Genomic DNA, 54,503 nt, shown 5'->3' with positions numbered 1-54,503 from the left:
GCGGCACTGGCCGAGGGTCCGGTGCTGCTGGTGCTGCGCCATTCGCGGCTGATGCTGGGGCCGTTCCACTGGCCGCGCGAGGCCGGCGATCTCTCGACCCTGCACGACACCTCCCCGATCGCGCGAATCGCCGGTGACACGCATCGTAGGCGCGGGCTGACGCCGGTGGCGATGTCGCGACGGCTTTCGAATCTCGCGATGTCGCGCATGGTGATGGAGCGGCTGCGCGCCGGGGCCAGCATCGGCATCACCGCCGACGGCCCGCTGGGCCCCGCCGGCGAGATCAACGACCCGCCGCTCGACTGGGCCCGGATCACCGGGCGACCGGTGTTCTTCTACGCCTACTCCACCGAAAGGCAGAGCCGGGCGAACAGCTGGGACCGGCTGCTGCTGCCGCGCCCGGGTGGCCGCGGCGCGGTGGTGTTCCGGCCCTGGGACCGGCAGATGCCGCGCAAGGCGGATGAAGCGGCGCGCGAGGCGGCACGGGCCGCGATGAAGGCGGCGCTCGACGCGACCACGGCCGAGGCCGACGCGATGCTGGGCCTGCCCCCGGGCGACTGAGCCCCACCCCTCGAACGCGAAAAGGGCCGCCCCTCGGGGCGGCCCTCCGATCCTGGCGGGACCGGGCGGCGATACCGCCCGGAAACCGGGATCACTCGATGATTTTCGACACGACACCGGCGCCGACGGTGCGGCCGCCTTCGCGGATGGCGAAGCGCAGGCCGTCTTCCATGGCGATCGGCGCGATCAGCTCGACGTTGAACTTCAGGTTGTCGCCGGGCATCACCATCTCGGTGCCCTCGGGGAGGACGACGGTGCCGGTGACGTCGGTGGTCCGGAAGTAGAACTGCGGGCGGTAGTTCGCGAAGAACGGGGTGTGGCGGCCGCCCTCTTCCTTGGTGAGGATGTAGGCCTCGGCCTCGAACTTGGTGTGCGGCGCCACCGACTTGGGCTTGCACAGCACCTGGCCGCGCTCGACGCCGTCACGGTCGATGCCGCGCAGCAGCACGCCGACGTTGTCGCCCGCCTCGCCGCGGTCGAGCAGCTTGCGGAACATCTCGACGCCGGTGCAGGTCGACTTCTTGGTGTCGCGGATGCCGACGATCTCGATCTCGTCGCCGACATTGATCACGCCACGCTCGACGCGGCCGGTCACCACGGTGCCGCGGCCGGAGATCGAGAACACGTCCTCGATCGGCATCAGGAACGGCAGGTCGACGGCGCGCGCCGGGGTCGGGATGTACTCGTCGACCGCCTTCAGCAGCGCCTTGATCGAGTTCTCGCCGATCTCCTCGTCGCGGCCTTCCATGGCGGCGAGCGCCGAGCCCTTGATGATCGGGATGTCGTCGCCCGGGTAGTCGTAGGACGACAGCAGCTCGCGGATTTCCATCTCGACGAGCTCGAGCAGCTCCTCGTCATCCACCTGGTCGACCTTGTTCATGTAGACGACCATGTAGGGGATGCCCACCTGGCGACCGAGCAGGATGTGCTCGCGGGTCTGCGGCATCGGGCCGTCGGCGGCGTTCACCACCAGGATCGCGCCGTCCATCTGCGCCGCGCCGGTGATCATGTTCTTCACGTAGTCGGCGTGGCCGGGGCAGTCGACGTGGGCGTAGTGCCGCGTCTCGGTCTCGTACTCGACATGCGCGGTCGAGATGGTGATCCCGCGGGCCTTCTCCTCCGGCGCGCCGTCGATCTGGTCGTAGGCGCGGAAGTCACCGAAATACTTGGTGATCGCCGCCGTCAGCGTCGTCTTGCCGTGGTCCACGTGACCGATGGTCCCGATGTTCACGTGCGGTTTGGTGCGTTCGAATTTTGCCTTGGCCATCTGCGCTGGCGCCTCGCGTGTTCGGGGGCCTCCCTGGCCCGGTTCGACATCGCGGGCGATGTATTTGCATCGGAGAGGGAAATCAAGCGCCAAGAGGCGCGCGGCTTGCACCGCGCGCCTCTTCCCCCGACGAAACGGGATCAGTTGAAGCGGTTGTCGCGCGGGAAGCCGCGCGGCGCCATGCGCCCGGCGGTGGCGCGCTTGGCGGTCCAGTCGGCGAGGTCGCTCTCGGTCCGGGTTCGGCCCGCCGGATCCTTCCAGGACAGCCCCGCCTCCAGCACGAAGGTGGTGGCGTCCGAGAGGCCGCCATCCTTGTACTTCTGCAGCCGCACGCCCTTGCCCCGGGTCATCTCGGGCAGTTCGTCGAGCGGGAACACCAGCACCTTGCGGTTGTCGCCCACCACGGCGACGGCATCCCCGGTGACCGGCTTGCAGATCTTCGCCACCACCTCGTCCTTGACGTTCAGCACCTGCTTGCCGGCGCGGGTCTGCGCCAGCACCTCGTCCTCGTTGACGATGAAGCCGTCACCCGCCGAGGAGGCGACCAGAAGTCGCCGCTCCGGACGGTAGAGATGCAGCGCCACGATCTGCGCCTCGTTCGGCAGGTCGACCATCAGGCGCAGCGGCTCGCCCATGCCGCGCCCGCCGGGCAGGCTGCTGGCCGAGACGGTGTAGAAACGCCCGTTCGAGCCGAACACCAAGAGCCGGTCGGTGGTCTCGGCATGCAGCACGAAGCGGCCCTTGTCGCCATCCTTGAACTTCAGCTCGCTGTCGAGCGCGATATGGCCCTTCATCGCGCGGATCCAGCCCATCTCGGAGCAGACGATGGTGATCGGCTCGCGCTCGATCATCGCCTCGATCGGCACGTCGGGGATCTCGGTGCCCTCGGCGAAACCGGTGCGTCGCTGGCCGCCGGGCGAGGCATGGCCCATCAGCTTGCGGGTCTCGCGCAGCTGGTCGGCGATCGACTTCCACTGCTTGTCCTCGGAGGCGAGCAGGTCCTCGAGCCCGGCCCGCTCCTGCATCAGCGCGTCCTGCTCCTTGAGAAGCTCCAGCTCCTCCAGCCGGCGCAGGCTCCTGAGCCGCATGTTGAGAATCGCCTCGGCCTGCACCTCGGTGAGGCCACCGCCGCCAAGGCTCTCGGTCAGCGGCGAGCGGTAGTCGCGCTCGGAGACGGCGCGGACGTGGTCGCGGTCCCAGTCCTCGGCCATCAGCGCCTGTTTGGGCTGATCGTCGTAGCGGATGATGTCGATCACCCGGTCGAGGTTGAGGAAGGCGGTGATGAAGCCCTCGAGCACCTCGAGCCGGTGGTCGATCTTTTCCAACCGGTGCTGCGAGCGGCGCTGCAGCACCTCGCGCCGGTGATCGAGGAAGGCGCGCAACACCTCCTTCAGCGAGCAGACCTTGGGCGTCAGCCCGTCGATCAGCACGTTCATGTTGAGACCGAAGCGGATCTCGAGATCGCTGTTCTTGAACAGCATCCCCATCATCATCTCGGGCTCGACCGTCTTGGCGCGCGGCTCCAGCACGATGCGCACATCCTCGGCGCTCTCGTCGCGCACATCCGCCAGAAGCGGGATCTTGCGGGTCTGGATCAGCTCGGCAAGGCGCTCGATCAGCTTCGACTTCTGCACCTGGTAGGGGATCTCGGTGACCACCACCTGCCACTGGCCGCGGCCGAGCTCCTCGACCTCCCAGCGCGCGCGCAGCCGGAACGAGCCCCGCCCGGTGCGGTAGGCCGTGAGGATGTTCTCGCGCGGCTCGACCAGCACGCCGCCGGTCGGGAAGTCGGGGCCGGGCACGAGATCGACGAGCTTCTCGTCGGAGACGCCCGGCGTCTTGATCATGTAGAGGCAAGCCTCGATCAGCTCGTGCAGATTGTGCGGCGGGATGTTGGTCGCCATGCCGACCGCGATGCCGGACGAGCCGTTGGCGAGCAGGTTCGGGAAGGCCGCGGGCATCACGACGGGCTCTTCGAGCGTACCGTCGTAGTTCGGACGGAAATCGACCGCGTTCTCGGTCAGCCCTTCCATCAGCGCCTCGGCGGCCGCCGTGAGGCGGGCCTCGGTGTAGCGTGCGGCGGCCGGGTTGTCGCCGTCGATGTTGCCAAAGTTGCCCTGCCCGTCCACGAGCGGGTAGCGCACCGCGAAATCCTGCGCGAGGCGGGCCATCGCATCGTAGATCGCGGCGTCGCCATGCGGGTGATAGTTGCCCATCACGTCGCCAGAGATCTTCGCGGATTTGCGGAAGCCCCCGGTCGAGGAGAGCTTCAATTCGCGCATCGCATAGAGGATGCGGCGGTGCACGGGCTTCAGCCCGTCGCGCGCATCGGGCAGCGCCCGGTTCATGATCGTGGAGAGCGCATAGCTCAGATAACGCTCGCCTATGGCACGGCGCAGCGGCTCGGTCAGGTCCTGCTCCGGCAGGGCCGGGAGGGCGTCGTCAAGGGGGTCTGGCATGAAAAGCTTCCTATCGACGGGAACCATCGGCGTAAAGTCGCGGTTGGGCAGGCAACGGATCAGCGAGATCCTGCGCCGCGGAGAGCGTCACATGAGAGTGACCAAACCGGCGGGGTGTTGAGCAGAACAAGAGGTTGTCATGAAACATGTTTTCGGCATCGGTGCCACTTTTCTCCTGCTCGGCGTGGGCTATTACGAAATGTCCGGCGGCGCCGATTTCCGGCCGCAGACGATGATCGGCGCAGTGCAGGCCAGCACCCCGTCCCCCGAGATGATCGCCCGTCACGACGTCGAGAGTAGCGAGTCGGGCATTCCGGTCACCGCGATGCGCGAATTTCCCGAGAATGTCGAGTTGATCTCGGCCTCCTTCATGCCGAAGCCGGCCAAAGCCGAGCCGGTCGAGACCGTGGCCACTCCGGCCGTTGCCGAAACCATGTCGGATATAGAACTGCGCCAGATCAGCGGCGATTGGGTGAACATGCGCCAAGGCCCCGGCACCAGCCACGCCGTGCTCGACACCCTGCCCCGCGGCACCGAAGCCCGGCTGATCGAGAGCGCCGGTGGCTGGGCCAGAATCGAGATCACCTCGACCGGCGAGACCGGCTGGATGTCCGAGCGGCTGCTCGCCCCCGTCGAAGGCTGAGCCCGAAATCCATTTGCCGGAAGAGGCGCCCCCGAGGGGCGCCTTTTTCGTTGCACCCCGTCCCCTGCCCCGCCATGAGACCCGCATGGACACCCCCCGCACCCTCCTCGTCACCGGCTCCTCCTCCGGCATCGGTCTTGCCTGCGCGCGCCACATGCGCGACCGGGGCTGGCGCGTCTTCGCAAGCTGCCGGGCGGAAGCCGATTGCGCGCGGCTGCGGGCCGAGGGCTTCGAGGCGCCGCGGCTCGACTATGCCGATCCGGACAGCGTGGCGGAAGGGCTGGCCGCGGTGCTGGAAGCCACTGGCGGACGGCTCGACGCGCTTTACAACAACGGCGCCTTCGCCTGCCCCGGCGCAGTCGAGGACCTGCCGCGCGAGGCGCTGGCGGAAATCTTCGAGACCAACCTGTTCGGCTGGCACGACCTGACCCGGCGGGTCATCCCGGTGATGCGGGCCCAGAGCGCGGGCCGGATCGTCAACTGCTCCTCGGTGCTCGGCCTCGTGGGGGTGAAGTGGCGCGGTGCCTATGTCGCGACCAAGTTCGCGCTGGAGGGTCTGACCGACGTGCTGCGGCTCGAGATGGCCGGGACCGGTATCCACATCTCGCTGATCGAGCCGGGCCCTGTCACCTCGCGGATCCGTGCCAATTCGATTCCGCATTTCGAGCGCTGGATCGACTGGAAGGGTTCGGCCCGGCGCGCGGAATACGAAGGCCTGCTGCACCGGCTCTATGCCGAGCGTGGCCCCGACCGGTTCGAATTGCCGCCCGAAGCGGTGGCCGACAAGCTCGCCCATGCGCTCGAGGCGAAGCGGCCGCGACCGCGTTACTACGTCACCACGCCCACGCATGTTTCCGGCACGTTGCGGCGGCTGTTGCCGACGCGGGCGCTCGACTGGGTGGTGGCGCGGGGGTGAACCCGCGACACCGCGCCCCGCTTTGCCTCGAGCCGCCCGGCCGCTAGATGGTAGGGCAACCGCGAAAGGCGCCCCATGTTCGAAGATCCGCTATTCATTCTCGTCGTTCTCGCCGTCCTGATCGTCGCCGGCATCCTGATGTTCGGCGTCGGCACCTTCGGAAAAGGTGGCGATTTCAACCGCAAATACGCCAACAAGATCATGCGCTGGCGCATCGGCGCGCAATTCGTCGCGGTGCTGCTGATCCTGCTCTACGTGTTCCTGCGGGGGGTGAACTGATGGTCGTGCTGAACCGCATCTACACCCGCACCGGCGACAAGGGCGACACCGCGCTGGGCGATGGCAGCCGGGTGAACAAGGACGCGCTGCGGGTCGAGGCCTATGGCACGGTCGACGAGACCAATGCCACGATCGGGCTGGCACGCCTGCATGCCGAGGCCGAGATGGACGCCGCGCTGGGCCGTATCCAGAACGACCTGTTCGATCTGGGAGCCGATCTGTGCCGCCCTGACCCCGACCGGGATTCCGAGGCGAAATACCCGGTTCTGCGCATGACCGCCGGCCAGACCGAGCGGCTGGAGCGCGAGATCGACGCGATGAACGAGGCGCTGGAGCCGCTCCGCAGCTTCGTTCTGCCGGGCGGCTCGGCGCTGGCCGCGCATCTGCACCTGTGCCGAACCGTCTCTCGCCGGGCCGAGCGGCTGGCGGTGGCGCTGGGTCGCGCCGAGGCGGTGAACGAGCATGCGGCGCGCTATCTGAACCGGCTCTCGGACTGGTTCTTCGTCGCGGCGCGGATCGCCAATGATTCGGGCCGCGCCGACGTGCTGTGGCAGCCCGGCGCCAACCGCTGATCCCCCGCCCTTAACCCTGCCGGACGGTTCCGGGCCGTAAGTCCTTCGCCGCATGCTAGCCTGCGCTTCGCCCTCGTTGCGGAGATTGCCATGCTCGCCCTGCTCGGACTGCTCGGCCTTGCCCTTACCGGCGCGGCGTTGCTGCCGCCCATGATCACCGAGGGCGGCTCCGAATCCGACAGCGACGAGATCGACATCGACGGGCCCGACGCGCCGCCGAAGACCGTACCGCTCGACGCAGCCTTTGCGCTGGACGGCGATTCCGCCCTCGAAGCCGCGACACCCTTGCCGCAGCGCCTGTCTGACACGGGCAGCGAGGCCCCCGACGTGATCTTCGGCGACATCGTCGACGCGGGGATGGCCGACCATGTCGAGGCTGGCGCGGGACACGATCATATCGATCTGCGCGATGGCCCCGACCGGGCCGATGGCGGTGCCGGGGATGACGAGATCCATGGCGGGCGCGGCGAGGATACGCTTGCGGGCGGCACCGGCGATGACGCGCTGTGGGGACATGTCGGTGACGATCTGCTTCGCGGCGGTGCCGGAGACGACGCGATCCGCGCAGGCGCCGGGCATGACCGGCTGTTCGGAGGTACGGGTCACGACGCGCTGGGCGGCGACCTGGGCGATGACATGCTGAATGGCGGCGCAGGACGCGACGTACTGCATGGCGGCGCCGGCGACGACCGGCTCGACGGCACCGGCGACGGCTCGGGCGCCGGGGCGGGCGATTTCCTCAATGGTGGCGCGGGCGACGACGTCATCGCGGCAGGCGCTGACGATACGGCGCATGGCGGGGCCGGCGGTGACATCTTCGCGCTGCGCAGCGCCGAGGCGGGCGATCCGGCGGTGATCGCCGATTTCGATGCCGCCCAGGATCGGATCGTGGTGCTGCATCCCGAGGGCGCCGCGCCGGAACTAACGCTGGAGCCGCGGCCGGAAGGGTTGCTTCTGCGCGCCGACGGCGCGGCGCTGCTGCGGCTCGCCGGGATCGACGCGCTCGCGCCGGGCGCGGTGCTGCTGCTCACCGATCCCGTCGCCTGAGTCCCGCCGCGACCCCGCGCCACAGCAAACCACTTTCCTTTTCGGGCGATTTCTCCTATGGGCACCCATCCGTCTTCCTATATGGAGGCGGTACTCCATGGGCCCTGCTGGACGACATCCCGGCTTGCGCCATCACTCTCATCCCGAAAGGAGACCCCGATGTCGATCACCGTGGAAGACAAGGCCAAGGTCATCAGCGATTTCGCCACCAAGGACGGCGACACCGGTTCGCCCGAGGTGCAGGTCGCGATCCTGACTTCGCGCATCGCGACCCTGACCGAGCACTTCAAGACCCACAAGAAGGACAACCACGGTCGCCGTGGCCTTCTCAAGCTGGTCGCCCGCCGCCGCAAGCTTCTCGACTACGTGAAGGACAAGGACGTCGAGCGCTACCAGGCCCTGATCGGCCGCCTCGGCATCCGCCGCTAAGGTTTTCGGGGACCGCGCCACGGCGCGGTCCCTTTGCTATCCGGGATGGCGCGGACCGGGCTCGACCCGCGTCACGGAAACACGAGAGCCAGGGGCATCCGGCCCCTCCGCAACCCGCCCCCAGGGACTGTTCACGCATTAGGGGGGCACAAGGGCCCGAAGGTCGGGCCAGAATGGAAAAGACGATGTTTCACGACGTGAAAAAATCGATCCAGTGGGGCGAAGAGACGCTGACGCTGGAAACCGGCAAGGTCGCGCGCCAGGCCGACGGCTCGGTCATCGCGACGCTGGGCGAAACCAGCGTGATGGCCAACGTCACCTTCGCCAAGGCGCCGAAGCCGGGTCAGGACTTCTTTCCCCTGACCGTCCACTACCAGGAAAAATACTACGCCGCCGGCAAGATCCCGGGCGGCTTCTTCAAGCGCGAGGCGCGCCCGACCGAGAAGGAGACGCTGACCGCGCGCCTGATCGACCGGCCGATCCGCCCGCTCTTCGTGCCGGGCTTCAAGAACGAAGTGCTGGTGATGTGCACCGTGCTGAGCCACGACCTCGTCAACGATCCCGACGTCGTCGCGATGATCGCGGCCTCGGCCGCGCTGACGATCTCGGGCGCGCCCTTCATGGGTCCGATCGCCGGTGCCCGCGTCGGCTATGTCGATGGCGACTACGTGCTGAACCCGACCGTCGACGACATGCAGAACCTGCGCTCGAACCCCGAGCAGCGCCTCGACCTGGTGGTCGCGGGCACCAAGGACGCGGTCATGATGGTCGAGTCTGAGGCCTACGAGCTGACCGAGGACGAGATGCTCGGCGCCGTGACCTTCGCACATGAGCAGATTCAGCCGGTGATCGACCTGATCATCGATCTGGCCGAGGAATGCGCCAAGGAGCCCTTCGACTTCACCCCCCCGGACTACTCGGCGCTCTACGATGCCGTGAAGGCCGCCGGCGAAGAGAAGATGCGCGCCGCCTTCGCGATCACCGACAAGCAGGAGCGCACCGCCGCCGTCGCCCAGGCCCGCGAGGACATCAAGGCCCAGCTCACCGAGGAGCAGCTCGAGGACGCGAATCTCGGCTCGGCGCTGAAGAAGCTCGAATCGAGCGTGCTGCGCGGCGACGTGGTCAAGAAGGGCCAGCGCATTGACGGCCGCAACCTCGACACCGTCCGCGACATCGTCGCCGAGACCGGCCTGCTGCCGCGCACCCATGGCTCGGCGCTGTTCACCCGCGGCGAGACCCAGGCGCTGGTCGTGACCACGCTCGGCACCGGCGATGACGAGCAGTTCATCGACGCGCTGCACGGCAACTTCAAATCGAACTTCCTGCTGCACTACAACTTCCCCCCCTACTCAGTGGGCGAAGTGGGCCGCGTCGGCTCCCCCGGCCGTCGCGAGATCGGCCATGGCAAGCTCGCCTGGCGCGCGCTGCAGGCGGTGCTGCCGGCGCCGACCGACTTCCCCTACACGATCCGCCTCGTCTCGGAGATCACCGAATCGAACGGCTCGTCCTCGATGGCGTCGGTCTGCGGCGGCTCGCTGGCCATGATGGATGCGGGTGTGCCGCTGAAATCGGCGGTGGCCGGCGTGGCGATGGGCCTCGTGCTCGAAGAGGACGGCTCCTATGCGGTGCTGACCGACATCCTCGGCGACGAGGATCACCTCGGCGACATGGACTTCAAGGTCGCGGGCACCGAGACCGGCATCACCTCGCTGCAGATGGACATCAAGGTCGCGGGCATCACGCCCGAGATCATGAAGAAGGCGCTGGCGCAGGCCAAGGCCGGCCGCCTGCACATCCTGGGCGAGATGAACAAGGCGCTCTCCGGCGTCGGTGAGTTCTCGGTCCACGCGCCGCGCATCGAGACGATGCAGATCCCGACCGACAAGATCCGCGAAGTGATCGGCTCGGGCGGCAAGGTGATCCGCGAGATCGTCGAGGTCTCGGGCGCCAAGGTCGACATCAACGATGACGGCGTGATTAAGATCGCCTCGGCCAATGGCGAAGCGATCCAGAAGGCCTATGACATGATCTACTCGATCGTGGCCGAGCCCGAGGAAGGCAAGATCTACAAGGGCACGGTCGTGAAGCTCGTCGATTTCGGCGCCTTCGTGAACTTCTTCGGCAAGCGCGACGGCCTCGTGCATGTCAGCCAGATCGAGAACCGCCGTCTGAACCATCCCTCGGACGTTCTGAAGGAAGGCCAGGAGGTCTGGGTCAAGCTGCTGGGCTTCGACGATCGCGGCAAGGTGCGCCTGTCGATGAAGGTCGTGAACCAGGAGACCGGCGAGGAAGCCAAGGAAGATGCGCAGGCCGACTGATCCGGTTTGCATCGATACGGAAAAGGGGCCTTCGGGCCCCTTTTTTCATGCCCGATCCCTGCGCGTCGCCAGACCTGCGGCGCCGCGACCACATGCATTGGTGATCGATAGGGGCAGGCCGCCCTTGGGTTGTGGCCGCCCTGTTGTCCTCGGCAGATGCGCCTGCAAGACAACAAGGATCCCCCATGCGTCCCAGCCTCGCCCTCGCCGCCGTTTTCCTGTTCGTCGCCACGACGGTTCAGGCGCAACCACTCACCGACAGCGTCGGGGGTGCCTCCACCGGCTTCGGCGTCTCCAGCTTCGGCCTCTACGGCTCCGCCGCCTACGAGGTGATGCCCAGGCTGCGCCTGCGCGGCGTCCTCACCGGGATTCCGGATTTCGAGTTCGAGGGCGACGAGGATGATTTCGGCACGGAAATCACCGCCGATGGCAGCTTCGGCGGCATCGCCGCTCTGGCGGATTACCACCCCTATGGCGGTGGCTTCCGCATCTCGGGTGGCCTGTTCTTCTCCAGCAGCGATCTCGACGGCAGCGGCCGGGGCTTCGGGGCGGATGACGGCATGCGCTACGACGATGCGCGCGTCGATGCCTCGGTCCGCTTCGCGAACGAGGTCGCGCCGATGCTGGCGCTTGGCTACACGAGCGGCGGCGCGCATGGCTGGGGCTTCGAGAGCGAGATCGGCCTGATCGGCATCGGTGGCGTCGAGGTGGCGCTCGACGGCACCAGCGGCGATCCGAGCGTCGATGCGGAGTTCGAGGCCGACCTGCAGCAGATGGAAGACGACGCCAACGAGACCGGCAGCGACCTGGTCGTCTACCCCTGGCTCTCGCTCGGCGTCAGCTACCGCTTCTGATTCAACGCTTTATGCCCTCATGGCCGGCCCCTGTCGGGGCCGCCCATTTTTCTGCGACGAGGTTAACCACGGCGCGGCGATTCGGTGTTATGCTCCCCGGACAGAGGCGAAACGGGCCGCAGAGCCCGGACAGGAGCAGGCATGAAACTCTCGAGACGAGGCGTACTTGCGGCTGCCGCCGCGATCGTGGCCACCGGACCGGTTCTGGCCGCCCCCCCGCGCGTGGTGAAGATCCCGCGCGAGTGGCTGCCCACCGAGATCAGCGTCAACGAGGCGCTGGCCCCGGGGCAGGTCCACGTGCGGATCGCGCAGAACAGGCTCTACTGGACCTTGGGCAATGGCCGGGCGATCCGCTATGTCGTGGCGCTCGGCGCGGCGGGGCGCAACTTCACCGGCACCGCCCAGGTGGCGCGCAAGGCCGAATGGCCGGCCTGGACGCCCACCGCCAACATGATCCGGCAAGAACCGGCGGTCTATGGCCCCTATGCGGGCGGACTGCCCGGTGGCCATGCCCGCAACCCGCTCGGGTCGCGCGCGCTCTATCTCTACCAGAACGGGCGCGACACCTATTACCGCATCCACGGCACGCCGCAGCCTTGGACCATGGGACGCAAATTCTCGTCGGGCTGCGTGCGGCTGATCAACGAACATGTCGAGGATCTCTACGACCGCGTGCCGGTCGGCACGACGGTCGTCGTCATCTGAACCCGGCGCGCCCCTCTCGACGAGGCGCGCCGCTCGTTTCGCCTTACTGCGGCGATTTGGTCATCCGCAGATAGGGCAGCACGGTCTCGAACTCGCCGAACTTGGCCTTCGCGTCCTCGTCCGAGAGCGTGGCCGGGATCACCACGTCCTGACCGACCTGCCAGTCGGCCGGCGTCGCCACGCCCTTGCCGGTGGTGAGCTGCAGCGCGTCGAGCGCGCGCAGCACCTCCGAGAAGTTGCGTCCCACGGTCATCGGATAGGTCATCGACAGCTTCAGCTGCTTGTCGGGACCGATGACGAAGACGGCACGCACGGTGGCGCTGTCATTGGGGGTGCGACCGTCGGGCAGATAGGCGTCGGCGGGCAGCATGTCGAAGGCCTTGGAGATCTCCAGACCGTCATCGGCGACGATCGGGAACTCCGGCGCGACGCCGCCAGCCTTCTCGATGTCCTTCTTCCAGCGGACATGCTCGTCGACGCCGTCCACCGACACGCCGAGCACCTTGGTGCCGCGCTTCTTCCATTCGGCGTCGAGCCTTGCCACGGCACCGAACTCGGTGGTGCAGACGGGGGTGAAGTCCTTGGGATGGCTGAAGATGATCGCCCAGTTATCGCCGACCCAGTCATGCAGGGCGAACTCGCCCTGGTCGGTCTTGACGGTCAGATTCGGAATCTCGTCATTGATGCGCAGGGCCATGGTAACCTCCTGTAACACTGTTCCCGTGGCCAACATAGGAAGCCGCGGCACCGCCTGCCATAGCTTGCGGCCCCGATCCGCCGGTGACACTCTGCGCCGCGACACGGAGGAGATCCCCATGATCGAGAAACGCGACTTCTACATCGACGGCCGCTGGACCGCGCCCCTGGACGGGCGCGACTGCGAGGTGATCGACCCCTCGACCGAAGAGCCCTGCGCCGTCATCTCTCTCGGCGGTCAGGCCGACACCGATGCCGCCGTCGCCGCCGCCAAGCACGCGGGCCCCGGCTGGCGCGCCACCCCGCCCGCCGAGCGGCGCGCCGTGGTCGCGCGCATCCTCGAGCAATACGAGGCCCGCAAGGAGGATCTGGCGCAGGCGATGAGCCGCGAGATGGGCGCGCCGATCGATCTGGCGCGCAACAGCCAGGCCACCTCCCTGCCCTATCACCTCGAGAACTTCCTGACGGCCTTCGACCAGATCGAATGGCTGCGGCCCTTGGGCGATCATGCGCCCGACACGATGATCTCGCTCGAACCGATCGGCGTGGTCGGGCTGATCACGCCGTGGAACTGGCCGATGAACCAGGTGACGCTCAAGGTGATCCCGGCGCTGCTGGCGGGCTGCACCGTGGTGCTGAAGCCCTCCGAGGAGGCGCCGCTGTCCTCGATCGTCTTCGCCGAGATGCTCGACGCGGCCGGTGTGCCGCCGGGCGTGTTCAACCTCGTCAACGGCGACGGCGCCGGCGTCGGCACGCAGCTCTCGACCCACGAGGACGTGCAGATGATCTCCTTCACCGGCTCGACCCGGGCCGGCCGCGCCATCTCCAAGGCGGCGGCCGAGACGCTCAAGCGGGTGACGCTGGAGCTGGGCGGCAAGGGCGCCAACCTGATCTTCGCCGATGCCGGGGAAAAGGCGGTGGTACGCGGCGTGCGGCACTGCATGCAGAACACCGGCCAGTCCTGCAACGCGCCGACCCGGATGCTGGTCGAGCGCGGCTTCTACGACGAGGCGGTCGAGATTGCCGCCCGCACGGCGCAGGAAACCGGCGTCGGCCCGGCGAGCCAGGAGGGCCGCCATATCGGCCCGCTCGTCAACAAGGCGCAATGGAGCAAGGTGCAGGATCTGATCGAGACCGGCATCGAGGAGGGCGCGCGGCTCGTCGCGGGCGGCCCCGGCCTGCCCGAGGGGGTCAATCGCGGCTACTTCGTGCGGCCCACGGTCTTTGCCGACGTGACGCCCGACATGACCATCGCGCGCGAGGAGATCTTCGGCCCGGTACTCTCGATCATGCCGTTCGAGGATGAGGCGCAGGCGATCGAGATCGCCAACGACACGACCTATGGCCTGACCAACTACGTGCAGTCCGCCGACCCGGCGCGCCGCAACCGACTCGCCCTGGCGCTGCATGCGGGCATGATCGAGATGAACGGCCGGCCGCGCGGCGCGGGCGCGCCCTTCGGCGGCGTCGGCCAGTCGGGCCGGGCTCGTGAAGGCGGGGTCTGGGGCATCGAGGAGTTCCTGGAGGTCAAGGCGATCTCCGGCTGGGGCCTCGACGCTGCCGAGTAAGCATCGCAGCGCGTCCCTGTCGGGGCGCGCCCGTCTAGGCCGCGGTTCCGGCAAGGCCTCGGTTCCGGCTAAGCATGTGCGACCTGTGCGCCCATGCACCGATCCCGCGCCCGGACCGGGGATTTCGGCGCGACCGTGCTAGCTTATCTCTGAGCCGAGCACAGGGGAGCCAATGCCATGCTGGATCAGATCAGGGGCCTGCACCACGTCACCTCGATGGCGTCCGGGGCCCGGGCCAACAACGCCTTCTTCACCGACACGCTCGGCCTGCGCCGGGTGAAGAAGACGGTGAATTTCGACGCGCCCGACGTCTATCACCTCTATTATGCCGACGAGATCGGCACGCCGGGCACGGTGATGACCTATTTCCCCTTCCCTCAGGCTGCGCGCGGGCGCAGGGGCGCGGGCGAGGTGGCGCTGACCGGTTTCGCCATTCCGCAAGGCAGCGCCGAGGCGTGGGAGACTCGGCTGCGCGAGCGCCATGTCGAGAACATCCTTCGCGACAGCAGTTTCGGTGCCCCCCGCCTCCTGTTCGACGGCCCCGATGGCGAAAGGCTGGCGCTGGTCGAGGCACCGGCAGACGGGCGCGCCCCGTGGACCGGCGGGGGTGTGTCGGAAGGGATCCCGATCCGCGGCTTTCACTCGGTCGAAATGCTGCTGCGCGACAAGGCGGCGACGGTCGAGCTTCTGGAATTCATGGGATACCGCGAAGCGGCCAGCGACGGGGCGGTGACACGCTACGAGATCGCGGGTGGCAACCCGGCGAGCCGCATCGACATCCGGGTCGATCCGGCGGCGCCGCGCGCACGGGCCGGCGCGGGTTCGGTGCACCACATCGCCTTTGCCGTCGAAAACCGCGCCGCGCAGGCCGAGGTCGCCGAGAGGTTGGCCGAGGCCGGCTGGCCCACCACGCCGCAGATCGACCGCGACTACTTCTTCGCGATCTATTTCCGCAGCCCGGGCGGCGTGCTGTTCGAAGTGGCGACCAACGAGCCCGGCTTCGACCGCGACGAGGATCGCGCGCATCTGGGCGAGGCGCTGAAGCTGCCCAAGCAGCACGAGCATCTGCGCGCCGAACTCGAGCGCCGGCTCGAGCCGCTGGGAGATGGCGCGTGACGCTCCATGCCGCGCGCCATGAGGGGCGCCCTAGCGCGCCCCTTCTCCTGACCTTTCACGGCACGGGCGGCGACGAACAGCAGTTCCACAGCTTCGGCACCGAGCTGCTGCCCGGGGCGCATGTCGTCTCGCCGCGCGGCACGGTGAGCGAGGGCGGCGCGCTGCGCTATTTCCGGCGCCGTGCCGAGGGCGTCTACGACATGGAGGATCTGGCCATGCGCCGCGACGAGATGGCGGAATTCGTCGCGGCCGAGATCGCCCGGACCGGCGCCACGCGGGTTCTAGGCCTCGGCTATTCCAACGGCGCGAACATCCTTGCCGCCGTGACGCTGGAGCGGCCCGATCTCTTCACCGATCTGGCGCTGCTGCACCCGTTGATCCCGTGGAGCCCGGCGCCGCAGGCCGGGCTCTTCGGTCGCCGCGTATTCATTTCCGCCGGCGAACGTGATCCGATCTGCCCGGCGCCGATGACACGGACCCTCATCTCCTATCTGCAGGCGCAGGGGGCCGACATCACCCAAGTCTGGCATCCCGGCGGCCACGAGGTCCGGCCCGCCGAGATCGACGCCTTGAGGGATTTCCTCGGCTAGAACGGCGCCTTGGCGCTATAGCGAACGCCCTTGCCGCCATCGGGGTGACGGAACTGCAGCGTTTCGGAATGCAGCATCAGCCGCGGATGATCGCGCGCCTCGCCCTCGGCATAGAATGGGTCGCCGAGGATCGGGTGACCGAGCGCCTGCATGTGCACGCGCAGCTGGTGGCTGCGCCCGGTCTTCGGCATCAGCCGCACCCGGCTTTCGCCCGCATCGGCGCGCAGCACCCGCCAGTCGGTGACCGCCTGTCGCCCGTTCTCGTGATCGACCATCTGCCGTGGCCGATTCGGCCAGTCGACGATCAGCGGCAGGTCGACGGTGCCGGTCGCGGGCTCCAGCCGTCCCCGTACCCGCGCGACATAAGTCTTCTTCGCCTGCCGCTTTTCGAATTGCAGACCGAGATGGCGCTGGGCGTGCGGCGTCAGCGCGAAGACCATGACGCCCGAGGTGTCGCGGTCGAGCCGGTGCACCAGAAGCGCCATCGGGTAAGCTTCCTGCACCCGGGCCAGCAGGCAGTCGGCGAGGTGTTCGCCCTTGCCGGGGACCGAGAGCAGCCCGGCGGGCTTGTCGACGATCAGCACCTCGTGATCCTCGTGAATCACGACGAGCGGCTCCATCGGCGGATCGTAGGCGCTGCCGATATCAGGTTCGGGCGGGGTGTCAGGCGTCCGGGTCATCCCGCAGCGGTGCCAGCAGCCAGACCACCGTGCAAGGGGTGTCGTGGGGATTGAGCCAGGATATCTCCTCGCCCCGGGCCCAGAAGCTGTCGCCGGGGCCAAGCGCGTGATGCCGCCCGCCGATCCGGATCTCGAACCGGCCCTCTAGCACATAGCCCATCTCGACCCCGCCCCTTCGGCTCGGCTGATCCGAAGCGGAATGCGCCTCGAGCGTGCTGCGGTAGAACTGGATTCCATGGACGAGCGGGGCGAGCAGGTCATCGACCGCCCCGGTATTGTCGGCCGGCAGCGGGCGGCGTTGATCGGCGCGCAATACGTTGCCCGCTTCGGGGATCGGCTCCGCATCGCGGAGAAACAGCTGCGACAACGGCAGATCGAACGCCTGCGCGATGGCGACCAGATCCGCGTAACCGGGCTGGGAGCGATCCCGCTCCACCTGGCTGATCCAGCCGGTGGAGCGGTTGGTGAGAGCCGCGAGATCCGCGATCCTCAACCCGCGCGACTTTCGCAAGCGTCGCAGGTCTCGCCCCAAACTGCCGCGCTCTGGCGAAGCGTCACTCATCAACCACCTGGCCTTTAGTACAGGGCACGGCGCCTTCTCTACCAAGGCGAGGCACACCGCAACACGATTCAACCGCGCGCGGCGCGCTGATGTCCAAAGAACACGGTTTTCATGAGCGCTTCCAAGCGTTCGGCATCCTCTGCGTCGAAGGCATCCGGTTGGTCGCTGTCGATGTCGAGCACCGCAAAGACCTCGCCCTGCGAATCGCGCAGGGGAATCACCAGTTCCGAGCGGGTCGAGGCCGCGCAGGCGATATGGCCCGGGAACGCCTCGACATCCGGCACGAGCTGGGTCTTCCCGCTGCGCGCGGCGGCGCCGCAGACGCCGCGGTCGAAGGGAATGGTCAGGCAGCCATGGCCGCCTTGATAGGGCCCGATCTTGAGAAGGCCCGGCGCCGTCACCCGGTAGAAACCGGTCCAGTCGAAGCGGTCATCGGCATGGTGCAACTCGCAGGCGATGGTCGCCATCAGCGCGATCTCGTCGGTTTCCCCCTCGGTCAAGGCGAGGATACGCGCGCGCAACTCGTCGAAAGGCAATGTGGTCGTCGTCATGAGGGGCTCCCGCTGAGGCGATCCAACAGGTGTAACGAGCGGCGCGGCCCGCGCAACCCTTTGACGGCGCGCCCTAGTTGAGATCCACCTGCAGGGGATAATGCCCGTCCTCGAAGGGGCCGAAGAGATCGTCCAGATCGGGGTGATCGACCGGCTCGCCGGAATAGTCGGCGACGAGGTTCTGCTCGCTCACATAGGCCACGTAGTAGCTCTGCGCGTTCTCTGCGAGCAGGTGATAATAGGGCTGCTGCTTGGCCGGGCGGCTGTCCTCGGGGATCGACTGGTACCATTCCTCGGTGTTCGAGAAGATCGCGTCGACATCGAAGATCACGCCCCGGAACGGGTGCTTGCGATGGCGGACCACCTGACCCAGTGAATATTTCGCGCGCGACTTCAGCATGGCAGACCGTCCTTTCCACCAGTAATACCCGCAAAGCCCCTCACAGGTCCATGCGGGGCGGTCAAGTGGGGGAGAAACAGTCCGTGAACCTTGTTCTGACAGTGCTGGAGATCACCGCGCCGGTCTTCGCCCTCGCCACGATCGGCTTCGTCTGGGTGCGACTCGGCCTCGCCTATGACGTGCCCTTCGTCAGCCGCATGGCGATGACCATCTCAGTGCCCTGCCTGATCTTCGTGGCGCTGATGCAGACCGAGATCGACCCCTCGGCGCTGGCCACCCTCTCGCTCGCCGCCGCGCTCAGCTACGCGGTGCTGGCGGCGCTCCTCGCGGCGCTCCTGGCGGTGATGCGGCTCGACATGCCGACCTATCTCGCGCCGCTGATCTTCGGCAATACCGGCAATCTCGGCCTGCCGCTGGCGCTCTTCGCCTTCGGACAGGAGGGGCTGGGCTACGCGGTCGTGGTCTTCGCGGTGATGGCGATCGGCTCCTTCACCTTCGGCATCTGGCTGGTGGCGGGGCGCGGATCGCTGGGCCGGGTGCTGCGCGAACCGCTGGTCTGGGGCACGGTGCTGGGTGCGCTGTTCCTGTGGCGCGGCTGGCAGACGCCGCAGGTGGTCACCAACACGCTGGAGCTGGTGGGCCAGATGGCGATTCCATTGATGCTGATCACGCTGGGCGTCGCGGTGGCGCGCCTCAGGCCCGGCACGCTGGCGCTTTCGACCGGACTCTCGGCTACCAAGATCGCGCTCTGCGCCGGCGTGGCGGTGGGGCTGGGGCTGTGGTTCGGCCTGCCGCCGGTGGCCTTCGCGGTACTGGTATTGCAGATTTCGACCCCGGTGGCGGTGACCTCCTACCTGCTGGCCGAGAAATATGGCTCCGACGCGCAGGCCGTGGCGGGTCTGGTGGTCACATCCACGTTGCTGTCGGTGATCGCTTTGCCGCTCATACTGGCAATCGTGATCGCTTGATCTACCCTGCCCTGTTCCACGGCGGCTCGGCTTCGGCTAGGCTCGCAAAAAAACGAGCACTTGCGAGGGGCAGATGAGCAGACTCTTTCGCGCCATGATTCTGTTGGCCGTCCTGGCCGGATGCGGGCCGCGCGACTTCGCCGCCCCGCGCGAGCTGGACGACGCCTGCAGCATCGTGCGCCAGCATCCCGACTATCTTCGCGCCTTCAAGGCGACCGAGCGCAAATGGGGCGTGCCGGTCCCGGTCCAGATGGCGATCATCTACCAGGAGAGCAAATTCGTCGGCAACGCGCGCACCCCGTTCCAGTGGAAGCTCGGCGTGATCCCGGTGGGCCGTCAATCCTCGGCCTATGGCTACAGCCAGGCCCTGGACGGCACCTGGGAGGAATACATGGAGCAGGAAGGCGGCTGGCGCCACAAGCGCGACGACATCCGCCATGCCACCAACTTCATGGGCTGGTACATGAACGGCACCCAGCGCGAGCTGGGCATTCCGCTCTACGACACGCGCAACCAGTACCTCGCCTATCACGACGGCCGCGCGGGCTACCGGCGCGGCACCTGGAAGTCCAAGGGTTGGCTGATCAACGTCTCCGACGCGCTCGCGCGGCGCACGCTGCTCTACGACAGCCAGCTGCGCGCCTGCGGCAAGCGCTGAACCACGGATGCGGGCGGCCTTAGGGCCGCCCTTTCCTTGTGCGGCAGGCCGATGCAGTCCCTTCGGGGAGCTGTGCGACTCGGGCCGCGAAGCCTACCTTGCGGCACGGGCCGAGTTGCGGCCCGATCATGGGAGATACTCGACATGTTTCGATTCCCAGATCACCCGTGGCGCGGCGGGGGCATTGCCCTTGTCCTCGCCCTGACTGGCTCCATGGCCTTCGGCATGGACGACATGGCGAAATCGATGGCGCCGGATATGCTTGAATGGGGCGCCGGGCCGCCCACCCTGCCCGAGGGTGCCGAACTCGCAGTGCTGAGCGGCAACCCGATGGAGGCCGGCCCCTTCGTGGTGCGGTTACGCTTTCCAGACGGCTTCGCGGTACCGCCACACACCCACCCCACCGCGGAGCACGTGACGGTGATCTCCGGCACCCTGCTCTTCGCCCATGGCGAGGACCCCGCCACGGCCGAGCCGCAGCCGGTCGCGGCTGGCGGCTTCATCATGATCCCCCCCGACCACCCGCACCGGGCGATGGCCGAGGGCGAGACCGTGATTCAGATCAATGGCGAGGGGCCGTTCGCGGTGACCTACCTCGATCCCGCCGACGATCCGCGCGGCCAGACCAACTGACCACGACGAAAAGGGCCGCCGGTCGGATGACCGGCGGCCCCGAGAGGGTTCAGGCGTGGCTCGTCACCACCTCGACATCTCGGAGCGGATGTTGAACTTCGCGTCCGAGATGCCCGCACCCGGCCGCAGGTCGTTGAGCACCACGGTGGTCTTCTGCCCGGCATTGTCGGTGACGATCCACTGGCGCAGCTCCACCGGATCGGCGGTGAACACCATCTGGATCGAGCCGTACTCGGGATGCGCCGGGTCCTGCGCGGTTACCGTGGTCTTGGTGCCGTCGGAGCTGTGCCCCGTCACCATGCCCGCCCGGCCGAGATTGACGTTGCGCTCGAGGATGATGTTGAGCGGCGTCTGGTTCAGCGGGTAGCGCTCGGGCCCGGTGTTAGAGCGGGCGTCGAACACCGCGACCTGGCCGCCGCCGGCGATCATCATCGAACGGTCGCCCGCGTATTCGAAGCGGATCCGCCCGGGCCGCTTGATATACATCGTACCGGTCTTGATCGAGCCGTCGCCATTGATCTGGGTGAAGCCCGCGGTCGCCGACTGGAGCTGGTTGAGATAGTTCGAGATCTCGCCCAGCGAGAGCTGGCGTGCAAAGGCCGGCCCGGTGGTGACCGCCAGCGTGGCGGCCGCGGCGAGCGAGGCGAGGAAGCTGCGTCGGATCATGGTCATGTCTCGCGTGGTCCTTCATGTCGTGGCCCCGAATGGACAGCAGGGGCGCCTTGGCACTCGATATAGGGTCGGTCTGCCGGATTGTCCGCCGCTAGGCGATATCGCGCGCGCCGCCAGCCGATGACCACGCCAAGAAAAAGCCCCCCGCCCGGCGGGGCAGGGGGCTTAACCCATTGAAAATTCTATGCGCATGGCCCCCTCACGGAGGGCTCGCGGCGATGTCAGTGGACCTCGGGCACCAGCACTTCGCGCTTGCCGACATGGTTCGCGGAGGAGACCACGCCCTGATCCTCCATCTGTTCGACCAGCCTCGCGGCCTTGTTGTAGCCGATCGCCAGCTTGCGCTGGATGTAGGAGGTCGAGCATTTGCGGTCCTTGGCGACGATCTGCACCGCCTGGTCGTAGAGCGCGTCTTCGCTGTCGGAGCCGGAGGTCGAGGAGCCGCCCCCTGCGAGGCCCAGCACCGCGTCGATGTCCGAGCTCTTGTCCTCGTCCGGGCCCTCGACCACGCCGCCCACGTAATCGGGCGGGCCGAAGCCCTTGAGGTAGGTCACGATCTCCTCGACCTCCTCGTCCGAGCAGAACGGCCCGTGCACGCGGGTGATCTTGGAGCCGCCCGCCATGTAGAGCATGTCGCCCATGCCGAGGAGCTGCTCGGCGCCCTGTTCGCCGAGGATCGTGCGGCTGTCGATCTTCGAGGTGACCGAGAAGGAGATCCGGGTCGGGAAGTTGGCCTTGATGGTGCCGGTGATGACGTCGACCGAAGGCCGCTGCGTCGCCATGATCAGGTGGATGCCCGACGCCCGCGCCATCTGCGCGAGGCGCTGGATGCAGGCTTCGATCTCCTTGCCTGCCACCATCATCAGATCGGCCATCTCGTCGACGATGACGACGATGTAGGGCAGCACCTCGGGCTGGAACTCGTCGGTCTCGAAGATCGGGTCGCCCGTCTCCTCGTCGAAGCCCGTCTGCACCGTGCGCGAGAACATCTCGCCCTTGGACAGAGCGTCGCGAACCCGGCCATTGTAGCCGTCGATGTTGCGTACGCCCATCTTCGACATCTTGCGATAGCGCTCCTCCATCTCGCCCACGACCCATTTCAGGGCGACGACCGCCTTCTTGGGGTCGGTGACCACGGGAGAGAGCAGATGCGGGATGCCGTCATAGACGCTGAGTTCCAGCATCTTCGGGTCGATCATGATCAGCCGGCACTCCTCGGGCGTGAGCTTGTAGAGCAGCGACAGGATCATCGTGTTGATCGCCACCGACTTGCCCGAGCCGGTGGTACCGGCGATCAGAAGGTGCGGCATCTTGGCGAGGTTGGCGATCACCGGCTCGCCGCCGATATCCTTGCCGAGCGCCAGCGGCAGCTTCATCTGGTTGTCGCCGTAATCCCGCGCGGTGAGGATCTCGCGCAGCGCCACCATCTCGCGCTTGGCATTGGGTAGTTCGATGCCGATCACCGAGCGGCCCGGCACGGTCGAGACCCGCGCCGAGAGCGCCGACATCGAGCGCGCGATATCGTCGGCGAGGCCGATGACGCGGCTGGCCTTGAGACCCGGGGCGGGCTCCAGCTCGTACATGGTGACCACGGGGCCGGGGCGGACCGAGACGATCTCGCCCTTGACGCCGTAATCCTCGAGCACGCTTTCGAGCTGGCGCGCGTTCTCTTCGAGCTGCGCGTCCGGCAGGTGGTGCCGCTCGATCGCGGCGGGGTCCATCAGCAGGTCGAGCGGCGGGTATTCGTATTCGGGATAGGCGACCTGCGGCGTGGCGGGCTGGCTCGGCGGCGCCACCGGCGCGGGCTGCGGCGCGGCGCGCGCGATCTCGGCGGCCGGACCCTGGGGGGCAGCCTGACGCGTGGCGACGGGCTCGGCGCGGTGCGCGGCAAGCGGCGGGGCCGCGGGTGCGGGTGCGGGTGCGGGCGTACGGGCCGGTGCGGCAGGTTCGCGGCGCGCGGTGAGCGGCGGCTCGGCCGGGCGCTGTGGCGCGACGGGGGCGGAGATCGCGGCCTCCGGCTCCTGCCAATCCTCGGCCTCGACCGGCTCTTCGGCTTCATCCGCCCATAGCGGTTCGGCGGGCCGGTCCCAGTCCTGATGCGGTTCCGCCTCGAGCGCCTGCTCGGGCACTTGCGTCCAGTCGTCCTGCGGCGCGGCCTCTTCGGCCCATCCGGCGGTCGCGTCATAGGCCACGTCATCGCCCGCCTCGACCGGCTGCGGCTCGGGCATGGCGCCGAACGGATCGGGTCGCACCGTATCGCGAGCCAGCGGCGGCTCGACCCGGGGTGCCGGGGCCCCATCCGCCCGAGCACCGCCAAGCGCCTGTCCCGCGAGCGCCTGCCCGGCGGCGGCAAGACCGGCCCCGGCAGCGGCAAGCCCGGCGCCGGCCACGGCGCGCGGCGTCTTGTTGATCATCAGCGGTTTGGGCCCACGGCCACGGGTCAGCGAGGGCTCGATCCGGCCATGCTGGAACGGCGGCATCGTGTTCTGCCCGGTGCGCGCGCGGATCGCGTCAGAAATGCGCGAGCGGATCCGGTCGTCATCGGCGGGACGCTCGGCCGCGGCCTGCGCGGTGAGCGGCGGCTCGACCGGGGCAGCGGGCGGCGTCTCGCGTGGCTCGGTCCGACGCAGCAGCTGCGGCATCCGCGACAGCAGCCCGCCGGAGGGTTCCTCGGTGCGCGCCGGGCGCGGCGGCGCGGCGAGCGTGCCCGGGGGCGCCGGCGGCAGTCGCCGCGCCGGAGCCACGTCCTGCGCGGCAGGCGCGGGCTCGGACCAATCGTTTTCGGGCCAGTCGGCCCGGGCCTGCTCATCGTCGGACCAGCCATCTTCGGCCCAACCCGTCTCTTCCGTCATCGGCGGCGCGGGAGGAACGGGCGCGGGCTGGCGAGGCATGACCCGGGTAACTGCTGGCGGCATGCGCCGCGCCGGCGCGCTGTCCTCGATCAGGGTTTCATCCTCCTCGGCCTCCGGAGCAGCGGGCCGGGCGGCGGCGCTGATGCTGGCCATGCGCTTGGCGGCATGGGCGCGCACCACGGCGGCGACGCGTTGGGTCTGGTCCGGCTCGGGCACCGCGCGGGCGGCGGCCTCTTCTTCGGCGGCGAACGCCGCATCGCGGCGCATCTGCTCGCGCCGCGCCTCGATCTCGTCGCCGATCCGGGCGCGCAGCACCTCGGCGGCACGCATCGAAACCGTGGCGCCGCGCCCCATCAGCCGCAGACCCAGCGCATAGGCGAGCACCAGCCCCAGGAGAATCAGCCGCCAGAGGCCTTGCGTTTCCTCGCGGGTAAAGCCGGTGACGTAGGCTCCCGCCGCCAGCGTGCCCGCGCCAAGCAGCAGCGCCAGCAGGTTCACCCCGAGCCCCGGGCCGAAGGGCAGCACCGTGAGCAGCAGTCCCAGCACCGTATCGCCGAACAGGCCGCCGAGGCCGAAATTGTGGCTCCAGCCATCGGGCGGCGTCAGCGTCGCGGCGAAGACCGCGGCCAGCGCCACGACGATCGGCGCGAACATCAGCCGCGACATCGCCCGGTCCTCGCCCCGATGCAGCGTCAGCCGCGCACCCCAGGTCAGGAACACAAGCGGCAGCATCCATGCGCCGCGCCCGACGATCATCACGATGGGCTGCGCCACCGAGGCGCCGAAACGCCCCAGCCAGTTCTGCACCGGCGCGTCCGAGGCCAGCATCCAGTTCGGATCGTCGGGGCTGTAGGAGCCGATCATCATCGCGACCATCAGCCCCAGGGCGATCAGCACAAGTCCGAGCAACTCCTTGCCGCGCTTTTCCAGCGCCGCCTGCGTGTTACTGTCGAAGAGCGGTTCGCGCCCCCGCGTCTGATACGCCATCTCGCCTCGTCCTCTCAGTCGTAGAGACAGTCGCGAAGCGTCTCGAGCCCGCGCTGCATCTCGTTGGCCGGGGCCACCATGGCGACCCTGACATATCCCTTGCCGGGATTTTCTCCGTTCACGTCACGCCCGAGATAGGCGCCGGGCAGCACCCGCACCCCCGTCTCGCGCCATGCCTTCAGCGCCGCCGCCTCGCCATCCGTGACCGGCAGCCACAAAAAGAACCCCGCCTCCGGCGCCGTATAGCCCGGGACATCGCCCAGTACCGCGTCAGCGATGTCGTATTTCGCGGCATAGAGCGCACGGTTCTCGACCACATGCGCTTCGTCCGACCACGCCTTCGCGGCCACCGCCTGCAGGGGCAGCGGCAGCGGCGCGCCCGCATAGTTGCGCAGCTGCCGCATCCGGCGAATCGATTCCGGGCCGCCCGCGGCGAAGCCCGCCCGCAGGCCCGGCAGGTTCGACCGCTTGGACAGGGAGTTGAACACCACCAGACGCTCAGGGTCCGCGCCCATTGCTGCGGCGACGGCCAGCGCGCCCGGTGGCGGCGTCTCGCGCCAGATCTCGGAATAGCACTCGTCGGCGAAGACCCGGAAATCATGGCGCTCGGCCAGTTCCAGCAGCCGCTGGAGATAGGCTTCCGTGGCCACCGCGCCCTGGGGGTTCGAGGGCGAGCAGAGATAGAAGATCGCGGTGCGGTCCAGCGTCTCGCGCGCGATGGCGTCCAGATCCGGCAGGAAGCCGGTCCCGTGGGTGGCGGGCAGATAGCGCGGCTCGGCACCCACGGAAAGCGCGGCCACCGCATAGACCTGGTAGAACGGGTTCGGCATCAGCACCAGCGGCGCCTGTCCGCCCTTGGCCTCGGGGCACAGCGCCATGGCGGCGTTGTAGAGCCCCTCTCGCGTCCCATTGAGGGCCAGCAGCCGCTCGGGCGCCACGGTGATGGCATAGCGCCGCGAGATCCAGCCGGAGATCGCCCCCAAGAGCATCTCCGAGCCCTCGTTGACCGGGTACTTGCCGAATCCCGCCGCCGCCTCGGCGATGGTGGGGCCGACCCAGTCCGGATAGGGGTGCTGCGGCTCGCCGATGGTCATGGCGAGCGGCGCGCCACCCGGCTTGTGCGAATCAAGCAGGCTCCGCAGACGCGGGAACGCGTATTCCGGTAGGTCCGAGAACCGATCGGGGAAATCCATCGCTGCCTCATGAACGGGGGTCATGCCAGTGCCCCTCTTGCCACGAAACTACCCGCGCGGGCAGGACGATGTCCAGCTTTCGCCCCCTGCTCGCCCCGCATGTGTCTTTCGGGTCAGGCCCCTGTCAGGCGAGGGCCGCCTCGACCGCCGCCGCGAGACGCCACAGCGCCGCGTCCCGCCCCGCCGCGCCGTTGAGCAACAGCCCGCAGCCCGGATCGCCGAAGGGCAGCGCCGCCGAGCATAGCCCCATCAGGTTGGCCAGCCGCGTGTTCCGCAAGGTCTTGAGGTTGGTAAGACGGAACGCCTCGGCGTCTTCGAGAAGCGGCGCGACCTTGGGAGGCATGATCGCCACGCCCGGGCAGATCACCGCGTCGAACCCCGCCGTCGCGGCCCGGAAATCGCGACGCAGCGCGTGCAGGCGGTCCCAGCCGGCGATCCAGTCAGCGGCCGACACCCCCTGCCCCGCGCTGACCCGGTCGAGAATCGGCGGGTAGAGCGCATCCCTGTCGGCCTCGATCCGCTCGCGCCACCAGGCCCAGGCCTCGGCGGTATAGAGCGCGCCCGACAGGTCATAGGCCTCCTCCAGCGCCGGATGCGCGCGGCGCGTGATCACGGCGCCAGCGCTGTCGAGCCGCGAGAGCGCCGCATCGAAGCTGCGCGACACGGCAGGCTCCAGCCCCTCCATCACCACCGTGTCGATCACCAGAAGCCGCCGGCCCTCGAGCCCGGCCCCGCGCAGATCGGCCGAGGGGCCGCCCAGCGCCGCGAGGGCGAGATTGGCGTCCTCGACGCTGCGCGCCAGCGGACCGATGGTATCGAATCGCGCGCAGAGCGGCACCGCGCCCGCGAGCGGCAGCGCCCCGTGGGTCGGCTTGAGCCCGACGAGTCCGTTCCAGACCGACGGCACCCGCACCGAACCGCCGGTGTCGGAGCCGATGGCCAGCGGCGCCAGCCCGTGCGCCACCGAGGCCGCCGCGCCGGAGGACGAGCCGCCGGGCGCGGCCTCCGGGTCGAAGATGTTGGGTGGCGTCGCGGTGCGCGGGTTGATCCCGAGCCCCGAGAAGGCGATTTCGGTCATGTGGGTCTTGCCGAGGCAGACCAGCCCAGCGGCGCTGGCGCGCGCCAGCACCTCGGCGTCGCGGTCGGGCACGCGGCCCGCCATCAGCCGGGTGCCCGCCTCGGTCGCCACGCCGACGCTGTCGAACAGATCCTTCCAGCTCACCGGCACCCCGTCGAGCGGGCCGCGCCTGCGCCCGATACGGGCCCTTTCACGCGCCGCCTCGGCCTCGGTCATGGCCCGCTCGGGCGTCAGCCGGGCATAGATCCGCGCGGCGTCGGGATGCGCCTCGGCCGCGTCGAGAAAGCTCTGGGCCAGCGCGACCGGGTCGATGTCGCCCGCCGCGATGCCGCGCCCAAGAGCCGCCGCGCCCATCCGCCGCCATTCGTCCATCGCCGCCTCCGCCATATCCCGCCTCGATCGGGCGCGAGGCTAGCGGCGCCGGGGCGCATGGACAATCCCGCCCCCCGCCCCATAGTCAGCCGCATGGACCAAAACAGCGACATCCTCATCGCGGGCGGCGGCCTCAACGGCCCGGTGCTCGCCCTCGCCCTCGCCCGGGCCGGGCTCTCGGTGACCCTCGTGGACGCGGCCGCCCCGCCGGCCCGCCTCGCCCGCTTCGACGGGCGCGCCTATGCCATCGCCGCAAGCTCGCGGCGGATGCTGGCGCGGCTCGGCCTGTGGGATCAGCTGGCGCCGCAGGCGCAGGAGATGGCCGAGATCAAGGTCACCGACGGGCGCGCCGGCGAAGGTCCCTCCGCCTGGTGGCTGCACTTCGATTCGGCGGAGATCGAGGACGGCCCGATGGGCCACATGGTCGAGGACCGGCACCTGCGATCGGCTCTCGCCGGCGCGCTGAAGGCGACGCAAGGCGTCACTCTGCGCGCCCCGGCCAGAGTGGTGGCGCAGGAGGCCTCGGCGGGCGGAGTGTCTATCACGCTCGATTCGGGCGAGGTGCTGCGCGCCGGGCTGCTCGTGGGCTGCGACGGCCGCGCCAGCGGCACCGCCGCGCGGGTCGGGATCAGGCGCAATGGCTGGGGCTATGGCCAGAGCGCGGTGACCTGCGCGGTCGAGCACGAATTGCCGCACAAGGGCATCGCGCACCAGTTCTTCATGCCCGGCGGGCCGCTGGCGATCCTGCCGTTGACCGGCCGGCGCAGCTCGCTGGTCTGGAGCGAGCGCACCCCGCGCGCCGAGCGCCTCGCGGCGATGCCCGAGGCTGAGTTTCTCGACGCGCTGCGTCCCGCCTTTGGCAATTTCCTGGGCGAGATCGGTCTCGTGGGCAGCCGCGGGCTGTTTCCGCTGGGTCTCAGCCTCGCGGAGCGTTTCACCGCCCGGCGCGTGGCGCTTGTGGGGGACGCGGCGCACGGGTTGCACCCGGTCGCGGGTCAGGGCTTGAATGCCGGGCTGCGCGACGTCGCGGCGCTGGCCGAGGTGCTGGGCGAGGCCCGCAAGCATGGCGAAGATGCGGGCAGCGCCCTCGTGCTCGATCGCTATGCCCGGTGGCGGCGCTTCGACACCACGGTGCTGGCCGCCACGACCGATCTCACCACGCGGCTGTTCTCGAACGACAACCCGCTGCTGCGGCTGGCACGCGATGCCGGGCTCGGCGCGATCAACGCCGTGGCGCCGCTGCGCCGCGCGATGATCCGCGAGGCGGCGGGGCTGACCGGGGAATTGCCGCCACTGATGCGCTGAGGCACGAGAGGCTCAGTCGAGCGGGCGCGCTTCGTCGGCCAGCATCACCGGGATGCCGCCCCGGATCGGATAGGCGAGATTGGCGGCCCGGCTCACCAGCTCCTGTCGCTCGGCATCGTAGCTGAGCGGGGCTTGGGTCTGCGGGCAGACCAGCGCCTCGAGCATGCGCCGGTCGAAGGCGGCCCGGCCCGCGCGCGGGTCCGGCTCGGGATCGGGCAGCGGGTCGATCGGCGGCACCGGCCGGGGCGGCGTGTCGGGGGGCAGGTTCGGATCGTCGCTCATTGCATTCTTTCCTCGCCCGAGCCGCCGCGCAGGGCGAACTCGATCAGCGTCACCAATGTCTCGCGCCGGCCCGGCAGGTCCGGCGCCTCGAGCAGCGCCTGACGCTCCTCGCAATCGAAGGGGCACAGCATCGAGAGCGAATTGATCAGCAACTCGTCCTCGGCTTCGCGCAGGTTCTCCCAGTCGGTCTGGAGCCCCTGCTCGTCGAAGAAGCGGGCGAGCAGCTTCAGGAACGGCTCCCGCCGCATGCCCGGGTCGGCCTCGACCGCGCCGCGGTCGCGCTCGAAGCCGGACCAGTTCACGGCGCAGCGGCGATAGGGCGTGAAGCCCTCGACCTCACGGCGGATCCTGAAACGCGACACTCCCGCAAGGGTGATCATGTAGCGGCCGTCCTCGGTCTCGGAAAAGGCGGTGAGCCGCCCGGCGCATCCGATGTCGTGCAGCCGCATCTCGCCCGGCGGGGTCTCGTAGGGCTGGATCATCCCGATCAGCCGCTCCGGCGTCTTCATCACGTCCTCGACCATGGCGAGGTAGCGCGGCTCGAAAATGTGCAGCGGCAGCCGGGCGCGCGGCAAGAGCAGCGCCCCCGGAAGCGGGAAGACCGGAATAGTATCGGGGAGGTCCGCGCCAGTGATCATGAAAGGCGACCTAGCCTGCCGCGCCCCTCAGGCAAATATCATCGATGAGAGCTTGCGCCGACCCGCGAGCGCGATCGGATCCTTTGCGGGCAGCGCTTCGAAAATGGTGAAGAGCTGGGTCTTGGCCGCGCCCTCGTTCCACTCGCGGTCGCGGCGGAAGATCTCCAGAAGCTGCTCCACCGCCTCGGCGGTCTCGCCCTTGGCATGCAGCGCCGTGGCGAGGTCGTAACGCGCCTGCAGGTCGCCCGGCTCGGCCTCGACCCGGCCACGCAGCTCGGTCACGGGACCGGCATTGCTGGCCTGCTTGGCCAGCGCGATCTGCGCATGCGCCGCGTCCAGTTCGGGCGTCCGGGCGATCTCGGCCGGGGCACCGTTGAGGATCGCTTCGGCCTGCTCGACCTGATCCAGCGCCAGATGCGCGCGCACCAGGCCGGCATAGGCGGCGGCGTTCTTGCCATCCTCCTGCAGGATCGCGCCGAACACCTCGGCCGCGCCGGTGGCGTCGCCCTCGTCCAGCATCGCCTCGGCCGCCTCGATCGCCTCCGACAGGCCGCCATCCTCTTCGCCGCCGCCCAGAGCGACGAGCTTCTGCACGAACTTGTCGATTTCCGATCCGGGCAGCGCGCCCTGGAAGCCGTCGACCGGCTGACCCTGCCAGAAGGCATAGACGGTGGGGATCGACTGCACCTGCAGCTGGCCCGCATAGGCCTGGTTCCGATCGACGTCGATCTTGACCATCTTCACCTTGCCGCCGGCCTTGGTCACGGCCGCCTCGAGCGCCGGGCCCAGCGTCTTGCACGGCCCGCACCACGGCGCCCAGAAATCGACGATCACCGGCACGGTCTTCGAGGTCTCGACCACGTCCTGCATGAAGGTGGCGTCGGAGCCCTCGCGGATCAGGTCGTCCTTGGGGGCGGCGGGGGCGCTGTCGTTGAGACCGAGCATGTGAAGCTCCTGCTGCTGTTTGCGGCCCTGTGCGGGCAATGTTCAGAGGTGAGTATATGTGCGCGGAGACGCGCCGCGCCAAGCCCTAGAGGTCGAAGGTGGCGAAGACCGGGGCGTGGTCCGAGGGTTTGTACCAGCCGCGTGCCGATTTCAGAATCCGGCTGCCATGCCCCGCCTTGGCGATGTCGGAGGTGGCCCAGACATGATCGAGCCTGCGTCCGCGATCCGCCGCCTCCCAGTCCTTGGCGCGGTAGGACCACCAGGAATAGAGCTGGCCCTCAGGGATGTCCTGCCGGGTCACGTCGACCCAATCGCCGCTGTCCTGCACCTGTGCGAGGTGCTCGACCTCGACCGGCGTGTGGCTGACCACCTTCAGGAGCTGCTTGTGGCTCCAGACGTCGTCCTCGCGCGGGGCGATGTTGAGATCGCCCACGAGGATCGCCCGCTCGGGCCGGTTGGCGTGAAAATCATCGCGCATATGGGTGAGGTAATCGAGCTTCTGGCCGAACTTCTCGTTCTTCTCGCGATCCGGCTCGTCACCGCCCGCGGGGACATAGAAATTGTGGATCGTCACGCCGTTTTCCAGACGCCCGGCGATATGGCGGGCATGGCCGAGCTGCGCATGATCATGCGCGCAGACCTCCTCGATCGGCAGACGCGAGAGGATGGCGACACCGTTATAGCCCTTCTGGCCGCGCGCGATCATGTGGTCGTAGCCCAGCGCGCGGAACGCCTCGAGCGGGATCTTCTCGACCGGGCTCTTGCATTCCTGCAGGCACAGAACGTCGGGCCCCTCCTCCTGCAGAAGGCGGGTCACAAGCGTCTCGCGCAGGCGGACCGAGTTGATGTTCCAGGTGCAAAGCGTGAAGGGCATGCGCGGTCTCCGGCTGTCGGGCCGGGCCTGCCTAGCCCCTCGCGGCGCCGAAGGCCACCCGCCCCCGGCGCGGCGGGCTCACGCTCGGACAGCGCGGCTCAGGGCTGAATCGTATAGCTTTCGGCCGCGCAGACATCGACGCGGTCGGGCACCACGGCGCCGTCCGAGAACATCATCAGCAGGTCGTAGAGGCATTCCGACACGTTGCGGATGGTAACGTCGGCATTGCTTCCCGACGGTACGACATATTCGCCCAGCAGGTCGTCGCGCCAGTACTGGTCCGTCACCGGAGAGGCGAAGAGCCGCACCAGATCCACCCCCGAGCGGTTGCGCACCCGCAGCGTCTCGGTCTCGGCCAGAGCGGCGGTGCCGAGAAGCGGGATCAACGCGGTGGCGAAAGCGAGGGGGCGGAAAACGGACATCGGCAACTCCTGTCGGTACAGGACCAGCCTAGCCCCTCGGCTGCGCCGACCCCAGAGGCGTTTCGCCCCGCTCACGCCGGCGCGACCGGAATTCCTCCAAGACCCTTCGATTGCGCAGAAAAAAGCCGGGCACCGGGCCCGGCCAAGTCCAACAGGGAGGTATGTGGCGCAACCCCGCCACGGGGGCTTCGGCATGGCAACGCGCGGCCTCGGGATCGGTTCCCGCCGCGCTCAGGCCACGAGCCGGTATCCCCCCGATTCCGTGACCAGAAGCCGCGCGTTCGAGGGATCGGGTTCGATCTTCTGGCGCAGCCGGTAAATGTGGGTTTCGAGCGTGTGCGTGGTCACGCCGGCATTGTAGCCCCAGACCTCGTGCAGCAGCACGTCGCGCGGCACCACCCCCTCGGAGGCCCGATACAGGAACTTGAGGATGTTGGTTTCCTTCTCGGTCAGCCGGATCTTGCGATCATCCTCTGCCACGAGCAGCTTCTGCGCCGGGCGGAAGCTGTAGGGCCCAAGCTGGAACACCGCGTCCTCGGATTGCTCGTGGGTGCGCAGTTGCGCCCGGATCCGTGCCAGCAGAACCGGGAACTTGAACGGCTTGGTGATGTAGTCGTTGGCGCCGGCGTCGAGGCCGAGGATGGTGTCGCTGTCGCTGTCATGGCCGGTCAGGATCAGGATCGGGCACTTCACGCCCTGCTTGCGCATGACCCGGCACAGCTCGCGGCCATCGGTATCGGGCAGGCCGACATCGAGGATCACCAGGTCGAACAGCCCGGCCTTCACCTGCGCCATCGCTTCGTGGCCGTTTCCGGCTTCGAAGACGTCGAAATCCTCGGTCATGACGAGCTGTTCGCTCAGCGCCTCGCGCAGGTCGTCTTCGTCATCCACCAGCAGGATCTTCTTCACTTGTGCCATATCGACGCCTCCATGACCTTCCGGCTCCACAGATGTGTAACGATCACGTGTGGCTCAAGTTTCGTGGCAATCTCTCACGCCGAGTTGTCGCGCCCGGGGGAAATGTTACAGTCGCCTCCCGCGCCGGGGTCGCCCGGCCTTCCGCAAGGATGCGAACATGCCCTTTCGCCCCGATCCCGTCGAGCGCCGCGCCCGCGCCCTGGCCGATCTTCGCCTCGGCGTGCCGGTGGTCTTGGGTCAGGACAAGGGGGCTCTCGTGCTCGCGGCCGAGACGGCGGGGCCCGACCGGCTGGCCGATCTGCGGAGGATGGGCGGGGCGCCGGTGCTGGCGATCACCGGGCGGCGCGCCACGACGCTACGCGCGCGGGCCTATGACGGCGATCTGGCGCGGGTGGCGCTGCCGGCGGATGCCGATTGCGGCTGGCTGCGGGCGGTGGCCGATCCGGCGGGCGACCTGAACACCCCGATGAAGGGGCCGCTGAAGACCCTGCGCGAGGGCTCGGCCGAGACACACCGCGCGGCGATCGCGCTGGTCAAGGCAGCGCGACTGCTGCCGGCGGCGCTGGTGCTGCCACTCGATGATGCGGCGGGCTTCGCGGCGGCGAACGAGCTGACCCGGCTCGACCTGCCGCTGCCGCCGGCGCTGACGCCGGCCTATGCCCCGGTCGCCGCTGCCCGGCTGCCGATGGAGGCGGCGGAGAAGGGCCGGCTGCACGTGTTCCGCCCCGGCGATGGCGGCGAGGAGCATTACGCGGTCGAGATCGGCAAACCGCTGCGCGACACGGCGCCGCTGGTGCGGCTGCACTCGGCCTGCTTCACCGGCGACGTGCTGGGTTCGCTCAAATGCGACTGCGGCCCGCAACTGAAAGCGGCGCTCGACCAGATGGGCGAGGCCGGCGAAGGCGTGCTGCTCTACCTCAACCAGGAGGGACGCGGCATCGGCCTCGCCAACAAGATGCGGGCCTATAGCTTGCAGGATCAGGGCTTCGACACGGTCGAGGCGAACCATCGGCTCGGCTTCGAAGATGACGAGCGAGACTTCCGGATCGGCGCCGAGATCCTGAAGCGGCTGGGCTTTTCGCGCATCCGCCTGCTGACCAACAACCCCAACAAGGTCGCGCGGATGAACGAGGCCGGGATCGCGGTGGAGGAGCGGGTGCCGCTCAAAGTCGGCCGGGGCCTGCACAATCACCATTACCTCGCCACCAAGGCGGCCAAGTCGGGGCACCTGCTGTGATCCATTCTCCCGCCGATCTCGTCCTGACCCGCCGCGGCCTGCGGGTGCTGGGCCGGCATCTCCCCTGCTCGATCGGCAAGGGCGGCATTCGCCGCGACAAGCGCGAGGGCGACGGCGCGACGCCGGTGGGCGAGCACCGGATCACCGGCATGTTCTACCGCCCCGACCGGCTGACCGCGCCCCAGCCATGGGCCGAGCCGATCCTGCCCGGCGACCTGTGGTCGGACGCAAGCGGCGATCCCGCCTATAACAGCCATGTCCGCGCGCCCTACCCCGCGAGCCACGAGGTGCTGCGCCGCGCCGACCCGCTCTACGACATCGTGCTGGTCACGGACTGGAACGAGGGTGGCGCACCGGGAGCCGGCTCGGCCATCTTCCTGCATCAGCGCCGCCGCCCGGGCTATCCGACCGAAGGCTGCATCGCCTTCGCGCGCCCCGACCTGATCTGGCTCGCCCGCCATGTCCCCTATGGCGCGCGGCTGATCGTCAGGCGCCGATCCGCTTCATCTTTCCGCTAATACGCGAAACCGACGCTCGCCTCGCGCGGGCCGCCGGTCAGTCGAGCCGATCCGGCAGAGCCCGTCCCCTGATCGCTTCGGCGAGGGGCAGCGGACGCTTGCCCTCGCGCTGGATCTCGATGAACTCGACCGCGCCATCGCCGCAGGCCACGACACCCTCGCCGATCACCATCCCCGGCGTGCCCTCGCCCGGCCCGGCGGCGGCGCGCAGGATCTTGAGCCGCTCGCCTTCGGCCATGCACCACGCGCCCGGAAAGGGCGAGAGCGCGTTGACCTGCCGCGCGACATGGGCGGCGGAGCGGGTCCAGTCGATCCGCGCCTCGGCCTTGTCGATCTTGGCGGCATAGGTGACGCCGTCATGCGGCTGTGGCTCGGGGCGAAGATCGTCGAGGTCGCGCAGCGTCTCGACGACGAGGCGCCCGCCCATGCTGGCCAACCGGTCATGCAGGTCCGAGGCGGTGTCCGTGGGGCCGATCGGCGTCGCCTCGCGCATCAGCACCGGACCGGTGTCGAGCCCGGCTTCCATCTGCATGATGCAGACGCCCGTCTCGGTATCGCCCTCCATGATCGCGCGCTGGATCGGCGCCGCCCCGCGCCAGCGCGGCAGCAGAGAGGCGTGTATGTTCAAACAGCCCCGCGCGGGTGCATCGAGGATCGGCTGCGGCAGGATCAGCCCGTAGGCCACGACCACCGCGACATCGGCGTTCAGCGCGGCGAAGGCCGCCTGCTCCTCTTCGCCCCTGAGCGATACCGGGTGCCGCACCTCCAGCCCCAATTCCTCGGCCCGGGCCTGCACCGCGCTGGGCCGGGGCTTCTTGCCGCGACCTGCGGGGCGCGGCGGCTGGGTATAGACGCAGGCGATCTCGTGGCCCGCGCGGAGCAGCGCGTCGAGCGCATGGACCGAGAAGTCGGGGGTGCCCATGAACACGACCCGCATCAGGAGAGCTTCCTCGCCTTGGCAACCAGCCGGTCGCGCTTGAGCCGGCTCAGCCGGTCGAAATACATGCGCCCCTCCAGATGATCGATCTGGTGCTGCAGCGAGGTCGCCCAGAGCCCGACGAAATCGCGCTCCTCGATCTCCCCCTCGGCATTGAGGAACCGCGCGGTGACCGCGCGCGGCCGCGAGATCACCGCCGAAACGCCGGGCAGGTTCGGCGAGGCTTCCTCGTGCTCGCGCAGCTGCACGCTCGCATGCAGGATCTCGGGGTTGGCCATCCGCACCGCCTGCCCGCGCCCGTCCGAGGCATCGACCACGGCGAGCCGCAGCGACACGCCGATCTGCGGCGCGGCGAGACCGACGCCGGGCATCGCGTCCATGGCCTCGATCATCTCGTCCCAGAGGACACGGATCTCGTCGGTGATCGCCTCCACGGGAGCCGCGGGCTTGCGCAGCGTCGGATGCGGCCAGCGCAGGAAGGGGCGGGTCATTCGGAGGTGTCCTCTTCGTGGCGATCGATGCACAGGATGCCGTCGAGATGGTCGAGCTCGTGCTGCACGCAGGTCGCTTCGATGCCTTCGAACGCGGCCTCGTGGCCGAGACCGGTCAGGTCCTGCCAGCGCAGCCTGACGCGCACGGGACGGCGGACCCGGCACGACGTGTCGGGGATCGACAGGCAGCCTTCCTCGCGCAGCGCCGTCTCCTCGGAGGCCTCCACCAGTTCGGGGTTCACGAAGACCTTGGGCGCCGGATCGCCGTCGCGCCACGCCACGTCGGTGACGAAGATCCGCATCGGCAGACCGACCTGCGGCGCCGCGAGGCCGCGGCCCGGCGCGTCGTACATCGTCTCGATCATGTCTGCGGCAAGTTGCGACAGGGTGGCGTCGAACCGCACCACCGGGACGCAGGTCGCGCGCAGCACCGGGGCCGGATGCCGGACGATGTCGAGCACGGCCATCAGCCGCGCGCCCGCTCGCGCTTGAGCTTGACCATCTTGCGGGTGATCATCTGCCGCTTCATCGGCTTGAGGTAATCGATGAAGAGCTTGCCATCGAGATGATCGATCTCGTGTTGCACGCAGGTCGCCCAAAGCCCGTCGAACCGCTCGGCATGGGTCTTTCCGTCGAGCCCGAGCCATTGCACCTCGACCTCGGCAGGGCGCTCGACCTCGGCGAACTGCTCGGGGATCGAGAGGCAACCCTCCTCGTAGACCGAACGGGCCTCCGAGGCCCAAGTAACGGTCGGGTTCACCAGCACCATGGGCCGGGGCGCACCCTCGTCCTCCTTGGTGGCGTCCATCACCAGCAGACGGCTCATCTGGCCGATCTGCGGCGCGGCGAGGCCGATGCCGGGGGCGTCGTACATGGTTTCGAGCATGTCGTCGGCCAGCCGCCGGATCTCGTCGGTGATGGAGGCGACGGGATCGGCCACGGTCTTGAGACGCGGGTCGGGATGGATCAGGATGGGGCGCAATGTCATGGCGCCGATCTAGGGCCAAGCGGCGCGCCTTGCAACATCGCCGCCCCTTGCGCTCGCGGCCCGGCCTGTGCAGCCTCTCGGCTCGAGACGCAGGAGACCGCCATGAGCCCCGACCACCAGACCGCCCCCGATTTCGACGAGATCATCGACCGTCGCGGCACCAATTGCTCCAAGTGGGACATGATGGAGCCGGTCTATGGCGTCAGCCCCGACGAGGGTCTGGCGATGTGGGTGGCGGACATGGATTTCCGTCCTCCCGCCTGCGTGCAGCGCGCGGTCGAGGAAATGGCGGCGCATGGCGTCTACGGCTACGCCGCCTCGGACGCGGCGCAGCGCGAGGCGATCGGCTGGTGGATGGACCGCCGCCACGGCTGGCGCCCCGATCCGGGCGACATCTTCACCACCCATGGCCTCGTCAACGCCACCGGCCTTTGCGTCGACGCCTTCACCGAACCGGGCGAGGGGGTGGTGCTGTTCACCCCGGTCTACCACGCCTTCGCACGGGTGATCCGTGCGGCCGGGCGGCAGGTGGTCGAATGCCCCTTGGCGCTGGACGAGGGGCGCTACGTCCCCGATTTCGAAGCCTGGGACGCGATGATGACCGGGCGCGAGAGGATGATGATCCTCTGCTCGCCGCAAAATCCCGGCGGCCGGGTCTGGAACCGGGCCGAGCTGGAGGGCTGGGCCGAGTTCGCGCGGCGCCATGACCTGATCCTCGTCTCGGACGAGATCCATTGCGACCTGACCATGCCGGGCGTGACCCATACCGCGATGACCCGGATCGACGGCGTGGCCGACCGGCTGCTGATGCTGACCGCGACGACCAAGACCTTCAACATCGCCGGCGCGCATATCGGCAACGTCGTCGTCTCCGACCCGAAGCTGAAGGCCCGCTTCGCGGCCCGGATGGGCGCGCTGGGGCTGTCGCCCAACAGCTTCGGCCTCGCCATGGCGACGGCGGCGATGTCGCCCGACGGGGTCGAGTGGCTGGAGGCGCTGCGGCGCTATCTCGATGGCAACCGGCGGCTGTTCGAGGAGGGAGTCGCGGCGATTCCGGGCCTCAGGCCGATGCCGCTCGAATCCACCTATCTGGAATGGGTGGATTTCTCGGGCACCGGCATGACGCGCGAGGAGGTGCTGGCGCGGATCGAGGGCGAGGCGAAGATCGCGGTGAACCACGGCACCAGCTTCGGCCTCGGCGGCGAGAGCTTCCAGCGGTTCAACATCGCGACCCCGCGCGCCCGGGTCGCCGAGGCGGTGGCGCGGCTGAAATCGGCCTTTGCCGACCTGCAGTGAGGCTCAGGACGGGGGCAGCCGCAGCGGCGGCTCGTCCTCGGTCCGCTCGAAATCGACGGGTGCGGTGTCGGCGACGCGGCTGTGGCGCTTGAACTCGTAGATCCGCTCGCCCTCCTCGACGCGGCTGGTCATGACGAGGCATTGGTAGAGATGGCGCGGCCCGTCATAGAGATCGACGAAGCCATGCAGGATCGGCGCGTCCTTGGCCGCGAGAGCGAAGCCGTCCTCCCACATGCGCAGCACCTGATGCACCTCGCCCGCGTCGTGGATGCACAGCCGCCCCGAGCGGCGTTGCGCGGCGCGACGCGCGGCTTCCATGGCGTCCTGCAGATCCTTCGTCAGATATTCGGTCATCTCGCGTTCTCCCCTGACTCCATCCTGCGCAGAAGAGTGTGAAATTCAAGCGACGTTCCCGGAAAATTCCCGGTCAGGCGCGTGCTTTCGGACGCAGCACATGCGGCTGCGCCGGATCGTAGAGCGCGCTGTCGGGAAAGCCCTGCCCGGCCCCCAGCGCCGGTCCCACCAGGATCAGCGCGGTACGGGTCAGCTTGGCCGCGCGCACCTTCGCATGGATGTCCGAGAGCGTGCCGCGGATCACCAACTGATCGGGCCAGCTGGCACGATAGACCACGGCGACCGGGCAATCCGCGCCATAGAACGGCGTCAGCCGCCGCTCGATATCCCTGAGCGCCCGGATGCCGAGATGGATCGCCAGCGTGGTGCCGGTGGCGGCGAAGTTCTCGAGCGTCTCTCCCGCGGGCATGGAGGTCGATTTCATCGACATGCGGGTCAGGACGATGGACTGCGCCAGTTCGGGAATGGTCAGCTCCTGCCCCAGCGCAGCGGCGGCGGCGGTGTAGGCGGGCACGCCCGGCACGATCTCGTAGGCGATACCGTCCGCCTTCAGCCGGCGGATCTGCTCGGCGATGGCGCCATAGAGCGAGGGGTCGCCCGAATGCACCCGCGCCACGTCCTCGCCCCGCGCATGGGCCGCCTTGATCTCGGCATGGGTCTCGTCCAGCGTCATCGGCGCCGTGTCCATGACCCGCGCGCCGGCGGGCGCGCCCGCCACCACCTCTTCGGGCACCAGCGAGCCCGCGTAGAGACAGACCGGGCAGGCCGCGATCAGCCGCGCCGCCTTGAGGGTCAGAAGCTCCGGATCGCCCGGCCCGGCCCCGATGAAATAGACAGTCATGGCGCGTGCCCTTCGTGACTTTGTTCTTCAAATACGCAAGACGACCGGGCTCGGCCGCCGCGCCGCCATGCCCTAGCGCGCATCGATCTTTTTGGCGTAGCCGCGCGGCGTGACCATGCGCGGCCCCTCCCCCAGCGCGACCAGCTTCGACTGCGACGAGCCGACCAGAACCACCGTGAGCATGTCGACCTCGTCCACCTCCAGCTCGTCGAGCCGGCGATAGCGGACCTCTTCCTCGGGCCGGCCAAGCGAGGAGGCCAACAGCACCGGCGTGTCGGCGGGACGGCGTGCGAGCAGGATGTCCCGCGCCTCGGCCAGCAGCGTGCGCCGCCGCTTCGACACCGGGTTGTAGAAGGCGATGACGAAATCGCCTTGGGCTGCGGCGTGCAGCCGCTTCACGATATCCTCGCGCGGGGTGAGCAGGTCCGACAGCGAGATGGCGCAGAAGTCGTGACCGAGCGGCGCACCGGCGCGGGCGGCGGCGGCCTGCAGCGCCGAGACGCCGGGCGTGCAGGTGACCTCGACGCGGCGCGCGGCCTCCGAGACGCCGCCATTGTCGCGATCGCGCCCCAGCAATTCGAAGACCAGCGCCCCCATGGCGTAGATGCCCGCGTCGCCCGAGCAGATCAGCGCCACGTCACGCCCCTCGGCCGCGCGTTCCAGCGCGTAGCGGCAGCGATCCTCCTCGCCGCCCAGCGGGAAGTCGGCGCGCGGCTTGCCGGCGGCGAGCGGTCCCAGCAGGTCGATGTAGAGCCCGTAGCCCACCAGTTCCTCGGCCTGCGCAATGAGCCGCGAGGCTTCGGGCGTGCGCCAGCCGGACTGGCCCGGCCCGATGCCCACGACCGAGAGGCGGCCCCGACGACGACCGCGCACCTCGAGGATCGGCGCAGGCGCCATGGCCAGTGCGCAGGTGGCGTTGGCGGTCTTGCGCTTGGTGACGGCCAGCGTCGCGTCCTTCCCGGCCTGCGCCAGCGCCGCACCCTCGGAAACGCCATGGCAGCCGACCTCGGCGAAGACGACCTCGGATGGGGTGGCGAGGCGCGATGCCTCGGCCTCCAGCTCGGCGGCGGTGAAGAGGCGCAGCGGCACGCCGAGATCGCGGGCGGCGGCGAGGATCGCGGGCTCGTCCGCCTTGAGGTCGATCGAGGCCACGGCCTGCACCGCCTCGGGCGCGATCCCCGCCTCGGCCAGCACATCGCGCAGCAGCGCGGCCAGTTCCTCGGGCGGGCAGTCGCGGGCGCAGCCGAGGCCGAGCACGGCGCGCTGCGGCGCGAAGTGAAGATGTTCCGGACCAAGCCCGCGCTGCGGAGCGTCCGAGACGGTGATCTTCAGCGCATCGCCCCGGGGCAGGTCGGCCAGCCACGGCGCCTCGCCGATCACCGTGGCACCACCGCCCGACAGCAGCGCCGCCATCGCGCCCTTGGCGTCCCCCGGGTTCACCAGCCGGTAGCCCAGAGGCGGCTCGTCGAGCGCCACGCCGAGCGCCACGTCGCCCGCGGTGGTGACGGCGGCGGTGCCGCCCAGCGCCTCGGCGATGCGTTTTGCCAAGCGGTTGGCGCCGCGATGCCCGCCGAGCAGCGGCACCACCACGCGGCCGTCATCGGAGACCGAGATCACCGGCGGCTCGGCGCGCTTGTCAGATAGAAGCGGCGCCACCGCCCGGATCAGGATGCCGCTCGCGCAGACGCCGACGACCGGCGTTCCCGCGGCGAAGAGGTCGCGCGCATGTTCGAGCGCATCGGCGAAGGAGGCGTCGGCCCGCTCCACCCGCCCCTCGCGGCCGTGCAAGGGCGCACCGAGCGCCTCGGCGATGCTACGGGCCACGGGTTCGCCCGAGCGGGAGAGCGCCAGTACAACGGGGGTCACAGCCAAGGATCGGCTCCCTTCGTGAGGATGATCATCGAGAAATAGGGCGCGGTATCGGGCGCCTCGGACAGCGGGCGGACGATCTCCGTCTCCAACGTGGCGCGTTCGACATAGGTGGCGTGCGATGTCAGGCCGAGGCTATCGATCACCGCGCGCACCTTCGGGAAATGCCGGCCGAGCTTCATGATCGCGACGCTTTCGGCGCCCTCGATCCGGGCGCGCAGCTCGGCCTCCGGCAGCGGGCCAGGCAACACGGTCAGCCGCTCGTTGCGCGCGGCCAGCGGCCTGCGGGCGGCGGCGGCGGCGGCCGTGAGCGATGTGACACCGGGCACGATCTCGACCCGGTGGCGGTCCGCCAGCCGCGCGAAGAGATACATGAACGAGCCGTAGAAGAACGGGTCGCCCTCGCACAGGCAGACCACGTCCTCGCCCGCCTCCAGCGCCTCGGCGATCTGTGCGGCACCTGCGTCATAGGCCGCCTGCGCCGGAGCACGCTCGACCGTCATCGGCACGTCCATGGCGATCTCGCGCGCCTCGGGCGCGATCAGCTCGGCGGCGATGGAGCGCGCGAAGCTCGCGCCGCCCGCCAGCGTCGGATAGGCGACGACGCGCGCCGTCTCGATCAACCGCGCCGCGCGCAACGTGATCAGGTCGGGCGCGCCGGGGCCGAGGCCCACGCCGTAGAGCGTGCCGGTCATCGCTTGATCAGGCTCCACTGCATCACCGGCATCGCCGGACGCCAGCCGGTGAGCCGGCCAACAGGTGCCGCGCGCGCGACCGAGATCCGCACCAGCTCGCCGCCATGCTCGGCATGCAGCGCGATCAGCGCCGCCTCGCTCTCGAGCGTCACCGCGTTGGCCACGAGCCGCCCCAGCGGCCGCAGCGCCGACCAGGCGGCCTCGAACACCTCTGCCGACAGCCCGCCGCCGATGAAGATCGCGTCGGGCGCGGGCAGCCCGTCGAACGCGCCGGGCGCATCGCCCTCGACGAGACGCAGCCGCGGCGTGCCCAGCGCCAGCGCGTTCTGCGCCGCCATGGCACGGCGATCGGCGCGCGGCTCGATGCCGATCGCATTGGCATAGCGCGCGGCGCGCATCCACTCGATCGCCACCGAGCCCGAGCCGGTGCCGATGTCCCACAAGAGTGCCCCGCGCATCGGCATCAGCTTGGCCAGGGTGGCGGCGCGCAGCTCGCGCTTGGTCATCGTGCCGTCGGAAACGAAGAGCGCGTCGTCGAGCCCCGGCACGCGCGGCAGCAGCGCCGCGTCGGGGGCGGCGACGCAGTCCACGGCCAGCGTGTTGAAGGCGGGCACCTCGTGATCCCAGCTTTCGGCGATGCCGTCGAAACGCGCCTCGGCCTCGCCGCCCATATTGGCCAGCACGGTCATCGGGCTCTTGCCGAAGCCGCGCTCGGTCAGGAACCGCGCGATCTGGCCCGGCGTCTCGGAGCCGGTGGTCAGGATCAGCAGCCGCGCCTGCGGCTGGATGAAGGCGATCATCTGCTCCACGGGGCGGCCATGCACCGTCAGCGTCTCGACATCGGCAAGGCTCCAGCCCATGCGGGCCGAGGCCAGTTGGAACGCCGAAAGCTGCGGGTGATAGACGATCTCCGAGGCCGGGATCGCCCGCCCGATGCGCGCGCCGACCGAGAACCACAGCGGATCGCCGGTGGCCAGAACCACGACGCGGCGGCCCTTGAAGGATTTCAATCGGTCGATCAGCGCGTCGAACGGGCTGGGCCAGGCGACGCGCTCGGCGCCCACCGCGCCTGCCAGTTCGTGATGCCGGTCGCCGCCGACGATGACCTCGGCCGCCTCGACCACGGCACGGGTAGCGGGCAGGAGACCGTCCATGCCGTCCTCGCCGATGCCGACGACGTGGAGCCAGGGCTCCTGCGCTGCGACCGCGTTCATGCGCGCCCCTCCGAAATGCCGTTGGCCAGCGCGTTCACCGCCGCCGAGGCCATGGCCGAGCCGCCCTTGCGGCCCCTGAGCGCCACGAAATCGCAGCCGCGCGGATCGCTCGCGAGCTCGGCCTTGGATTCCGCCGCGCCGACAAAGCCCACCGGAAAGCCGAGGATCAGCGCCGGCTTCGGCCAGCCCGCATCGATCCGCTCCAGAAGGTGGAACAGCGCGGTAGGCGCATTGCCAATGGCGATCACGGCGCCCTCGATCCGGTCGCGCCACAGATCGACGGCGGCGGCCGAGCGCGTGGTGTCCAGCTGCTTCGCCATTTCCGGCACGCGCGGGTCATTCAGCGTCACTACGACCTCGGTGTCCGGCAGGTGCCGCCGGATGATCCCCGCCGCCACCATCTCGCAGTCGCACAGCACCGGGGCGCCAGCGGCCAGAGCCGCCCTCCCCGCCGCCATGGCACCGGGCGAAAAGGCCAGCCTGTCGGCGATCTCGACCATGCCGCAGGCATGGATCAACCGGATCACCATGGGCTGGAGATCCTCGGGAAAGCGGTCGAGCCGCGCCTCGGCGCGCACCGTGGCGAAGCTCTGGGCATAGATCTTCGCGGGATCCGTCTCGTAGGGGCGCATCAGGCCCTCCCTTCCGCGCGGGGCGGGTCGGCCGCTATGCGTATTTGGAGAATGGTGAAGATCACTTGCACGACTTCAGCACGCTGAGCGGTCCCAGCGGGTGATCCGCCTGCGGATAGGGCGCATGGTGATGGTCGTGATCATGGTCATGACCATGATGGTGATGATGGTGGCCTTGCGCGTGCGCATGATCGTGCTCGTGCTCGTGCTCGTGCTCGTGATGATGCGGCAGCCCATGCGCATGGGCGTGTGCATGGCGCGCCTCGGCATCAAGGCGGCACATTCCCGTGCAGAAATCGGCGCAGAGTTCGCAATCCGCCACGTTGGAGCCCGGCGCATTCGCCCCCTGCCCCTCGACGTGGTGGTGATGGCTTTCCTGCACCGCGCCGACCTCCGCCTCGAAGCCCAGCACCTGCGTGCGGTACTTGCACATGCCGCAGGTGGGCGGGACCACCTCGCCGACCAGTTCGGTGACACGCTCGGAGAAGGTGCCCAGCACCTCGGGGTGGTCGCCCAGATAGCCCGCTTTGACGAATTCCAGCTCGGGATGCGCCTCGGCCACCTGATCGGTGAAGCCGTAGATGCGGTCGATCAGGATGCCGGAGAACAGGAAATAGGGGAACACCACGACCCGGCGATAGCCAAGCCGCGCCACGTGTTCGAGGCAGGGCTCGACCAGCGGGAAGGTGACGCCGGAATAGCCGGTCTCGCACCAGCCGAAGCCCATCCCCTCCCACAGGAGCCGCGCGATCTTGGCGACGTTGCCGTTGGCGTCGGGGTCGGAGGCGCCGCGGCCGATCACCACGAGGCAGGTCTCGTGCATCGGCACGTCGGAAGGGTTGGAATCGAGCGCGGCCTGGATGCGGTCGGCGGCGGCGGCGACCATGCGCGGATCGACCCCGAGTTCGCGGCCATAGATGATCTCGATGCCGTGCTTGGCGGCATAGGTGTTGAGCACGGTCGGGATGTCGTTCTTGGCATGCATCGCCGCGAACAGCATGCCCGGCACCGCGAGGATGCGGGTGCAGCCCTGCTCGCGCAGCCGGTCGAGCCCGTCGCGGATCACGGGGTTGGCGAATTCGAGATAGCCGTATTCTACCGGCCAGTCGGGCGGCAGCAGCGCCGGCAGCTTTTCGGCCAGCACCGCGAATTCATCCACCGCCGACTGGCTGCGCGAGCCGTGGCCGCAGATCATCACGCCGGTCTTGGGCGCGGCGCTCATGCCTCGGCCTCGTCGCCCTGCGGCTCCGCGTCATGCGCCTCGTCCGTTTCCTTGCGCCCGCCCTTGAGCGCGCCCCACAGCCCCAGCGCGATCGCGAGGCCGATCGCCGCGCCAGCGACCCAGTGATCGTGTCCGGCGAGGCCGGCCATGTGTCCGGGATGGGCGAACGCCATACCGGGCGCGGCCATGAGGGCGGTGGTCGGCAGGAGGATGTGGCGCATCGCGGACCTCTCGATCTGGCAATGGCCGGCGCCCGCCGCATCATGCGGCGGATCTAGGACGACGTGGCGCTCCGGTCCCCTGTCTGGGTCGACCCCCGCACCACCGACCGTTCCGGCCACTTCGGGCTTCGTCGGTCCCCTCCATAGCCGGGCGGCGGCGCGGGCGAAACCCCCGGATGCGTCACTTCAGGGGAATGTCCCGACGCTGGGCGACGTAACCGATGGCGGGAAAGTGCTCCCAGGCCAGCGGCGCCTGCAGCGCGGCCATCTTGCCGCCGCCATGGGTGACGAAGCCGTCGCCGCCGGTCATCAGGTGAAAGCTCACCCCATGCGTGCCGCTCACCACGTAGGTGTCGCCCGCCTTGGACAGCTGCGCCGGCCGACCGTTGACGCAGATCGCCCGGCCCTGCTGGCACGGGATCAGCCGCCATGTCGCCATGTCGCCCCGCGCATCGGCGCTGATCACCGAGACCGGGCCCTTCTGGAAGGGAGATTCCGTGTATTCGGGCTCGAACGGGTCGGGCTCGGGCAGCACCCGGACCGGTGCCGTGGGCGGCGAGATCGGCAGAGGTTCGACCGAAGCCAGAAGCGGCATCACCACCGGCTCCACCTCGGCGCAGCCCGCCAGCAGGGCCGCCGCCAAGGCCGCCCCCGTCATCGAAAATCGCATCGCACCACTCCTCTTGCCGCCTTACCGATCACGTAGCCGTGAGACAGCGCAAGACAAGCGCCTTCACCGTCGCCCGAACAGCTTCTCTATATCCGACAGACGCAGTTCCACATAGGTCGGACGCCCGTGGTTGCATTGGCCGGACCCGGGTGTGGCCTCCATCTCACGCAGGAGCGCGTTCATTTCCTCGGCCCGCATCCGGCGGCCCGAGCGGACCGAGCCGTGGCAGGCGACCCGGCTCAGGATCGCGTCGAGCCGCGCCGGCAGCGCGGTGGAGGCGTCGAGATCCTCCAGCTCGTCGAGGATGTCGCGCAGCAGCGCCGCGGCGTCGATCCGGCCGAGGATCGCCGGGGTTTCGCGCACCGCCACCGTGCCCGGACCAAAGGCCTCGATGGTCAGGCCGAGCTTCGACAACTCGTCGGAAGCCTCGAGCAGCCGCGCCGCGCCGGCGCCGAGATCGACGATCTCGGGCACCAGCAGCGCCTGGGCCGCGACGCCGGTCTCGGCCATCTGCCGCTTCAGCCGCTCATAGACCAGACGCTCGTGCGCGGCGTGCTGATCGACCAGCACCATGCCGGTCTCGGTCTGCGCGACGATCCAGTTGCCGTGCAGCTGCGCGCGAGCGGCGCCGAGCGGCAGCGTCTCCGCCTCCGCCCCCTCATCGGGTTCGACCCGCGCCGACGGCGCCTCGGTGCCGGGCAGCCGTGCGGGCGACGCGGGCGGCGCCGTCTCGAAGCCGAAGCTCGACTCGGCCATGCCCGGGGCCTGCCCCTGCCGCGCCACCTGCATCGCCCGCATCGAGGGGCGGTCCATCTGGTAGATCCGGGCCGGGCTGGCGGCATCGCGCCCGGGCCGGTCCTCCTCATCGATCAGGCCGCCGGCATCGCCGGCCTCCCCCCGCTGCGCCGCCGGGCCAGGGCGCATCAGCCCCAGCGTTTCGGTAGCGACGGTGGTCGAGGCGCGGTGCCCCGCGCCCGACAGCGCCGCGCGCAGGGTCGAGACGATCAGCCCGCGCACTGCCTGCGGGTCACGGAACCGCACCTCGGACTTGGCGGGGTGCACGTTGACGTCGACGAGGTGCGGCTCGCATTCGACGAAGAGCGCGGCGGCGGGAAAGCGGTCGCGCGACAGGTAATCCATATAGGCCGCACGCAGCGCCCCGGTGAGCTGGCGGTCGGTGACCGGGCGGCCGTTGACGAAGACATGCTGGCTCACCCCGGCGCCACGCGAATAGGTCGGCAGCGCCGCGAAACCGGTCAGGTGCAACCCCTCGCGGCTGCCATCCACGGGGAGCGCGTTGTCGTGGAATTCACGCCCCAGAATGGCGGCAAGGCGATTGCCCAGAGCCTCGACCGGATCGCCGGTCTCGGCATCGACGCGAAATATCTCGCGGTCGCGCCCCTCGGTGGCGTCGCGCAAGCTGAAGGCGACATGCGGCTCGGCCATGGCCAATCGGCGCAGCGCCTCGGCCAGCGCCTGCCCCTCGGCCCGGTCCGAGCGCATGAATTTGAGCCGGGCCGGCGTCGCATGGAACAGGTCGCGCAGCTCGACCACGGTGCCGCGATCGAGCGCGGCGGGCGTCACCGGTCCCAGCCGCCCGCCCTCGACCCGGATCGCCGCCGCCTCGAAACCGGCGGCGCGCGAGGTCAGGGTGAGCCGCCCCACCGCACCGAGCGATGCCAGTGCCTCGCCGCGAAAGCCGAAGGAGTGGATCGCCAGAAGGTCGGAGCCGTCGATCTTCGACGTGGCGTGGCGCGCCAGTGCCAGCGGCAGCTCTTCGGGGGTCATGCCGCAGCCGTCATCCTTGACGCGGATCAGACGCTTGCCGCCCGCGGCGATGGTGACCTCGATACGTCGCGCCCCGGCGTCGAGCGCGTTCTCGACCAGTTCCTTGACCGCCGAGGCCGGGCGTTCGACCACCTCGCCCGCGGCGATGCGGTTGATCGCCGCCTCGTCGAGCTGGCGGATCACCGGGCGCGCGGGCGGAGTCGGGCTGGAAGCGTCGTTCAGGGTCATGGAGCCAAGCCTAGCACGCGCGCGCCAGGCTCCGCGAGGGGCTCACTCGGCCGGCAGCGCGACCTCGGGCAGCGTCACCCGCGGCCGGGCAGCGGCCTCGGCTTCGCCCAGCCCCTCGGGGCGGCCCACCACCACGAAATGCAGCGCTTCGGGATCGACCAGCTCGCGCGCCACGCGGTTCACCTCCTCCAGCGTCACCGCCTCGATGAAGGCGTTGCGCTCGGTGACGTAGCTCTGCGGCAACCCGGTGACCTGCATGCCGACGAGGATCTCGGCGATCGGGCCGTTGCCGTCGAAGCGCAGCGGGTACTCGCCGGTGAGATAGGTCTTGGCGTCGTCGAGTTCGGTCTGCGTGACGCCCTCCGCCGCGATCCGGGCCCATTCCTCGCGGATCACCTCGATCGCCCGCGCCATCCGGTCGTTGGCCGAGGCCACCGAACCGATCCAGAACTCGGCATTCTCCAGTGGCACCAGATCGGTGCTGACGCCGTAGGTAAGGCCGCGCTTCTCGCGCAGCTCGGTCATCAGCCGGCTTTCGAAGCCGCCGCCGCCGAGGATGTGATTGAGCACGTAGGCCGCGAAGAAATCCTCGTCCTCGCGCTTGAGCCCCCTTTGGCCGAACAGCGCCACCGATTGCGGCGAGGGGTAGTCGATCACGTCGATTCCGCCCGAGAGCCCGAAATCGACATGGCCGGGCAGCTCCGGACCGCTGGCGGGCAGATCGCCCAGCAGCTCGTCGAGGAGCGCGCCGAGTTCATCGGGGGTGATGTCGCCCACCGCGCCGACATGCACGCCCTCGCGGGTCAGGGCCGCCTCGTGTGCCGCCACGAGATCCTCGCGGGTCAGCGCCGCGACGCTCTCGGCCGTGCCGTTGTCGGGCCGGCCATAGGGGTGATCGCCGAAGGCCGCCTCGTAGAAGGCGCGCCCGGCGATGCGGTTGGGGTTCTGCGCATCCTGTCGCAGGATCGACTGCACCTGCCCGCGCACCCGCTCGATGGCCTCGGGATCGAACCGCGGCTCCACCAGCGCGGCGCGCAGCAGATCGACCGCCGCGTCGCGGTTCTCGCTGAGCATCTTGGCCGAGACCGAAAGCGTGTCGGCGCCGACATCGAAGCCGAACTTCGCCGCGAGATCCTCGCGTGCGGCCTGAAAGGCGCGGGCATCCATCCCGGCCGCGCCTTCCTCGAGAAGCCCGGTCATCAGGTTCACCGCGCCGAGGCTGTCGGGATCATCGAGACCGGTGCCGCCTTCGAAGCGGATTTCTAGGGCGGTGAAGGGGATCGAGTGATCCTCCACCAGCCATGCCTCGATCCCGCTCGGCGAGGTCACCTCCTGGATCTCGATCTCGGCCCGGGCCAGCCCGGCGAGCCCCATGAGCAGCGCCGCGCCCAGGCCCATCTTCGTGCAGATGTTGCGGATCATTGGTCTGTCTCCTCGCGGCTCGGAACCACGGTCATGGTGACGCTGCGATCAGGGTCGAACAGCTCGCGCCCGGCCGCGACGACATCCTCGGCCTCGACCGATTGCAGTATCTCGGGCCAGGCCTGCACGTCTTCGACGGTGAGGCCCTGGCTCAGCGCCGCGCCGTAGCGCCGCGCCAGCCCTTCGACCGAATCGCGGGCATAGATTTCGGAGGCACCGATCTGGGTGCGGATGCGCTGCATCTGCGCCGGTGTCGGGCCGGTCTCCAGAAACGCCTCCACCGCCGCGTCGAGCGCCGCCTCGGCCTCCTCGAGCGATACGCCGGGCTTGGGCACCACCGACAGCGAGAAGGTGGTGTCGTCGAGCGACATGCCGTCATAGCCGGCCCCGGCATGCAGCGCGATGTCCTGCTCGAACACCAGTTCCTCGCCCAGCACCGAAGTGAAGGAAGAGCCGCCGAGGATCTCGGCCAGGAAAGTCAGCGCCGCCGCCTTCTCCTGCGCGCCCGAATCGCGCTCGGGCGCGAGATAGCTGCGCACGAGATAGGGTTGCGACACCCGCTCGTCGGCATAGCTGAGGCGCCGCGCGGCGCGCTGCGGCGGCTCCTGCGGGCGCGCCCGCTCGGGCAGGTCGGGCTCGGCCGGGATAGGGCCGTAATGCTCCTCGGCCAGCGCCAGCACGTCCTCGGGCTCGACATCCCCCGCCACCACGAGGATCGCGGCGTTGGGCGAGTAATAGGTCTCGTAGAAGTCGCGCACCTCTTCGCGGCCCAGCCCCTCGATCTCGTGCATCCAGCCGATCACCGGGGCGCCATAAGGGTGGTTGAGATACTGCGCCGCGGTCATCTGCTCGCGCGCCAGCGCGCCGGGGCTGCTCTCGGTGCGCTGGTTGCGCTCCTCGATGATCACCTGCCGCTCGGTCTCGATATCCTCGTCGGTCAGCCGCAGATCGTTCATCCGCTCGGCTTCCATCTCCATCATCAGCGGCAGCCGGTCGGCCGCGACGCGCTGGAAATAGGCGGTGTAGTCGGTCGAGGTGAAGGCGTTGTCGGAGCCGCCATTGGCGGCGACCGTGGCCGAGAACTCGCCCGCCTCGAGATCGTCGGTGGCCTTGAACAGCAGGTGTTCGAGGAAATGCGCGACGCCGGAGGCGCCCTGCGGCTCGTCGGCGGAACCGGTGCGGTACCACAGCATCTGGGTGACCACGGGGGCGCGGTGATCCTCGATCACCACCACCTCGAGGCCGTTGTCGAGAGTGTAGGTCGTCACCGCGTCATCCGGCGCCGCCACGGGGGCGGCTTCCTGCGCCGAAGCGGGCAGTGCCAGGATGAGAGGGGCGGCCAAAGCCAGTCTGCGCAGCATGAAGTGCCTCCTTCGCTGCGCTCAACCTACGATGCAGCGCCGCCACCGCAAGCGTTGCCACGGCTTCGTGAGCCGCCGCGAGCGCTCAGAAGGGCGGCTGCAGCGCCGTCTGGGCGGCGCGGGCGCGCAGCGCGATCTCGGCGGGGGCCGGATCGGCACGGTTCGGCGTGCCCGGCGCCGGTTCCGGCAGGTCGAGCCGCGCCGGGACCTCGAGCGGCTGCTGCGGGACCACGGTGGTGGGATCCGGCCCGGCCGGGCCGTCGCCACCGCCGCAGGCCGCGAGTGTCAGCGCGGCCAATCCCGCCGCCAGAGCCAGTCGCATCAGTCGTCCCCGTCTTCTTGTCCGATCAACTGCCTAGCGCATGACGCGATCCGGGTCACGGGCTCTTTGCCCCGCGCCGGCGCGTCGGGCCGGAACGTCGCTCCGGCCCCGCCTTGTCGCCGCCGAACAGCACCAGCCCCACGGCGCCCAGAAAGATCGCGATGTCGGCGATGTTGAAGGCATAGGGATTCTCGATGCCGCAGCAGCTCACATTCAGGAAATCCGCTACCGCGCCGTAGAGCACCCGGTCGATCACGTTGCCCAACGCGCCGCCCACCAGCAACCCGGCCGAGAACCGCGCCAGCCAGCTGCCGCCGTCGCGGGCGATCCAGGCCAGCACCGCCGCCGAGATGGCCAGCGCCAGCCCGACCAGCACCCAGCGCATGTCGAACCCGGCGAAGAGGCCGAAATTGACGCCCCGGTTCCAGGCCATGCGAAAGCTCAGAATGCCGGGGATCACCTCCATCTGGAGCCGTTCCATCAGCCCGAGCGCGTGTACCACCAGGTATTTCGTCGCCTGATCGGCGAGAAACACCCAGAAGCCGGTCCAGAGGGTCAGTCGCACCGCGCGCTCCTCAGTGCCGGAAGTGGCGCATGCCGGTCAGCACCATCGCCAGCCCCGCCGCGTCGGCCGCGGCGATCACCTCGTCGTCGCGCATCGAGCCGCCGGGCTGGATCACCGCCGTCACGCCCGCGCCCGCGGCCTCCATGAGACCGTCGGCGAATGGGAAGAAGGCGTCGGAGGCCACCACCGAGCCCTTGGCCGGGCTCTCGGAGAGGCCCAGCGCCTCGCCCATGCGCCCCGCTTTCGCCGCCGCGATCAGCGCCGAATCGAGCCGGCTCATCTGGCCCGCGCCGACGCCGACGGTCTGGCCGCCCTTGGCATAGACGATGGCGTTCGACTTCACGTGGCGCGCCACGGTCCAGGCGAACATCAGGTCGTCCAGTTCCTGCGCCGAAGGCGCGCGCTTGGTGACGACCTTGAGGTCGTCGCGCGACACGAAGCCCGAATCCTGGTCCTGCACCAGAAGACCGCCTGCCACCTGCCGGAAGGCGAGGCGGGGCGCGCGCGGATCGGGCAGCGCATCGGTCACCAGAAGCCGCAGGTTCTTCTTGGCGGCGAAGACGGCGCGGGCGTCCTCATCGGCACCCGGCGCGATCACCACCTCGGTGAAGATCTTGGCGATCTCCTCGGCGGTGGCGCCGTCGAGCGGGCGGTTCAGCGCGACGATGCCGCCGAAGGCCGAGGTGCGGTCGCAGTCGAAGGCCCGCGCATAGGCCTCCCTGAGCGAGCCGCCGGTGGCGACGCCGCAGGGGTTGGCGTGCTTGATGATCGCGCAGGCGGGCTGGTCGCCGCCGAATTCGGCCACCAGCTCGTAGGCCGCGTCGGTGTCGTTGATGTTGTTGTAGCTCAGCTCCTTGCCCTGGATCTGCCGCGCGGTGGCGACGCCGGGGCGGTTCGAGCCGTCGGTGTAGAAGGCCGCGTTCTGATGCGGGTTCTCGCCGTAGCGCAGCGTCTGGGCGAGCGTGCCGGCAAGGGCGCGGCGGCGCGGCGCGGCCTCGCCGATGGCCGAGGCCATCCAGGTCGAGACGGCGGCGTCATAGGCGGCGGTGCGGGCATAGGCGGTCTGAGCGAGCCGCTTGCGGAAGGCCAAGTCGGTCTGGCCGTCGCGGTTCTCGAGCTCGGACAGCAGCGCCTCGTAATCCTCGACATCCGTCACCACGCAGACATCGGCGTGGTTCTTGGCGGCGGCGCGGATCATCGCCGGTCCGCCGATGTCGATGTTCTCGATGCAGTCGTCGTAATCGCCGCCCTTCGCCACCGTCTCCTCGAACGGGTAGAGGTTGACCACCAGCAGGTCGATCGCCGGGATGCCATGCTCCTGCATCGCCGCGACATGACCCTCGTCCGAGCGCACCGCCAGCAGGCCGCCATGCACCTTGGGGTGCAGCGTCTTGACGCGGCCGTCCATCATCTCGGGAAAGCCGGTGATCTCGGCCACGTCCCGGACGGGCAGCCCCGCATCGCGCAGCGCCTTGGCGGAGCCGCCGGTCGAGAGCAACTCGACACCGCGCGCATCGAGCGCCCGGGCGAGGTCCACGAGGCCGGTCTTGTCGGAAACGGAGAGCAGCGCGCGGCGCAGCGGGGCAAGCGAGGTCATGGGTCGTCCTTCCTGGTCCTGGTCCGCGGGACTCATGCCGGATCGTCCTCCCCGCGCCACAGGTCGCGCGGGGCCGGCACGCCGTCGCCCATTCGGACGAGCGACCAGCGGACGAGCGTCGCATAGGCCATCGCGCGACCGGATAAAACCACCTGTTGCGTCGGCACGGGTCTGGGACGGCTCTTTTCGAGATAGACCGACGGCGCCAGCGCCAGCCGCGCGCCGCCGTCATGCGCCAGCCGCCAGACCTCGCCCGAGCGCAGCCGCAACAGCGCCGATGTCGCCTGCGCGTCAAGCTCGGGCGCCACGTCGGGATGCAGGTGGAACCGGATCACGAAGGAAACGCCCGGATCGCGCCCGGCATGGCTCGCGGCATCGAAGGCGCGCTCGTCGGCCGGGCCCAGCGTGGTCAGCAGGTCCTCGCCCACCAGCGCGCCGCCATCGCGATCGAGGCCGAGCCTGCGGTCATGGGTCAGCCCGAACCCCGCGCGCCAGGCGTCGTGGCTGGCTTCGATTCGCTGCAGCCCGTCGGCATCGGTCCGGTGCGACAGCACCTCTCGCGGCCCCTCGACCAGCGGCTCGGCGCCATCCGCGCCCCGGCCCAGCCGGGCCGACGAGAGCCCTTCGAGGCAGAGCGTCGAATGCGACAGCGTGGCCCGTCCCGCGCGGCGCCAGTCCGGCCCGTGATGCAGCCCCGAGCCGCAATTCACGATCAGAGGTCGACGGCCGCAGGTCATCTCGAAGGCCAAGGTCGAGGCATGCGCCCCCGTCGCGCGCGGGCCGCTGGGCGGCTTGGCCGCATCCAGCAGCACGGTGCTGCGGCCCACCGCGAGGCGCGCATAGCCCATGCAGGCCCCGCTGAGCGGCGGTACGCCGGGCCCGCCGGCCCGGGCCAGCGCCCGGTCGAGCCGCCCCGGCGCGCCGCGGCCGCCGCCATGAAACCGCGCCAGCCCGCCATCGGCATGGCGCAGCGCCCGCAACAGCGGCGCGATGCGGTTGATGGCGTCGCGATGCTCCGGCGTCGT

The 54,503-nt window shown here is 69.4% G+C and carries 57 protein-coding genes (2 of these 57 only partly in view); 20 read left to right on the top strand and 37 right to left on the bottom strand.

Annotation, left to right across the window (positions count from 1 at the left end):
• On the top strand, positions 1–561 hold the 3' portion of the coding sequence (locus O4G76_RS00865; protein ID WP_269395566.1) for a lysophospholipid acyltransferase family protein. It extends 129 nt beyond the left edge of the window; the window shows 561 of its 690 coding nt (coding positions 130–690); its start codon lies off the left edge, out of view; it ends in the stop codon at positions 559–561.
• Positions 562–652: 91 nt separating this feature from the next.
• Here the strand turns inward: O4G76_RS00865 and tuf are convergent, their stop codons facing one another.
• Positions 653–1,828 (bottom strand): elongation factor Tu, encoded by a 1,176-nt coding sequence (tuf, locus tag O4G76_RS00860; RefSeq protein WP_269395565.1) that lies wholly within the window; start codon positions 1,826–1,828, stop codon positions 653–655.
• 140 nt (positions 1,829–1,968) lie between these two features.
• Positions 1,969–4,287 (bottom strand): DNA topoisomerase IV subunit A, encoded by a 2,319-nt coding sequence (locus O4G76_RS00855; RefSeq protein WP_269395564.1) that lies wholly within the window; start codon positions 4,285–4,287, stop codon positions 1,969–1,971.
• A gap of 139 nt (positions 4,288–4,426) precedes the next feature.
• Here O4G76_RS00855 and O4G76_RS00850 point away from each other — a divergent pair, with 139 nt between their 5' ends.
• From O4G76_RS00850 to O4G76_RS00810, 9 genes are all read left to right on the top strand, one after another.
• Positions 4,427–4,930 (top strand): SH3 domain-containing protein, encoded by a 504-nt coding sequence (locus O4G76_RS00850; RefSeq protein WP_269395563.1) that lies wholly within the window; start codon positions 4,427–4,429, stop codon positions 4,928–4,930.
• Positions 4,931–5,015: 85 nt separating this feature from the next.
• Positions 5,016–5,846, top strand: coding sequence for an SDR family oxidoreductase (locus O4G76_RS00845; RefSeq protein ID WP_269395562.1), 831 nt, complete (start codon positions 5,016–5,018; stop codon positions 5,844–5,846).
• A gap of 75 nt (positions 5,847–5,921) precedes the next feature.
• Positions 5,922–6,125: a twin transmembrane helix small protein gene (locus O4G76_RS00840; protein ID WP_085895002.1), complete on the top strand. Its 204-nt coding sequence runs from the start codon at positions 5,922–5,924 to the stop codon at positions 6,123–6,125.
• The gene (locus O4G76_RS00835; protein WP_269395561.1) at positions 6,125–6,697 is read left to right on the top strand and encodes a cob(I)yrinic acid a,c-diamide adenosyltransferase; all 573 of its coding nucleotides are present in this window, start codon (positions 6,125–6,127) and stop codon (positions 6,695–6,697) included. Before O4G76_RS00840 ends, O4G76_RS00835 begins: the two co-directional genes overlap by 1 nt.
• A 90-nt stretch (positions 6,698–6,787) precedes the next feature.
• Positions 6,788–7,744, top strand: coding sequence for a calcium-binding protein (locus tag O4G76_RS00830; protein ID WP_269395560.1), 957 nt, complete (start codon positions 6,788–6,790; stop codon positions 7,742–7,744).
• A 159-nt stretch (positions 7,745–7,903) separates the two neighbouring features.
• Positions 7,904–8,173, top strand: coding sequence for a 30S ribosomal protein S15 (gene rpsO, locus O4G76_RS00825; RefSeq protein WP_269395559.1), 270 nt, complete (start codon positions 7,904–7,906; stop codon positions 8,171–8,173).
• Positions 8,174–8,358: 185 nt separating this feature from the next.
• The gene (pnp, locus tag O4G76_RS00820; RefSeq protein ID WP_269395820.1) at positions 8,359–10,491 is read left to right on the top strand and encodes a polyribonucleotide nucleotidyltransferase; all 2,133 of its coding nucleotides are present in this window, start codon (positions 8,359–8,361) and stop codon (positions 10,489–10,491) included.
• A gap of 185 nt (positions 10,492–10,676) precedes the next feature.
• Positions 10,677–11,345, top strand: coding sequence for a hypothetical protein (locus O4G76_RS00815; protein WP_269395558.1), 669 nt, complete (start codon positions 10,677–10,679; stop codon positions 11,343–11,345).
• 141 nt (positions 11,346–11,486) lie between these two features.
• Complete coding sequence (locus tag O4G76_RS00810; protein ID WP_269395557.1) at positions 11,487–12,050, top strand: L,D-transpeptidase; 564 nt, start codon at positions 11,487–11,489, stop codon at positions 12,048–12,050.
• A gap of 43 nt (positions 12,051–12,093) precedes the next feature.
• On the opposite strand, the gene O4G76_RS00805 is transcribed toward O4G76_RS00810, so the two are convergent.
• Complete coding sequence (locus O4G76_RS00805; protein WP_269395556.1) at positions 12,094–12,747, bottom strand: peroxiredoxin; 654 nt, start codon at positions 12,745–12,747, stop codon at positions 12,094–12,096.
• A gap of 118 nt (positions 12,748–12,865) precedes the next feature.
• Here O4G76_RS00805 and O4G76_RS00800 point away from each other — a divergent pair, with 118 nt between their 5' ends.
• The 3 genes from O4G76_RS00800 (at position 12,866) to O4G76_RS00790 (ending at position 16,020) form a co-directional block, all read left to right on the top strand.
• Entirely contained in the window at positions 12,866–14,314 is a 1,449-nt protein-coding gene (locus O4G76_RS00800) for an aldehyde dehydrogenase family protein (RefSeq protein WP_269395555.1), read from the top strand.
• Positions 14,315–14,491: 177 nt separating this feature from the next.
• Positions 14,492–15,430: a VOC family protein gene (locus O4G76_RS00795; RefSeq protein ID WP_269395554.1), complete on the top strand. Its 939-nt coding sequence runs from the start codon at positions 14,492–14,494 to the stop codon at positions 15,428–15,430.
• Positions 15,427–16,020: an alpha/beta hydrolase gene (locus O4G76_RS00790; protein ID WP_269395553.1), complete on the top strand. Its 594-nt coding sequence runs from the start codon at positions 15,427–15,429 to the stop codon at positions 16,018–16,020. The genes O4G76_RS00795 and O4G76_RS00790 overlap by 4 nt, the downstream gene beginning before the upstream one ends.
• Here the strand turns inward: O4G76_RS00790 and O4G76_RS00785 are convergent.
• The 4 genes from O4G76_RS00785 to hspQ form a co-directional block, all read right to left on the bottom strand.
• Positions 16,017–16,700 (bottom strand): RluA family pseudouridine synthase, encoded by a 684-nt coding sequence (locus O4G76_RS00785; RefSeq protein ID WP_373568001.1) that lies wholly within the window; start codon positions 16,698–16,700, stop codon positions 16,017–16,019. The two genes, O4G76_RS00790 and O4G76_RS00785, sit on opposite strands and share 4 nt — an antisense overlap.
• Entirely contained in the window at positions 16,684–17,262 is a 579-nt protein-coding gene (locus tag O4G76_RS00780; RefSeq protein ID WP_269395552.1) for a helix-turn-helix domain-containing protein, read from the bottom strand. The genes O4G76_RS00785 and O4G76_RS00780 overlap by 17 nt, the downstream gene beginning before the upstream one ends.
• Before the next feature lie 68 nt (positions 17,263–17,330).
• Positions 17,331–17,813 (bottom strand): GAF domain-containing protein, encoded by a 483-nt coding sequence (locus tag O4G76_RS00775; protein ID WP_269395551.1) that lies wholly within the window; start codon positions 17,811–17,813, stop codon positions 17,331–17,333.
• A gap of 73 nt (positions 17,814–17,886) precedes the next feature.
• On the bottom strand, positions 17,887–18,213 hold the full coding sequence (gene hspQ, locus O4G76_RS00770; RefSeq protein ID WP_085895016.1) for a heat shock protein HspQ: 327 nt from the start codon (positions 18,211–18,213) through the stop codon (positions 17,887–17,889).
• Positions 18,214–18,296: 83 nt separating this feature from the next.
• Here hspQ and O4G76_RS00765 point away from each other — a divergent pair, with 83 nt between their 5' ends.
• The 3 genes from O4G76_RS00765 (at position 18,297) to O4G76_RS00755 (ending at position 20,472) form a co-directional block, all read left to right on the top strand.
• Positions 18,297–19,181: an AEC family transporter gene (locus tag O4G76_RS00765; RefSeq protein WP_269395550.1), complete on the top strand. Its 885-nt coding sequence runs from the start codon at positions 18,297–18,299 to the stop codon at positions 19,179–19,181.
• Between the two features lie 73 nt (positions 19,182–19,254).
• Positions 19,255–19,839 carry a transglycosylase SLT domain-containing protein gene (locus O4G76_RS00760; RefSeq protein WP_269395549.1) on the top strand — a complete coding sequence of 195 codons (585 nt, stop codon included), beginning with the start codon at positions 19,255–19,257 and terminating at the stop codon, positions 19,837–19,839.
• Positions 19,840–19,983: 144 nt separating this feature from the next.
• Positions 19,984–20,472, top strand: coding sequence for a cupin domain-containing protein (locus O4G76_RS00755; protein ID WP_269395548.1), 489 nt, complete (start codon positions 19,984–19,986; stop codon positions 20,470–20,472).
• 63 nt (positions 20,473–20,535) lie between these two features.
• Here the strand turns inward: O4G76_RS00755 and O4G76_RS00750 are convergent, their stop codons facing one another.
• From O4G76_RS00750 to O4G76_RS00735, 4 genes are all read right to left on the bottom strand, one after another.
• Positions 20,536–21,144 (bottom strand): outer membrane lipoprotein carrier protein LolA, encoded by a 609-nt coding sequence (locus tag O4G76_RS00750; RefSeq protein ID WP_269395547.1) that lies wholly within the window; start codon positions 21,142–21,144, stop codon positions 20,536–20,538.
• A 221-nt stretch (positions 21,145–21,365) separates the two neighbouring features.
• Positions 21,366–24,983: a DNA translocase FtsK 4TM domain-containing protein gene (locus O4G76_RS00745; RefSeq protein WP_269395546.1), complete on the bottom strand. Its 3,618-nt coding sequence runs from the start codon at positions 24,981–24,983 to the stop codon at positions 21,366–21,368.
• Between the two features lie 14 nt (positions 24,984–24,997).
• Entirely contained in the window at positions 24,998–26,176 is a 1,179-nt protein-coding gene (locus tag O4G76_RS00740; protein WP_269395818.1) for an aminotransferase class I/II-fold pyridoxal phosphate-dependent enzyme, read from the bottom strand.
• Positions 26,177–26,300: 124 nt separating this feature from the next.
• A complete protein-coding gene (locus O4G76_RS00735) occupies positions 26,301–27,626 on the bottom strand; it encodes an amidase (RefSeq protein WP_269395545.1) in 1,326 nt (441 codons plus the stop codon).
• A gap of 93 nt (positions 27,627–27,719) precedes the next feature.
• On the opposite strand from O4G76_RS00735, the gene O4G76_RS00730 reads away from it, so the two are divergent.
• Positions 27,720–28,931 (top strand): UbiH/UbiF/VisC/COQ6 family ubiquinone biosynthesis hydroxylase, encoded by a 1,212-nt coding sequence (locus O4G76_RS00730; protein WP_269395544.1) that lies wholly within the window; start codon positions 27,720–27,722, stop codon positions 28,929–28,931.
• Positions 28,932–28,943: 12 nt separating this feature from the next.
• Here the strand turns inward: O4G76_RS00730 and O4G76_RS00725 are convergent, their stop codons facing one another.
• The 6 genes from O4G76_RS00725 to O4G76_RS00700 form a co-directional block, all read right to left on the bottom strand.
• Positions 28,944–29,096 carry a Trm112 family protein gene (locus tag O4G76_RS00725; protein ID WP_106534991.1) on the bottom strand — a complete coding sequence of 51 codons (153 nt, stop codon included), beginning with the start codon at positions 29,094–29,096 and terminating at the stop codon, positions 28,944–28,946.
• A 113-nt stretch (positions 29,097–29,209) separates the two neighbouring features.
• Positions 29,210–29,851 (bottom strand): LON peptidase substrate-binding domain-containing protein, encoded by a 642-nt coding sequence (locus O4G76_RS00720; RefSeq protein WP_269395543.1) that lies wholly within the window; start codon positions 29,849–29,851, stop codon positions 29,210–29,212.
• Positions 29,852–29,878: 27 nt separating this feature from the next.
• Positions 29,879–30,796: a thioredoxin gene (gene trxA, locus O4G76_RS00715; RefSeq protein WP_269395542.1), complete on the bottom strand. Its 918-nt coding sequence runs from the start codon at positions 30,794–30,796 to the stop codon at positions 29,879–29,881.
• Between the two features lie 85 nt (positions 30,797–30,881).
• On the bottom strand, positions 30,882–31,670 hold the full coding sequence (locus O4G76_RS00710; protein WP_269395541.1) for an exodeoxyribonuclease III: 789 nt from the start codon (positions 31,668–31,670) through the stop codon (positions 30,882–30,884).
• A 98-nt stretch (positions 31,671–31,768) separates the two neighbouring features.
• Positions 31,769–32,092 carry a hypothetical protein gene (locus tag O4G76_RS00705; RefSeq protein WP_269395540.1) on the bottom strand — a complete coding sequence of 108 codons (324 nt, stop codon included), beginning with the start codon at positions 32,090–32,092 and terminating at the stop codon, positions 31,769–31,771.
• A gap of 231 nt (positions 32,093–32,323) precedes the next feature.
• Positions 32,324–33,010: a response regulator transcription factor gene (locus O4G76_RS00700; RefSeq protein ID WP_085895029.1), complete on the bottom strand. Its 687-nt coding sequence runs from the start codon at positions 33,008–33,010 to the stop codon at positions 32,324–32,326.
• A gap of 157 nt (positions 33,011–33,167) precedes the next feature.
• Here O4G76_RS00700 and ribA point away from each other — a divergent pair, with 157 nt between their 5' ends.
• Together ribA and O4G76_RS00690 are read left to right on the top strand one after the other, a co-directional pair.
• Positions 33,168–34,247, top strand: coding sequence for a GTP cyclohydrolase II (gene ribA, locus O4G76_RS00695; RefSeq protein WP_269395539.1), 1,080 nt, complete (start codon positions 33,168–33,170; stop codon positions 34,245–34,247).
• On the top strand, positions 34,244–34,765 hold the full coding sequence (locus O4G76_RS00690) for a L,D-transpeptidase family protein (RefSeq protein ID WP_269395538.1): 522 nt from the start codon (positions 34,244–34,246) through the stop codon (positions 34,763–34,765). The genes ribA and O4G76_RS00690 overlap by 4 nt, the downstream gene beginning before the upstream one ends.
• Before the next feature lie 37 nt (positions 34,766–34,802).
• Here the strand turns inward: O4G76_RS00690 and fmt are convergent, their stop codons facing one another.
• Genes fmt through def (O4G76_RS00670) form a run of 4 tightly spaced genes read right to left on the bottom strand, consistent with a single transcriptional unit; the run spans position 34,803 to position 37,181 of the window.
• Positions 34,803–35,702 carry a methionyl-tRNA formyltransferase gene (gene fmt / locus O4G76_RS00685; protein WP_269395537.1) on the bottom strand — a complete coding sequence of 300 codons (900 nt, stop codon included), beginning with the start codon at positions 35,700–35,702 and terminating at the stop codon, positions 34,803–34,805.
• Positions 35,702–36,193 carry a peptide deformylase gene (gene def / locus O4G76_RS00680; RefSeq protein WP_269395536.1) on the bottom strand — a complete coding sequence of 164 codons (492 nt, stop codon included), beginning with the start codon at positions 36,191–36,193 and terminating at the stop codon, positions 35,702–35,704. The genes fmt and def (O4G76_RS00680) overlap by 1 nt, the downstream gene beginning before the upstream one ends.
• The gene (def, locus tag O4G76_RS00675) at positions 36,190–36,660 is read right to left on the bottom strand and encodes a peptide deformylase (RefSeq protein WP_269395535.1); all 471 of its coding nucleotides are present in this window, start codon (positions 36,658–36,660) and stop codon (positions 36,190–36,192) included. The genes def (O4G76_RS00680) and def (O4G76_RS00675) overlap by 4 nt, the downstream gene beginning before the upstream one ends.
• Complete coding sequence (def, locus tag O4G76_RS00670) at positions 36,660–37,181, bottom strand: peptide deformylase (RefSeq protein ID WP_269395534.1); 522 nt, start codon at positions 37,179–37,181, stop codon at positions 36,660–36,662. The genes def (O4G76_RS00675) and def (O4G76_RS00670) overlap by 1 nt, the downstream gene beginning before the upstream one ends.
• Positions 37,182–37,283: 102 nt before the next feature.
• Between def (O4G76_RS00670) and O4G76_RS00665 the strand changes: the two genes are divergently transcribed.
• The gene (locus O4G76_RS00665) at positions 37,284–38,477 is read left to right on the top strand and encodes a MalY/PatB family protein (RefSeq protein WP_269395533.1); all 1,194 of its coding nucleotides are present in this window, start codon (positions 37,284–37,286) and stop codon (positions 38,475–38,477) included.
• 3 nt (positions 38,478–38,480) lie between these two features.
• Here the strand turns inward: O4G76_RS00665 and O4G76_RS00660 are convergent, their stop codons facing one another.
• The 16 genes from O4G76_RS00660 to O4G76_RS00585 form a co-directional block, all read right to left on the bottom strand.
• Complete coding sequence (locus O4G76_RS00660) at positions 38,481–38,831, bottom strand: hypothetical protein (RefSeq protein ID WP_269395532.1); 351 nt, start codon at positions 38,829–38,831, stop codon at positions 38,481–38,483.
• Between the two features lie 73 nt (positions 38,832–38,904).
• Positions 38,905–39,672, bottom strand: a complete 768-nt coding sequence (cobM, locus tag O4G76_RS00655; RefSeq protein WP_269395531.1) for a precorrin-4 C(11)-methyltransferase — start codon at positions 39,670–39,672, stop codon at positions 38,905–38,907.
• A 72-nt stretch (positions 39,673–39,744) separates the two neighbouring features.
• On the bottom strand, positions 39,745–41,544 hold the full coding sequence (cobJ, locus tag O4G76_RS00650; RefSeq protein ID WP_269395530.1) for a precorrin-3B C(17)-methyltransferase: 1,800 nt from the start codon (positions 41,542–41,544) through the stop codon (positions 39,745–39,747).
• Positions 41,535–42,236 (bottom strand): precorrin-2 C(20)-methyltransferase, encoded by a 702-nt coding sequence (cobI, locus tag O4G76_RS00645; RefSeq protein WP_269395529.1) that lies wholly within the window; start codon positions 42,234–42,236, stop codon positions 41,535–41,537. The genes cobJ and cobI overlap by 10 nt, the downstream gene beginning before the upstream one ends.
• A complete protein-coding gene (cbiE, locus tag O4G76_RS00640) occupies positions 42,233–43,450 on the bottom strand; it encodes a precorrin-6y C5,15-methyltransferase (decarboxylating) subunit CbiE (RefSeq protein WP_269395528.1) in 1,218 nt (405 codons plus the stop codon). The genes cobI and cbiE overlap by 4 nt, the downstream gene beginning before the upstream one ends.
• Positions 43,447–44,082, bottom strand: coding sequence for a precorrin-8X methylmutase (locus O4G76_RS00635; protein WP_269395527.1), 636 nt, complete (start codon positions 44,080–44,082; stop codon positions 43,447–43,449). The genes cbiE and O4G76_RS00635 overlap by 4 nt, the downstream gene beginning before the upstream one ends.
• A gap of 61 nt (positions 44,083–44,143) precedes the next feature.
• A complete protein-coding gene (locus O4G76_RS00630; RefSeq protein WP_269395526.1) occupies positions 44,144–45,304 on the bottom strand; it encodes a sirohydrochlorin chelatase in 1,161 nt (386 codons plus the stop codon).
• Positions 45,301–45,525, bottom strand: a complete 225-nt coding sequence (locus tag O4G76_RS00625; protein ID WP_269395525.1) for a DUF6732 family protein — start codon at positions 45,523–45,525, stop codon at positions 45,301–45,303. Before O4G76_RS00625 ends, O4G76_RS00630 begins: the two co-directional genes overlap by 4 nt.
• A 181-nt stretch (positions 45,526–45,706) precedes the next feature.
• Positions 45,707–46,195 carry a hypothetical protein gene (locus O4G76_RS00620; protein ID WP_085895045.1) on the bottom strand — a complete coding sequence of 163 codons (489 nt, stop codon included), beginning with the start codon at positions 46,193–46,195 and terminating at the stop codon, positions 45,707–45,709.
• A gap of 63 nt (positions 46,196–46,258) precedes the next feature.
• Positions 46,259–48,211, bottom strand: coding sequence for a DNA mismatch repair endonuclease MutL (gene mutL, locus O4G76_RS00615; RefSeq protein WP_269395524.1), 1,953 nt, complete (start codon positions 48,209–48,211; stop codon positions 46,259–46,261).
• Positions 48,212–48,253: 42 nt separating this feature from the next.
• Positions 48,254–49,633, bottom strand: a complete 1,380-nt coding sequence (locus O4G76_RS00610; protein WP_269395523.1) for a pitrilysin family protein — start codon at positions 49,631–49,633, stop codon at positions 48,254–48,256.
• A complete protein-coding gene (locus tag O4G76_RS00605; protein ID WP_269395522.1) occupies positions 49,630–50,994 on the bottom strand; it encodes a pitrilysin family protein in 1,365 nt (454 codons plus the stop codon). The genes O4G76_RS00610 and O4G76_RS00605 overlap by 4 nt, the downstream gene beginning before the upstream one ends.
• Positions 50,995–51,079: 85 nt before the next feature.
• Positions 51,080–51,316: a DUF3035 domain-containing protein gene (locus O4G76_RS00600; protein WP_085895048.1), complete on the bottom strand. Its 237-nt coding sequence runs from the start codon at positions 51,314–51,316 to the stop codon at positions 51,080–51,082.
• 55 nt (positions 51,317–51,371) lie between these two features.
• Complete coding sequence (gene lspA / locus O4G76_RS00595; RefSeq protein WP_085895049.1) at positions 51,372–51,881, bottom strand: signal peptidase II; 510 nt, start codon at positions 51,879–51,881, stop codon at positions 51,372–51,374.
• 10 nt (positions 51,882–51,891) lie between these two features.
• Positions 51,892–53,478, bottom strand: a complete 1,587-nt coding sequence (gene purH, locus O4G76_RS00590; RefSeq protein ID WP_269395521.1) for a bifunctional phosphoribosylaminoimidazolecarboxamide formyltransferase/IMP cyclohydrolase — start codon at positions 53,476–53,478, stop codon at positions 51,892–51,894.
• 32 nt (positions 53,479–53,510) lie between these two features.
• Positions 53,511–54,503, bottom strand: the 3' portion of a protein-coding gene (locus O4G76_RS00585) for a heparinase II/III family protein (protein ID WP_269395817.1). It continues 714 nt past the right edge of the window; 993 of the gene's 1,707 nt are visible here — the last part of the coding sequence; its start codon lies off the right edge, out of view; it ends in the stop codon at positions 53,511–53,513.

The sequence above is a fragment of the Limimaricola sp. G21655-S1 genome, from assembly GCF_027213785.1.
Classification (GTDB): Bacteria; Pseudomonadota; Alphaproteobacteria; order Rhodobacterales; family Rhodobacteraceae; genus Limimaricola.
Note: the sequence above shows the minus strand (reverse complement) of the source record. Positions and strands in the feature narration are given on the sequence as shown.

Bases quoted from the DNA above. Each gene is read 5' to 3' on its own strand.
- O4G76_RS00600 (WP_085895048.1), bottom strand. From the start codon at position 51,316: ATGCGACTGGCTCTGGCGGCGGGATTGGCCGCGCTGACACTCGCGGCC.
- O4G76_RS00760 (WP_269395549.1), top strand. From the start codon at position 19,255: ATGAGCAGACTCTTTCGCGCCATGATTCTGTTGGCCGTCCTGGCCGGA.
- trxA (WP_269395542.1), bottom strand. From the start codon at position 30,796: ATGCTCGGTCTCAACGACAGCGCCCCCGCCGCCCCCAAGGACGACCTG.
- O4G76_RS00755 (WP_269395548.1), top strand. From the start codon at position 19,984: ATGTTTCGATTCCCAGATCACCCGTGGCGCGGCGGGGGCATTGCCCTT.
- O4G76_RS00815 (WP_269395558.1), top strand. From the start codon at position 10,677: ATGCGTCCCAGCCTCGCCCTCGCCGCCGTTTTCCTGTTCGTCGCCACG.
- O4G76_RS00665 (WP_269395533.1), top strand. From the start codon at position 37,284: ATGAGCCCCGACCACCAGACCGCCCCCGATTTCGACGAGATCATCGAC.
- O4G76_RS00620 (WP_085895045.1), bottom strand. From the start codon at position 46,195: ATGCGATTTTCGATGACGGGGGCGGCCTTGGCGGCGGCCCTGCTGGCG.
- O4G76_RS00805 (WP_269395556.1), bottom strand. From the start codon at position 12,747: ATGGCCCTGCGCATCAATGACGAGATTCCGAATCTGACCGTCAAGACC.
- O4G76_RS00635 (WP_269395527.1), bottom strand. From the start codon at position 44,082: ATGCGCCCCTACGAGACGGATCCCGCGAAGATCTATGCCCAGAGCTTC.
- tuf (WP_269395565.1), bottom strand. From the start codon at position 1,828: ATGGCCAAGGCAAAATTCGAACGCACCAAACCGCACGTGAACATCGGG.
- def (WP_269395535.1), bottom strand. From the start codon at position 36,660: ATGGCCGTGCTCGACATCGTCCGGCATCCGGCCCCGGTGCTGCGCGCG.
- O4G76_RS00610 (WP_269395523.1), bottom strand. From the start codon at position 49,633: ATGATCCGCAACATCTGCACGAAGATGGGCCTGGGCGCGGCGCTGCTC.
- O4G76_RS00800 (WP_269395555.1), top strand. From the start codon at position 12,866: ATGATCGAGAAACGCGACTTCTACATCGACGGCCGCTGGACCGCGCCC.
- ribA (WP_269395539.1), top strand. From the start codon at position 33,168: ATGCCCTTTCGCCCCGATCCCGTCGAGCGCCGCGCCCGCGCCCTGGCC.
- O4G76_RS00735 (WP_269395545.1), bottom strand. From the start codon at position 27,626: ATGGACGAATGGCGGCGGATGGGCGCGGCGGCTCTTGGGCGCGGCATC.
- pnp (WP_269395820.1), top strand. From the start codon at position 8,359: ATGTTTCACGACGTGAAAAAATCGATCCAGTGGGGCGAAGAGACGCTG.
- O4G76_RS00660 (WP_269395532.1), bottom strand. From the start codon at position 38,831: ATGACCGAATATCTGACGAAGGATCTGCAGGACGCCATGGAAGCCGCG.
- O4G76_RS00845 (WP_269395562.1), top strand. From the start codon at position 5,016: ATGGACACCCCCCGCACCCTCCTCGTCACCGGCTCCTCCTCCGGCATC.
- O4G76_RS00705 (WP_269395540.1), bottom strand. From the start codon at position 32,092: ATGTCCGTTTTCCGCCCCCTCGCTTTCGCCACCGCGTTGATCCCGCTT.
- rpsO (WP_269395559.1), top strand. From the start codon at position 7,904: ATGTCGATCACCGTGGAAGACAAGGCCAAGGTCATCAGCGATTTCGCC.
- O4G76_RS00835 (WP_269395561.1), top strand. From the start codon at position 6,125: ATGGTCGTGCTGAACCGCATCTACACCCGCACCGGCGACAAGGGCGAC.
- O4G76_RS00785 (WP_373568001.1), bottom strand. From the start codon at position 16,700: ATGACCCGGACGCCTGACACCCCGCCCGAACCTGATATCGGCAGCGCC.
- hspQ (WP_085895016.1), bottom strand. From the start codon at position 18,213: ATGCTGAAGTCGCGCGCGAAATATTCACTGGGTCAGGTGGTCCGCCAT.
- O4G76_RS00840 (WP_085895002.1), top strand. From the start codon at position 5,922: ATGTTCGAAGATCCGCTATTCATTCTCGTCGTTCTCGCCGTCCTGATC.
- cobI (WP_269395529.1), bottom strand. From the start codon at position 42,236: ATGACCGGCACGCTCTACGGCGTGGGCCTCGGCCCCGGCGCGCCCGAC.
- O4G76_RS00730 (WP_269395544.1), top strand. From the start codon at position 27,720: ATGGACCAAAACAGCGACATCCTCATCGCGGGCGGCGGCCTCAACGGC.
- O4G76_RS00750 (WP_269395547.1), bottom strand. From the start codon at position 21,144: ATGACCATGATCCGACGCAGCTTCCTCGCCTCGCTCGCCGCGGCCGCC.
- O4G76_RS00855 (WP_269395564.1), bottom strand. From the start codon at position 4,287: ATGCCAGACCCCCTTGACGACGCCCTCCCGGCCCTGCCGGAGCAGGAC.
- O4G76_RS00725 (WP_106534991.1), bottom strand. From the start codon at position 29,096: ATGCTCGAGGCGCTGGTCTGCCCGCAGACCCAAGCCCCGCTCAGCTAC.
- O4G76_RS00740 (WP_269395818.1), bottom strand. From the start codon at position 26,176: ATGGATTTCCCCGATCGGTTCTCGGACCTACCGGAATACGCGTTCCCG.
- cobM (WP_269395531.1), bottom strand. From the start codon at position 39,672: ATGACTGTCTATTTCATCGGGGCCGGGCCGGGCGATCCGGAGCTTCTG.
- def (WP_269395534.1), bottom strand. From the start codon at position 37,181: ATGACATTGCGCCCCATCCTGATCCATCCCGACCCGCGTCTCAAGACC.
- O4G76_RS00605 (WP_269395522.1), bottom strand. From the start codon at position 50,994: ATGCTGCGCAGACTGGCTTTGGCCGCCCCTCTCATCCTGGCACTGCCC.
- O4G76_RS00720 (WP_269395543.1), bottom strand. From the start codon at position 29,851: ATGATCACTGGCGCGGACCTCCCCGATACTATTCCGGTCTTCCCGCTT.
- O4G76_RS00700 (WP_085895029.1), bottom strand. From the start codon at position 33,010: ATGGCACAAGTGAAGAAGATCCTGCTGGTGGATGACGAAGACGACCTG.
- O4G76_RS00625 (WP_269395525.1), bottom strand. From the start codon at position 45,525: ATGCGCCACATCCTCCTGCCGACCACCGCCCTCATGGCCGCGCCCGGT.
- O4G76_RS00745 (WP_269395546.1), bottom strand. From the start codon at position 24,983: ATGGCGTATCAGACGCGGGGGCGCGAACCGCTCTTCGACAGTAACACG.
- O4G76_RS00850 (WP_269395563.1), top strand. From the start codon at position 4,427: ATGAAACATGTTTTCGGCATCGGTGCCACTTTTCTCCTGCTCGGCGTG.
- O4G76_RS00775 (WP_269395551.1), bottom strand. From the start codon at position 17,813: ATGACGACGACCACATTGCCTTTCGACGAGTTGCGCGCGCGTATCCTC.
- O4G76_RS00830 (WP_269395560.1), top strand. From the start codon at position 6,788: ATGCTCGCCCTGCTCGGACTGCTCGGCCTTGCCCTTACCGGCGCGGCG.
- purH (WP_269395521.1), bottom strand. From the start codon at position 53,478: ATGACCTCGCTTGCCCCGCTGCGCCGCGCGCTGCTCTCCGTTTCCGAC.
- O4G76_RS00780 (WP_269395552.1), bottom strand. From the start codon at position 17,262: ATGAGTGACGCTTCGCCAGAGCGCGGCAGTTTGGGGCGAGACCTGCGA.
- cbiE (WP_269395528.1), bottom strand. From the start codon at position 43,450: ATGAACGCGGTCGCAGCGCAGGAGCCCTGGCTCCACGTCGTCGGCATC.
- O4G76_RS00795 (WP_269395554.1), top strand. From the start codon at position 14,492: ATGCTGGATCAGATCAGGGGCCTGCACCACGTCACCTCGATGGCGTCC.
- mutL (WP_269395524.1), bottom strand. From the start codon at position 48,211: ATGACCCTGAACGACGCTTCCAGCCCGACTCCGCCCGCGCGCCCGGTG.
- O4G76_RS00630 (WP_269395526.1), bottom strand. From the start codon at position 45,304: ATGAGCGCCGCGCCCAAGACCGGCGTGATGATCTGCGGCCACGGCTCG.
- O4G76_RS00710 (WP_269395541.1), bottom strand. From the start codon at position 31,670: ATGCCCTTCACGCTTTGCACCTGGAACATCAACTCGGTCCGCCTGCGC.
- O4G76_RS00810 (WP_269395557.1), top strand. From the start codon at position 11,487: ATGAAACTCTCGAGACGAGGCGTACTTGCGGCTGCCGCCGCGATCGTG.
- fmt (WP_269395537.1), bottom strand. From the start codon at position 35,702: ATGCGGGTCGTGTTCATGGGCACCCCCGACTTCTCGGTCCATGCGCTC.
- def (WP_269395536.1), bottom strand. From the start codon at position 36,193: ATGACCCGCCCCTTCCTGCGCTGGCCGCATCCGACGCTGCGCAAGCCC.